The sequence below is a fragment of the Zoogloea sp. genome (assembly GCF_044344315.1).
Classification (GTDB): Bacteria; Pseudomonadota; Gammaproteobacteria; order Burkholderiales; family Rhodocyclaceae; genus Zoogloea.
Map to the genome: position 1 here is coordinate 57,672 of NZ_JBIJDC010000001.1, position 55,675 is coordinate 113,346.

Annotated in this window: 60 protein-coding genes (2 of these 60 only partly in view); 37 read left to right on the forward strand and 23 right to left on the reverse strand. The window is 65.2% G+C overall.

The window, feature by feature from the left end; translation table 11 throughout:
* The 3 genes from ACIQ09_RS00260 to ACIQ09_RS00270 all read right to left on the reverse strand — a co-directional run.
* Positions 1–574 carry the 5' portion of an OmpA family protein gene (locus tag ACIQ09_RS00260; RefSeq protein ID WP_374499763.1) on the reverse strand. Its footprint begins 77 nt before the window's first position, so 574 of the gene's 651 nt are visible here — the first part of the coding sequence; it begins with the start codon at positions 572–574; its stop codon lies beyond the left edge, outside the window.
* Positions 575–659: 85 nt separating this feature from the next.
* Positions 660–998, reverse strand: coding sequence for a hypothetical protein (locus ACIQ09_RS00265; protein WP_398304338.1), 339 nt, complete (start codon positions 996–998; stop codon positions 660–662).
* 90 nt (positions 999–1,088) lie between these two features.
* Positions 1,089–1,415, reverse strand: coding sequence for a BON domain-containing protein (locus ACIQ09_RS00270; protein ID WP_374499759.1), 327 nt, complete (start codon positions 1,413–1,415; stop codon positions 1,089–1,091).
* 339 nt (positions 1,416–1,754) lie between these two features.
* On the opposite strand from ACIQ09_RS00270, the gene ACIQ09_RS00275 reads away from it, so the two are divergent.
* On the forward strand, positions 1,755–3,668 hold the full coding sequence (locus ACIQ09_RS00275; RefSeq protein ID WP_398304341.1) for an AsmA family protein: 1,914 nt from the start codon (positions 1,755–1,757) through the stop codon (positions 3,666–3,668).
* A 119-nt stretch (positions 3,669–3,787) separates the two neighbouring features.
* On the opposite strand, the gene ACIQ09_RS00280 is transcribed toward ACIQ09_RS00275, so the two are convergent.
* The 4 genes from ACIQ09_RS00280 to ACIQ09_RS00295 form a co-directional block, all read right to left on the reverse strand.
* Positions 3,788–3,955 (reverse strand): DUF1328 domain-containing protein, encoded by a 168-nt coding sequence (locus tag ACIQ09_RS00280; RefSeq protein WP_374501002.1) that lies wholly within the window; start codon positions 3,953–3,955, stop codon positions 3,788–3,790.
* A 44-nt stretch (positions 3,956–3,999) separates the two neighbouring features.
* Positions 4,000–4,203: a CsbD family protein gene (locus ACIQ09_RS00285; protein WP_374501004.1), complete on the reverse strand. Its 204-nt coding sequence runs from the start codon at positions 4,201–4,203 to the stop codon at positions 4,000–4,002.
* A 205-nt stretch (positions 4,204–4,408) separates the two neighbouring features.
* Positions 4,409–5,590, reverse strand: a complete 1,182-nt coding sequence (locus tag ACIQ09_RS00290) for a putative zinc-binding metallopeptidase (RefSeq protein WP_398304346.1) — start codon at positions 5,588–5,590, stop codon at positions 4,409–4,411.
* A 21-nt stretch (positions 5,591–5,611) separates the two neighbouring features.
* Positions 5,612–6,343: a Crp/Fnr family transcriptional regulator gene (locus ACIQ09_RS00295; protein WP_374501008.1), complete on the reverse strand. Its 732-nt coding sequence runs from the start codon at positions 6,341–6,343 to the stop codon at positions 5,612–5,614.
* Positions 6,344–6,494: 151 nt separating this feature from the next.
* Here ACIQ09_RS00295 and ACIQ09_RS00300 point away from each other — a divergent pair, with 151 nt between their 5' ends.
* From ACIQ09_RS00300 to ACIQ09_RS00325, 6 genes are all read left to right on the forward strand, one after another.
* Positions 6,495–6,893 carry a BLUF domain-containing protein gene (locus tag ACIQ09_RS00300; protein ID WP_398304351.1) on the forward strand — a complete coding sequence of 133 codons (399 nt, stop codon included), beginning with the start codon at positions 6,495–6,497 and terminating at the stop codon, positions 6,891–6,893.
* A 272-nt stretch (positions 6,894–7,165) separates the two neighbouring features.
* On the forward strand, positions 7,166–8,086 hold the full coding sequence (locus ACIQ09_RS00305) for a YihY/virulence factor BrkB family protein (protein ID WP_398304354.1): 921 nt from the start codon (positions 7,166–7,168) through the stop codon (positions 8,084–8,086).
* Positions 8,083–9,501, forward strand: a complete 1,419-nt coding sequence (locus tag ACIQ09_RS00310; RefSeq protein ID WP_398304357.1) for a dihydrolipoyl dehydrogenase — start codon at positions 8,083–8,085, stop codon at positions 9,499–9,501. Before ACIQ09_RS00305 ends, ACIQ09_RS00310 begins: the two co-directional genes overlap by 4 nt.
* Before the next feature lie 184 nt (positions 9,502–9,685).
* A complete protein-coding gene (locus tag ACIQ09_RS00315; RefSeq protein WP_398304360.1) occupies positions 9,686–9,868 on the forward strand; it encodes a hypothetical protein in 183 nt (60 codons plus the stop codon).
* A 25-nt stretch (positions 9,869–9,893) separates the two neighbouring features.
* Entirely contained in the window at positions 9,894–10,061 is a 168-nt protein-coding gene (locus ACIQ09_RS00320) for a DUF1328 domain-containing protein (protein ID WP_374501017.1), read from the forward strand.
* 153 nt (positions 10,062–10,214) lie between these two features.
* Positions 10,215–11,633, forward strand: a complete 1,419-nt coding sequence (locus ACIQ09_RS00325; protein WP_374501019.1) for a CHASE3 domain-containing protein — start codon at positions 10,215–10,217, stop codon at positions 11,631–11,633.
* Here ACIQ09_RS00325 and ACIQ09_RS00330 read toward each other — a convergent pair.
* From ACIQ09_RS00330 to ACIQ09_RS00345, 4 genes are all read right to left on the reverse strand, one after another.
* Positions 11,607–12,242 carry a response regulator gene (locus ACIQ09_RS00330; RefSeq protein ID WP_374501020.1) on the reverse strand — a complete coding sequence of 212 codons (636 nt, stop codon included), beginning with the start codon at positions 12,240–12,242 and terminating at the stop codon, positions 11,607–11,609. The genes ACIQ09_RS00325 and ACIQ09_RS00330 overlap by 27 nt on opposite strands.
* Positions 12,243–12,564: 322 nt before the next feature.
* Entirely contained in the window at positions 12,565–13,365 is an 801-nt protein-coding gene (locus ACIQ09_RS00335) for a metallophosphoesterase family protein (RefSeq protein ID WP_398304366.1), read from the reverse strand.
* Positions 13,362–14,330 (reverse strand): diacylglycerol/lipid kinase family protein, encoded by a 969-nt coding sequence (locus ACIQ09_RS00340; RefSeq protein WP_398304369.1) that lies wholly within the window; start codon positions 14,328–14,330, stop codon positions 13,362–13,364. Before ACIQ09_RS00340 ends, ACIQ09_RS00335 begins: the two co-directional genes overlap by 4 nt.
* A 3-nt stretch (positions 14,331–14,333) precedes the next feature.
* The gene (locus ACIQ09_RS00345; protein WP_398304372.1) at positions 14,334–14,480 is read right to left on the reverse strand and encodes a hypothetical protein; all 147 of its coding nucleotides are present in this window, start codon (positions 14,478–14,480) and stop codon (positions 14,334–14,336) included.
* A gap of 161 nt (positions 14,481–14,641) precedes the next feature.
* Between ACIQ09_RS00345 and ACIQ09_RS00350 the strand changes: the two genes are divergently transcribed.
* Positions 14,642–15,115 carry a response regulator transcription factor gene (locus tag ACIQ09_RS00350; protein ID WP_398304375.1) on the forward strand — a complete coding sequence of 158 codons (474 nt, stop codon included), beginning with the start codon at positions 14,642–14,644 and terminating at the stop codon, positions 15,113–15,115.
* A gap of 423 nt (positions 15,116–15,538) precedes the next feature.
* Here the strand turns inward: ACIQ09_RS00350 and ACIQ09_RS00355 are convergent, their stop codons facing one another.
* The 5 genes from ACIQ09_RS00355 to ACIQ09_RS00375 form a co-directional block, all read right to left on the reverse strand.
* The gene (locus ACIQ09_RS00355; protein WP_398304378.1) at positions 15,539–16,093 is read right to left on the reverse strand and encodes a chorismate--pyruvate lyase family protein; all 555 of its coding nucleotides are present in this window, start codon (positions 16,091–16,093) and stop codon (positions 15,539–15,541) included.
* A 165-nt stretch (positions 16,094–16,258) separates the two neighbouring features.
* A complete protein-coding gene (locus tag ACIQ09_RS00360; RefSeq protein ID WP_398304381.1) occupies positions 16,259–17,299 on the reverse strand; it encodes a polysaccharide deacetylase family protein in 1,041 nt (346 codons plus the stop codon).
* Positions 17,300–17,442: 143 nt separating this feature from the next.
* Complete coding sequence (locus tag ACIQ09_RS00365) at positions 17,443–18,372, reverse strand: hypothetical protein (RefSeq protein ID WP_398304384.1); 930 nt, start codon at positions 18,370–18,372, stop codon at positions 17,443–17,445.
* Between the two features lie 181 nt (positions 18,373–18,553).
* Positions 18,554–20,641: an ATP-dependent DNA helicase RecG gene (recG, locus tag ACIQ09_RS00370; protein WP_398304387.1), complete on the reverse strand. Its 2,088-nt coding sequence runs from the start codon at positions 20,639–20,641 to the stop codon at positions 18,554–18,556.
* A gap of 12 nt (positions 20,642–20,653) precedes the next feature.
* The gene (locus tag ACIQ09_RS00375) at positions 20,654–21,034 is read right to left on the reverse strand and encodes a RidA family protein (protein WP_398304390.1); all 381 of its coding nucleotides are present in this window, start codon (positions 21,032–21,034) and stop codon (positions 20,654–20,656) included.
* Between the two features lie 129 nt (positions 21,035–21,163).
* On the opposite strand from ACIQ09_RS00375, the gene ACIQ09_RS00380 reads away from it, so the two are divergent.
* From ACIQ09_RS00380 to ACIQ09_RS00415, 8 genes are all read left to right on the forward strand, one after another.
* Positions 21,164–22,549, forward strand: coding sequence for an FAD-binding oxidoreductase (locus ACIQ09_RS00380; protein ID WP_398304393.1), 1,386 nt, complete (start codon positions 21,164–21,166; stop codon positions 22,547–22,549).
* Between the two features lie 94 nt (positions 22,550–22,643).
* On the forward strand, positions 22,644–23,870 hold the full coding sequence (locus tag ACIQ09_RS00385; RefSeq protein ID WP_398304396.1) for a methyl-accepting chemotaxis protein: 1,227 nt from the start codon (positions 22,644–22,646) through the stop codon (positions 23,868–23,870).
* A 140-nt stretch (positions 23,871–24,010) separates the two neighbouring features.
* A complete protein-coding gene (locus ACIQ09_RS00390) occupies positions 24,011–24,493 on the forward strand; it encodes a DUF3015 domain-containing protein (protein WP_398304399.1) in 483 nt (160 codons plus the stop codon).
* A 94-nt stretch (positions 24,494–24,587) separates the two neighbouring features.
* A complete protein-coding gene (locus ACIQ09_RS00395) occupies positions 24,588–26,465 on the forward strand; it encodes a DUF4105 domain-containing protein (protein WP_398304403.1) in 1,878 nt (625 codons plus the stop codon).
* Positions 26,466–26,621: 156 nt separating this feature from the next.
* A complete protein-coding gene (locus tag ACIQ09_RS00400; RefSeq protein WP_398304406.1) occupies positions 26,622–26,873 on the forward strand; it encodes an acyl carrier protein in 252 nt (83 codons plus the stop codon).
* A 3-nt stretch (positions 26,874–26,876) separates the two neighbouring features.
* Entirely contained in the window at positions 26,877–28,130 is a 1,254-nt protein-coding gene (locus tag ACIQ09_RS00405; RefSeq protein ID WP_398304409.1) for a beta-ketoacyl-[acyl-carrier-protein] synthase family protein, read from the forward strand.
* A 54-nt stretch (positions 28,131–28,184) separates the two neighbouring features.
* Positions 28,185–28,478: a phosphopantetheine-binding protein gene (locus ACIQ09_RS00410; protein ID WP_398304412.1), complete on the forward strand. Its 294-nt coding sequence runs from the start codon at positions 28,185–28,187 to the stop codon at positions 28,476–28,478.
* Complete coding sequence (locus tag ACIQ09_RS00415) at positions 28,475–29,161, forward strand: hypothetical protein (RefSeq protein WP_398304415.1); 687 nt, start codon at positions 28,475–28,477, stop codon at positions 29,159–29,161. Before ACIQ09_RS00410 ends, ACIQ09_RS00415 begins: the two co-directional genes overlap by 4 nt.
* 335 nt (positions 29,162–29,496) lie before the next feature.
* On the opposite strand, the gene ACIQ09_RS00420 is transcribed toward ACIQ09_RS00415, so the two are convergent.
* Complete coding sequence (locus ACIQ09_RS00420) at positions 29,497–29,742, reverse strand: hypothetical protein (protein ID WP_398304538.1); 246 nt, start codon at positions 29,740–29,742, stop codon at positions 29,497–29,499.
* Between ACIQ09_RS00420 and ACIQ09_RS00425 the strand changes: the two genes are divergently transcribed.
* The 11 genes from ACIQ09_RS00425 to ACIQ09_RS00475 all read left to right on the forward strand — a co-directional run bounded on the left by ACIQ09_RS00425 (position 29,633) and on the right by ACIQ09_RS00475 (position 40,754).
* On the forward strand, positions 29,633–30,820 hold the full coding sequence (locus ACIQ09_RS00425) for an AMP-binding protein (RefSeq protein ID WP_398304418.1): 1,188 nt from the start codon (positions 29,633–29,635) through the stop codon (positions 30,818–30,820). The two genes, ACIQ09_RS00420 and ACIQ09_RS00425, sit on opposite strands and share 110 nt — an antisense overlap.
* 71 nt (positions 30,821–30,891) lie before the next feature.
* Positions 30,892–31,764 (forward strand): acyl-CoA synthetase, encoded by an 873-nt coding sequence (locus ACIQ09_RS00430; RefSeq protein ID WP_398304422.1) that lies wholly within the window; start codon positions 30,892–30,894, stop codon positions 31,762–31,764.
* Positions 31,761–32,333, forward strand: a complete 573-nt coding sequence (locus tag ACIQ09_RS00435) for a LolA-related protein (protein WP_398304425.1) — start codon at positions 31,761–31,763, stop codon at positions 32,331–32,333. The genes ACIQ09_RS00430 and ACIQ09_RS00435 overlap by 4 nt, the downstream gene beginning before the upstream one ends.
* A complete protein-coding gene (locus tag ACIQ09_RS00440) occupies positions 32,330–34,660 on the forward strand; it encodes an MMPL family transporter (protein WP_398304428.1) in 2,331 nt (776 codons plus the stop codon). Before ACIQ09_RS00435 ends, ACIQ09_RS00440 begins: the two co-directional genes overlap by 4 nt.
* Before the next feature lies 1 nt (position 34,661).
* A complete protein-coding gene (locus ACIQ09_RS00445) occupies positions 34,662–35,444 on the forward strand; it encodes a polysaccharide deacetylase family protein (RefSeq protein ID WP_398304431.1) in 783 nt (260 codons plus the stop codon).
* A complete protein-coding gene (locus tag ACIQ09_RS00450) occupies positions 35,441–36,157 on the forward strand; it encodes a class I SAM-dependent methyltransferase (protein WP_398304434.1) in 717 nt (238 codons plus the stop codon). The genes ACIQ09_RS00445 and ACIQ09_RS00450 overlap by 4 nt, the downstream gene beginning before the upstream one ends.
* Before the next feature lie 79 nt (positions 36,158–36,236).
* On the forward strand, positions 36,237–37,430 hold the full coding sequence (locus tag ACIQ09_RS00455; RefSeq protein ID WP_398304437.1) for a beta-ketoacyl-[acyl-carrier-protein] synthase family protein: 1,194 nt from the start codon (positions 36,237–36,239) through the stop codon (positions 37,428–37,430).
* The gene (locus ACIQ09_RS00460; protein WP_398304441.1) at positions 37,427–38,233 is read left to right on the forward strand and encodes a beta-ketoacyl synthase chain length factor; all 807 of its coding nucleotides are present in this window, start codon (positions 37,427–37,429) and stop codon (positions 38,231–38,233) included. Before ACIQ09_RS00455 ends, ACIQ09_RS00460 begins: the two co-directional genes overlap by 4 nt.
* Positions 38,227–38,664, forward strand: a complete 438-nt coding sequence (locus ACIQ09_RS00465) for a 3-hydroxylacyl-ACP dehydratase (protein WP_398304444.1) — start codon at positions 38,227–38,229, stop codon at positions 38,662–38,664. The genes ACIQ09_RS00460 and ACIQ09_RS00465 overlap by 7 nt, the downstream gene beginning before the upstream one ends.
* The gene (gene fabG / locus ACIQ09_RS00470) at positions 38,661–39,380 is read left to right on the forward strand and encodes a 3-oxoacyl-ACP reductase FabG (protein ID WP_398304447.1); all 720 of its coding nucleotides are present in this window, start codon (positions 38,661–38,663) and stop codon (positions 39,378–39,380) included. Before ACIQ09_RS00465 ends, fabG begins: the two co-directional genes overlap by 4 nt.
* A 90-nt stretch (positions 39,381–39,470) precedes the next feature.
* Positions 39,471–40,754 (forward strand): cation:proton antiporter, encoded by a 1,284-nt coding sequence (locus ACIQ09_RS00475; protein ID WP_398304450.1) that lies wholly within the window; start codon positions 39,471–39,473, stop codon positions 40,752–40,754.
* Positions 40,755–40,772: 18 nt separating this feature from the next.
* Here ACIQ09_RS00475 and ACIQ09_RS00480 read toward each other — a convergent pair whose 3' ends face one another.
* From ACIQ09_RS00480 to ACIQ09_RS00505, 6 genes are all read right to left on the reverse strand, one after another.
* The gene (locus ACIQ09_RS00480; protein ID WP_398304453.1) at positions 40,773–41,531 is read right to left on the reverse strand and encodes a glycosyltransferase family 2 protein; all 759 of its coding nucleotides are present in this window, start codon (positions 41,529–41,531) and stop codon (positions 40,773–40,775) included.
* Between the two features lie 17 nt (positions 41,532–41,548).
* Complete coding sequence (locus ACIQ09_RS00485; RefSeq protein ID WP_398304456.1) at positions 41,549–42,337, reverse strand: lysophospholipid acyltransferase family protein; 789 nt, start codon at positions 42,335–42,337, stop codon at positions 41,549–41,551.
* Positions 42,330–43,169 carry a MipA/OmpV family protein gene (locus ACIQ09_RS00490; RefSeq protein ID WP_398304459.1) on the reverse strand — a complete coding sequence of 280 codons (840 nt, stop codon included), beginning with the start codon at positions 43,167–43,169 and terminating at the stop codon, positions 42,330–42,332. The genes ACIQ09_RS00485 and ACIQ09_RS00490 overlap by 8 nt, the downstream gene beginning before the upstream one ends.
* Positions 43,170–43,176: 7 nt before the next feature.
* Positions 43,177–44,175: a hypothetical protein gene (locus ACIQ09_RS00495; RefSeq protein ID WP_398304463.1), complete on the reverse strand. Its 999-nt coding sequence runs from the start codon at positions 44,173–44,175 to the stop codon at positions 43,177–43,179.
* Positions 44,176–44,192: 17 nt separating this feature from the next.
* Positions 44,193–45,506 carry an NAD(P)/FAD-dependent oxidoreductase gene (locus ACIQ09_RS00500; RefSeq protein WP_398304466.1) on the reverse strand — a complete coding sequence of 438 codons (1,314 nt, stop codon included), beginning with the start codon at positions 45,504–45,506 and terminating at the stop codon, positions 44,193–44,195.
* Positions 45,507–45,583: 77 nt separating this feature from the next.
* Positions 45,584–46,321: a phosphatase PAP2 family protein gene (locus tag ACIQ09_RS00505; RefSeq protein ID WP_398304469.1), complete on the reverse strand. Its 738-nt coding sequence runs from the start codon at positions 46,319–46,321 to the stop codon at positions 45,584–45,586.
* A 273-nt stretch (positions 46,322–46,594) separates the two neighbouring features.
* Here ACIQ09_RS00505 and ACIQ09_RS00510 point away from each other — a divergent pair, with 273 nt between their 5' ends.
* The 10 genes from ACIQ09_RS00510 to ACIQ09_RS00555 form a co-directional block, all read left to right on the forward strand.
* Entirely contained in the window at positions 46,595–50,182 is a 3,588-nt protein-coding gene (locus ACIQ09_RS00510; protein ID WP_398304472.1) for an indolepyruvate ferredoxin oxidoreductase family protein, read from the forward strand.
* A gap of 193 nt (positions 50,183–50,375) precedes the next feature.
* Positions 50,376–50,873 carry a DUF2059 domain-containing protein gene (locus ACIQ09_RS00515; RefSeq protein WP_398304475.1) on the forward strand — a complete coding sequence of 166 codons (498 nt, stop codon included), beginning with the start codon at positions 50,376–50,378 and terminating at the stop codon, positions 50,871–50,873.
* Between the two features lie 30 nt (positions 50,874–50,903).
* Positions 50,904–51,680: a class I SAM-dependent methyltransferase gene (locus ACIQ09_RS00520; protein ID WP_398304535.1), complete on the forward strand. Its 777-nt coding sequence runs from the start codon at positions 50,904–50,906 to the stop codon at positions 51,678–51,680.
* Positions 51,681–51,764: 84 nt separating this feature from the next.
* Positions 51,765–52,472, forward strand: coding sequence for a hypothetical protein (locus ACIQ09_RS00525; protein ID WP_398304478.1), 708 nt, complete (start codon positions 51,765–51,767; stop codon positions 52,470–52,472).
* A 95-nt stretch (positions 52,473–52,567) separates the two neighbouring features.
* Positions 52,568–53,230 (forward strand): cytochrome c biogenesis heme-transporting ATPase CcmA, encoded by a 663-nt coding sequence (ccmA, locus tag ACIQ09_RS00530; RefSeq protein WP_398304481.1) that lies wholly within the window; start codon positions 52,568–52,570, stop codon positions 53,228–53,230.
* Positions 53,231–53,282: 52 nt separating this feature from the next.
* Positions 53,283–53,948, forward strand: a complete 666-nt coding sequence (ccmB, locus tag ACIQ09_RS00535; protein WP_398304484.1) for a heme exporter protein CcmB — start codon at positions 53,283–53,285, stop codon at positions 53,946–53,948.
* A gap of 31 nt (positions 53,949–53,979) precedes the next feature.
* Positions 53,980–54,729: a heme ABC transporter permease CcmC gene (gene ccmC, locus ACIQ09_RS00540; RefSeq protein WP_398304487.1), complete on the forward strand. Its 750-nt coding sequence runs from the start codon at positions 53,980–53,982 to the stop codon at positions 54,727–54,729.
* Complete coding sequence (gene ccmD, locus ACIQ09_RS00545) at positions 54,726–54,908, forward strand: heme exporter protein CcmD (protein ID WP_398304490.1); 183 nt, start codon at positions 54,726–54,728, stop codon at positions 54,906–54,908. The genes ccmC and ccmD overlap by 4 nt, the downstream gene beginning before the upstream one ends.
* A gap of 3 nt (positions 54,909–54,911) precedes the next feature.
* Positions 54,912–55,352, forward strand: coding sequence for a cytochrome c maturation protein CcmE (ccmE, locus tag ACIQ09_RS00550; RefSeq protein ID WP_398304493.1), 441 nt, complete (start codon positions 54,912–54,914; stop codon positions 55,350–55,352).
* A 15-nt stretch (positions 55,353–55,367) separates the two neighbouring features.
* Positions 55,368–55,675: the start of a heme lyase CcmF/NrfE family subunit gene (locus ACIQ09_RS00555; protein ID WP_398304495.1), read on the forward strand. 1,648 nt of this gene lie beyond the right edge of the window; the window shows 308 of its 1,956 coding nt (coding positions 1–308); the start codon lies at positions 55,368–55,370; its stop codon lies beyond the right edge, outside the window.

A 55,675-nucleotide genomic window follows, 5' to 3' on the forward strand; every position in this document is an offset into this window, starting at 1 on the left:
CAACGGGCTCCAGCTCGGCTCTTCCCGCTACGCGGATACGCTCCGCCGACACGCCCCGATCCACCAGAAAATCGCGGGCACTCGTCGCGCGCCCGAGCGAGAGCGGGCGATTCACGCTGTCCTCACCTGTGCTGTCGGTGTGCCCAACAATACGGATCGTTGCGCCCGAATTGTCCTTCAGCGTCTGGGCGAAACGCGTGAGGATGGGGCGCATGTCAGGCTTGATCTCGCTGCGCCCCACATCAAACGAAATGTCGCTGGGGATTTCCAGCTTGAGCTGGTCGTCGGAAGTGCGGCTCACTTCGACACCGGTGCCTGAGGTGGCCTGGCTCATGGCCTGACGCTGCGCCTCCATGCGCTGCGACCATACGTAACCGCCCAGGGCGCCAAGCCCTGCTCCGATGGCCGTGTCACGGCCCACCTTGTCGCTGCCCGTGGCTTTGCCGATCAAGGCGCCACCGACGGCACCGCCCAGGGCACCCACGCCAGCATTTCGCTGCGTTTCCGACATACTCGCGCAGGCGCTCAGACCGATCAGCGCAGCCATGCCCAGAGGAAAGAGGTTGATTTTCATTAAACTGCTCCCGAATTCGAGGGGTATGTCCGGCCCGCTTGTCTGTACTGCCAGGGGCCGGCACCCCAGAGATCGCGCGGATGCCTTAGCGGCGGCGGCTGAGCAAGGCGCCAGCCAGGAGGCCGGCGGCACCGATGATCGCCGCCGAACGCCAGGGATTGCTACCGATGTAGCGCTCTGCCACATGCTTGGAATGGTGGGCGTCGCGACGCAGAACTTCGGCCGCGTCCCTGGCGGCGCAGCGCAGGTTATCGATGACGGTGGCAGCGGCATCACGGGTGACTTCCGCCGTGGCATCCAGTTGGCGACGCACGCCTGGGATGGCTGCCCGAGCGCCCTCCTGTAGATCAGAGGCAACCTGCCGGATGCTGCCCGGCGTGGTCGAGGCGTTCGGAGCGGTGGGGGTGGTCTCGATGGTATTCATCTTCATCTCCTGAATTGATCTCGAAGTTAATTTCGAAGGGAAGGCCTGTCCGGATCAGCGAAAATCGCGCCGGACAAAGCCATGTGGCGCTCACTTGGCGCGAACGATGATGTCGTTCTTGACCGATTTCACGCCGTCGACCGACTTGGCGATCTCTTCAGCACGCATCTTTTCGGTTGCCGATGGCGTGAAGCCGGACAACTGCACCACGCCATTCTTGGTTTCCACACCGATGGCGGTGACGCGCACGGCCTTGTCTTCCGCGTGCTTGGCCTTGATGTTCGCGGTGATCGAGGCGTCATCCACGTATTGCGACACGGACGACTTGTCGTGGGCCTTCTCGACCGCATAGGCCGAAGTCGCGGTAGCAAGGGCCAGCATGCTGGCAACAAGAATCGATTTGGCAGACTGCTTCATGATGTTCTCCTCTGGTTTTCGATTGAAGTTGAATCAGGAATCGCAGCTGCATTCAGACACTGCGTTTGCGTTTCCATGACTCCAATGTATTCGTCGCTCCGAACGCGATCTGTCCGACAAGAACGGAAAGGCCTGTAGGAATCGACCGTCGGCCATGTCGGATCGGATTCGCCACCGGCGCGGCGGCGAGCCCTCGCGCCGCCGCGCTTGTGCAGCAGCAGTGTCGCGCCGGGCGGCATGTGTGCCGGACATGTCTTACAAGCCGCTCGTCCGCCGCCGACACCCGCCCCCGCCGGTCACGCATAAGATGCAGGCAGGCTTTTCACACCGTAACCAAGCATGCCGACGCAAAGCCCCCCGACTCACCGCCGCAGACGTCTCCGCCAGGCCGCTGTAGCCCTGGCCGTGATCGGTCTTGGCACCGTCCTTCTCGACTGGAACGTATTGCGCCGCCCCCTTGAATACGTGATCAGCGGGCGTCTGGAACGGGAGATCCGTATCAACGGCCCCCTTTCCGTCCATCTCTGGAGCCTCCATCCCAGCCTCAGTGCGGAAGAGGTCGAACTGGCCAACGCGCCGGGCGGCAAGGCCCCCCACCTGGCCAGGGTGGGCAGGCTTCAGATCACGCTCAACCTGAGCGAAAGCCTGAAAGGCAAATGGGTGCTCGATGGCATGGAGCTGGATCGCGCCGACGTCCAACTGGAAGAAGACGCCACCGGCAAGGGCAATTGGCTGCTCGGCCGACAGGGTGATGAGGCTCCGGTCGCGGTACGCTACGGAAAGATCCGGATCCGCGATGGCACACTCGGCCTGGTTCTTCCTGCTCGCAAGGTCGATCTCAAACTCCGCCTCACCTCGGACGAAGACAAAGAGCGCCTGAATGTCACCGTCGCCGGTCGCTGGGCGGGCGAGGCCGTCGCCATTTCGGGAAGGGCGGACGTGATGCAGGGGCTCCTGTATGGCAGCCAACCTTACTCGGTGGACGCCAGGGGCAGCATCGGGCCAACCCGCTTCAATGTGAGCGGCAGCGCCGGGGACGTTGCGCAGTTGGACGGGCTCGACATCCGTTTCACGCTGTCAGGGCAAAGCCTCGCGGGCTTGTTCCCCTTGACCGGCGTTCCGCTCCCCGCCACGCCGCCTTATCGCATTGCCGGCCGCCTCGTGAGAACTGGCCCGAGCTGGCAATTCCAGGATATCGACGGAAAGGTGGGGTCAAGCGACGTGAGTGGGCACCTGAGCATCGATCGCAGCACCACGCCCCAGGCACTTGCGGGAAAGCTGCGCTCCCGACACCTCGATCTCTCCGATCTGTCCGGATTCATCGGTGCTCGTAAACACTCCGGGCAGGAAATCGCACCGCGTCCGGGCAAGGTCCTGCCCTCGCGCCCGCTCGGCTTTGAAAAAATTGCTGCGGCCAATGTGGATCTGGATTTCGTCGTCGACGATTTCCGCAATACCGGGCTGCCCCTCGACTCGGCCCAGGGTCGGCTCACGATTGTTGACCGCCAGGTGAAGCTTTCCCCCCTCAAGCTCGGCCTGGCCAAGGGCGTGGCCGACGGCAGCCTGCAACTCGACACCCGCAAGCAGCCCGCAAGCGCCACGCTGGACATGCGTGCCACACGCCTGCAACTGCGCGAGCTTTTACCCGATACAAACTCGCGCCGCTTCACCTCCGGCGTGCTCGGCGGGCACGCGACACTCGCCATGCGCGGACAATCCGTCGCCGAATTGCTGGCCAGTGCCAACGGCACCCTCGCCCTGGCGATGACGGGCGGCAGCACCGACCGTCTGCTTGTCCGCCTGGCCAACCTGGACGTGGCGAATTCACTGGTGAGCTGGCTTTCCGGCGGCCAGCGAGAGGACATCCGCTGCATCATCGCCGACATGGAAGCCACGAACGGCGTGCTCAAACCCCGGGCCCTCATCCTCGACACTGCGCGGACGCGGGTCCGCGGCAATGGTCAGATCAGCCTGCGCGACGAAACCCTCGACCTGCATTTGCGCACGGAAGCCAAGGACACCAGCCTCCTGGCCTTGCGCGGCCCGCTCTACCTCGGCGGCAGCTTTGCCGACCCGGTGGTGCGACCCGAGCCGCTCCCCCTGAGCTCCCGGATTGCGGGCGCCGTGGCACTGGGCATGATTGCGCCGCCCCTCGCGCTGCTGCCGCTCATTGAAACGGGCGGGGCTGAACACTCCCCCTGCTCCACCACGCTCGGCGTCAGCCCCCGCAAAGCAGCCCCGCGCGGGCGCTGACGGACTACCGGAATCGCCGGCAAACGAAACCGGGGGACAGGCCGTAACAGCCTGTCCCCCGATCAAGAAGAGCGACCTTCCGGTCAGTCGCTCACGGCTTTTCTTCTGCCATCGACACGTTATCCCTTACCGCGTGCCGAATTGAAGACAAAGCTGACAATGGCGAGGATGAGAAAGACGAAGAACAATATCTTGGCGATTCCCACCGCGCCGGCCGCGATCCCGCCAAAGCCGAATACGGCGGCAATCAGCGCAATTACGAAGAACACAAGAGCGTAATGCAGCATGGCGGCTTCTCCTGAGTGGTTTTCGGATTCAGTACATCGAGCGATCAGACGTCGATGTTCTTTTCCCATTCCTTAAGATGCTTCTCGGCCTCGTCCTTGGTGACCCCGTAGCGTTCCTGGATCTTGCCCGCGAGGACTTCACGCTTGCCTTCGATCACATCCAGATCGTCGTCGGTGAGCTTGCCCCACTGCTCCTTGAGCTTGCCCTTGAGTTGCTTCCAGTTACCTTCAATGATGTCGCTATTCATGACGTCTCTCCTTTTGGGTTGGCCGGCAAGGGCAGGGCCAAGGCCACCTGCTTCGCCGGTATGCAGTTGCTTCTGCATGGTTCTACTTTATGCGCAGCCCGGCGGCGGGGCAGTCGGCCACATCCGAATAGAATGTGAGAATGCACTTACGCGCATGTCGGCGAAACAGATGGAAATACGGCCTGCATGAAGCAGGCCGTCGGTGTTACACGCCGCGGCACCCGCTGAATGGTGCTGACGGCTTGAGGGTATCGCGGCTCGGCCCCGTCGGCGCCGGGTGGATGCTCCCATCTCGGCCAGGCGCGGCCGGAGGCCAGGCCTGCCAGTGAAGGCCGCTTGCGCTCCTTACAACTGCATCGACGAAGACGAGCTTATCCAGCACCGGATCAGGCAACACGAAGGGATAACTATCGCCGTGGCCGAGACTGCGGCTAATGCTGTTGAGAAAACGAGCAAGGGGCAACCACCCGGACGTCAGACGCTCACGGAAGGGCATCCCGAACGCCGCGGCTGGGTCCACACCCGCGGGACCATCCCCCCCCCGCCCATCAAGGTGCAGCCCCCAATGCTCCGCCGTATCGAGCGCATCAATCACATGCAGATAATGCGCCCAGGTTTCCGCCCAATCCTCCCAGGGATGTGATGTGGCGTAGGCGCTGATGAAATGGTCGGGCCAATCGGGCGCCGGACCGTTCTTGTAATGGACGGCGAGGGCTTCGGAATAATCGGCGCGTTCATCTCCGAAAAGCGCGCGGAAGGGCAGCAACCACGAGCCGTTGGCAACGAGCGCGTCCCAGTAATAGTGACCGATCTCGTGCCTGAAGTGTCCGAGCAGGCTGCGATACGGCTCGCCCATCGCGGTACGCCTCGCCTCACGCTCGGCATCGTTGGCCTCGGCTATATTGACGGTGATGCATCCGTCGTCATGCCCGGTGAGTGCCGGCTCCTTGCCATCGATTGAGTCCAGAAAGCGAAAGCGCAAACCACGCTCAGCGTTCTCGGTAAGTCCCGGCCGGGCCAACCCAAGGGTGTCTAGGGAATAATACAGACGGCGCTTCGCCGCCTCCAGCCGCACCCAATACAAATGGTTGTCGGCCTGTTCCAGGGACGGGATCACTTCCGTCTGCCTGCAACAGGAACACAGCTCAGCGGGATCGTCGGCAGGAACCATCCAGTTGCAAATGTTCTCACCGCGGTAATTCGCGCACGGCCGCCATTCGTGGCTGCCGTCGCCTCCCAACCGCGTCCAGGGCCCTTCGGGTGTCGGCACGAAAGCACCCATCGTGAGCAGAGAAGGAAGATATCCCAAGGCTGCGCCGCATGCGGCGCAATGAGTATTTTCGAAGTACACAGGATGATTACATTGGGTGCAGCGGAACGTCTTCATGATTGATTACCATCGTGGTGGTCAGATGAGAGGGCGTCCCCGCAAAGGCAGGGCATAGTATTCGGCGAGGCTTTGCAATGCCTCGACCCTAAGGATGCGAAGCCGATTTGCCGACATCTCGTGAAGCCCGTAGGCATGAAGGCGGCGAATCGACTTGTTCGTATGCACGAGGGACAGGCCCAGTGCGTCGGCAATATGCTGCTGATTGAGCGGGAAATTGACTCCGCCTTCATTACCCTCCCCGACACTGCGCGCGCGCTTGTAAAGATGCACAAGCAGCATTGCGATTCGCTCTATCGCGCTTCGCCGGCCGACGGAAAGGAGGTTCTCGTCTACGATCAACTCTTCGTGCGCGCTGAGCCAAGTAAGGTCATAGGCAAGCCCGGGAAAGCCCCGGTAGAGATCCCAAAGCTCGTTGCGCGGAAAGACGCACAGCCGGACTGGAGTCAAGGTTTCAACGCCATGAGGTAGCTGTCCGGACAATTCGGCCTGAAGACCGATGAAATCTCCCGGCAAGAGAAAGCTGAGAATCTGCCGGCGCCCATCGGGAAGAGTTCGGTAGCGGAATGCCCACCCGGCGCGCAGGGTGAATAACAACTCCGACGACTCTCCTTCACGCAGGATCGAGCCCCCCGCCTCCAATTTGATTTCGCGCCGGCGGAATCGCTCAATGAAAGCGAGCTCTTCGGCGCTGACCTGCGAAAACCCACCCTGGGCTCGCAGCGGACAATCGGAACAGGACGTATCTCCCATGGCATCCACCTCCCTGACGGCATGAACTGTTCATTTACTGGACATTTTCGACATATGCCCATACCTCCCCATTCGCGCAATGTCATTTGACGTAATGACATCGCCCTTCTCGGGGTAAATTCGTGGCGGACCCACTGCACGCGCCTTGAACATGGACACGCTTTTCCAGTACGCCTACACCAGCTGCATCCGCCCCGAAATCAGCTTGACCCGAGTCAACGAGATTATTCAGGTGTCGCGGCGTAATAACGACCTGTCTGGAATCACGGGCATTCTCGTGTTTGATGGCTGGCGCTTTTTCCAGTATCTGGAGGGCCCCGAGGAAGCAATTCGCCGCCTCGTGGACAAGCTCCGGCTCGATCCGCGCCACGACAACTATGTCGAGCTGCTTTCCAGCCCTTTCGATGGCCCCCGACGTTTCCACAAATGGTCCATGGGCTATTCGGTTAGCGCCGACGAGAATCTCCTGTTAACTTTTACCAATCTCAATGCGGCAGAGCTGATCGAAAACATGCCCGATCTCGTGGCCAACATCGATTTCGAACCGTGACGACGGCCAGGCCGGTACATTCGGTGATGATCGCAATCCAGCGCATTCAGCTTGAGTTTTCTTCATGGAGCGTATTTCAACCAAATCACCCCCAGTTGCCTGTCGGACAGTTGCAAACCAAAGCGTAGGATTTCACCCACAGGCCGTGCGGTGCAGGACAAGTCCTACATCACTTTCGGCAAATCCCGATGGCTTGGCGCCAGCAGTCGGATCACGCTTTCATATGACAGCCGGTGCATTCCGCACAGGCTGCTTCGCCCGGTCATCCCACCATGGATCTGGACAGCCAAAAGGTCCAACTCGCGTCTCGCAGGGTTCAATCGGCTGGAGGGCTTTCCGCCTTGCCCGGCTGCTTGTGGCCGGCCGCCTGTTTGTTTATTGAACGGGACGCTCCTCGCCATGGCGCAGCGCTCGCTTTTTACACCGTCTTTTCGCTCGCTCCCCTGCTCGTCGTGGTCACCGCCGGGATCGCAGTGCTGCTTGGGACAGCATCTGCACAGAATACGATCGCCGAATACCTGGAACGGGTGCTTGGCGTGGAAGAGGCACGAGTGATCGTCGCGATGATGCGACATGCCCTTGAACGCCTTCAGTCGAGTGGCATGGCGGCCTGGGTGGCGATGGGCAGCACGCTCCTGGGGGCCAGCGTCACCTTCCTCGAGCTCAAGGCCGCGCTGGCTTCGATCTGGGACACGCGCCCGGCATCCGGCTCAGGAGCCAAGGCGATGATCGCCGGTCGCCTGAGCGGACTGGCCCTCGCCCTCGGCATCGGCTTCCTGCTCGGCGTCACCCTGCTGGCCGAAGCCGCCCTGCGTGCCACGGTGGCCTGGGTGGGCGAGGATCTTCCCGGATTCGACCTGACGGCCGGGTTCATCAATCTCTTTGTCGTGAATGCTTTCAGCACCCTTCTGTTTGCAACCCTGCTGTCCAGGCTTGCCCCGGATGGTGTTGGCTGGCGCGATGCAATTCCCGCTGCGCTCGTCGTCACCGTGCTATTCGCCCTCGGCCGCTACCTGATCGCGGCCTACCTCACCCATGCGGGCGTCACCTCCGCCTATGGCGCCGCTGGTTCGTTCGCCGCAATCCTGGTGTGGTGTTATGCCTCGGCCCAGATCTTCCTTTATGGAGCCTGCGTCATGTACGTGCAAAGGCAACGTGCCTCGCCCGAACTCTCGAAGGAGCTCACAGCATGAAATGCATCGATGTGGATGTGGCCATTGTCGGAGCAGGCTCGGCCGGCATGAGTGCCTACAAGGCGGCGCGTGCCCATACCGACAAGCTGGTGGTGATCGAACAAGGCCCCTATGGCACCACCTGCGCGCGGGTGGGCTGCATGCCGAGCAAGCTCCTGATCGCCGCGGCGGGCACCGCACACGTGATCGATGGCAGTGCCGGATTTGGCATTGAAGTGGCCGGTCGCAGGATTGACGGCGCCGCGGTTATGGCGCGGGTCCGTCGCGAACGCGACCGTTTCGTGGGCTTTGTGCTCGATACGGTGGACGGCTGGCCCGAAGCGCACCGACTCCAGGGCCGGGCTCGATTCCTGGCACCCGGTGTGCTCTGCGTGAACGACGACTTGCGTGTCAACGCGGCGCGCATCGTCATCGCCACGGGCGCGACACCGAACATTCCAGCGGGCTGGCGAGATCGACTGGGTGACCGTCTGATCGTCAACGACGATGTCTTCGAATGGACGACACTGCCCGACTCCGTGGCGGTGGTGGGGACCGGTGTGGTCGGTCTCGAGCTGGCCCAAGCGCTGCATCGCCTTGGGGTAAGGGTCCGCCTGTTCGGCCGCGGTGGCCGGGCCGGCCCCTTGACCGATCCGGTGATGCAGTCCGCCGTCAAGGCATGGCTACAGACCACACTACCCTATAGCGGCAATGCCTCCGATCTCGACGCGCGCCGTGAGGGCGAGGGGATCGTCGTGGAATGGCGGGATGAACGTCAGGCCCCTCACCGGGAGCACTTCGATTACCTGCTGGCCGCAGCGGGTCGGCGGCCAGCCCTCTCCGGGCTCGACCTGGACAAGGCGGACATTCCGCTCGACGACAAGGGCATTCCCCGGTTCGATCGCGACACCTGCCGGATCAGCGATACGCCCGTATTCATCGCGGGAGATGCGGACAATGATCGCCCCCTTCTCCACGAGGCCGCGGACGATGGCCGCATCGCCGGCCGCAACGCCGGACGCTATCCCGACGTTCGCGCGGAGACCCGCCGGACCCCGTTGAACATCGTCTTCACCGACCCGCAGATGGCCATGGCAGGAGCGAGCCACGGGGAACTGACCAGCAGCGGCGTAGCGTTTGCCTGGGGCGAGGCGTCCTTCGCCGACCAGGGCCGTGCCCGGGTGATGGGTCGCAACCAGGGGGTCATTCGCGTTTATGGTGATCGGGCAGACGGCCGAATACTGGGAGCCGAGCTTTTCGGGCCGGACGTGGAACACCTGGCGCATCTGCTCGCATGGTCGATCCAGCGCGGCGATCGGGTCAGCGACGCGCTGGCCTGCCCGTTCTATCACCCGGTACTCGAAGAAGGCCTGCGCTCCGCCTTGCAGGGTCTTGCCCGGGCGCTGCGTGACCAAGCGGGCGGATCGCCGCCCTGACTCCGGGCTGCCGCCCCTGCACGACATGACAGGCACGGGGCGTCAGACAAATCCCACACTGCATTCGGCTCTCGCCGACTCGCAGGCAAACCCGGGTCGGATACAGTTGAATCATGCAGAAGCGGCAACGGACTTCAGCGACCCGAGCCCCGAATTGAAATCCAGTTTATTGGAGGAGCACACCATGAAGCGAGTCCAGATCGAGTTTCCAACCCGTACACCCCGCGTTGGGCGCCGCACCGAAACAGCCGCCAGCTGGAATGAATGGATCGACGACGAAACCGACATCCGCAAACTCCGCATCGGGCGCAAGCTCGACAAGGTACGCCGGGCTGTTGCCAACCAATCCAACGAGAGTCCGCGCTGACTACTGAATTTTCAAGGAGAACATCATGCTCCACTACGCCGTTGTGTTTTTCATCATCGCCCTGATTGCAGCCGTGTTCGGCTTTGGCGGCATTGCCGCGGGCGCAGTCGAGATCGCCAAGATCCTGTTCTTCGTCTTCCTCATCCTGGCGGTGGTCAGCTTCGTGGTCAACGCCCTGCGCGGGAAGACCTGACCCAGGCACCCGCCGGAGCGGGCATGCAGCCTTCACCTTGTGCCCGCCCGGCGCTTCACCCGAGGTACGATAATCGCCACTGACTCGGGCCCGCCGGCTTGCCGGCCTGGCCACCTTCCCCCTGGTGACGGAACCTCGCCTGAAACCACGCCCATGGATGCCGACAATTTCTCGATCCGCCAGCAACTCAGCCGGCTGATCCCCCACAGCTTCTGGTCCATCCTGCTGATCGTGACAGGCTGCGTGGTCGTGTCCACGCTCCTTGTCTTCGGCCGACTCCACTCCGAGTTCGCCAGCGAAGCCATGCGCAGCACCCAGACGTTCAAGACCCAGATCGACCGCCTCAACTCCCTGCTGGTGCTGGTGCTGGATGCGGAAACGAGCGTTCGCGGCTATCTGCTCACCGATCTCAATCAGGCCTATCTCCAGCCCTACGAGTCCAGCGAGCGCACGATCCAAGGGCTGCTTGCCGCCATCAACGGCGATTTTCCGGAAGGCAGCACTGACCGCAGCGAGTTCGAAATGCTCATCGGGCTCATCGACGCCAAGCGCCAGGTTCTGGCAAAAGCCGTGCAGGAAGGCAGGGTCACTTCCGTCATTCCCACCGGTCAAAGCGGCATGGGCAAGATCTACATGGACGAGATCCGGGGTTCGATCACCCGCCTGCGCGAGCGCCTGGAGGAGCGCAACCAGCATCTGGTCATGGAGACGGCAAAACGTCTCAACGATACCCAGCAGACAATCACGATTCTGGCCCTGGGCGCGCTGGGCCTGATCATCGCGCTGTTCGCCGTTCAGCAGCGCCAGGCCGTTTTACGCGCGCGCATCGCCGAATTGCTTGCCCATGAAAATGACGTGCTTGAATCGACGGTTGTCCAGCGCACGCAGGAACTGTCGGACCTCGCCAGCTACCTCACCGACGCCCGTGAGGCCGAGAAGGGGCGTCTGGCCCGAGAGATGCACGATGAGCTAGGGGCGCTTCTGACGGCGGCCAAGATGGATACAAGCTGGCTGCTGCGCAGCCTGGGCAAAGACATCAGCCCCGATATCCAGACCCGCTTTCGCCGTCTCATCGACACCATCGGCTCGGGCATTACCTTGAAGCGGCGCATCATCGACGATCTCCGCCCACCTCTGCTCCAGGGGCTTGGCCTCGTGGAAGCCCTGCGTGCGATGACCGACGATCTGGGCAGCGAATATTCCATCAAACTCAAACTGCCCGAGCAGGATATCCATTGTCCGGAACAACAGGGGCTCGCCCTGTTCCGGATTGCCCAGGAGGCCGTGACCAATATCCGGAAATATGCCAAGGCCCGGCAGCTCGAACTGGGCCTGGAGGCTGGGGGTGGGGAAATCCATTTATGGATCGTCGATGATGGCTGCGGCTTTGACACGACCAGCCCCAAACTGAATCGGCACGGCCTGGCGGGTATGAAGCATCGGGTTCAGATGTTCGGAGGGCGGTTTACCATGGCCTCCTCCCCGGGATCCGGAACACGCATCGACGCCCGCATGCCGCTCCTGAGTGCGCCACCGCCACCCGAATCAATCCACCATGAGCCCGTGGCGTAAGGCGTAGGCGGCCAGTTCCGCGTTGCTCGTCACATCGATCTTCTCGAGCAGGCGCGAACGATAGGTGCTGACCGTCTTGACGCTGAGATTGAGCACTTCGGCAATGCCGGAGACCGATTCACCCTTGGCAAGCCTGAGGAATACCTGCAACTCGCGTTCGGACAGACTCTCGTGGGGCAAAGATGAGCCCACGCCTGCCAGATCATCGGCCATGAGTTCAGCAGTCCGAGCCGAAACGTAGCGCCGCCCCTGGGCAACCGTGCGGATAGCCTTGATCAGTTCATCGCGCTCGCAATCCTTGCACAGGTAGCCGTTGGCCCCGTTACGGATCATCGGCAGCGCATAGCGCTCTTCCGGAAAACCGCTGAGCACCAGCACCTTGAGGGATTCGTAGCGCTGGCGCACGGCGCGCAGCACATCGACACCGCTTTGCCCTGGCAATGACAGATCGAGCAAGAGCACATCGCAGGGCGTGTCGCGCAGAAGCTGCAGGGCTTCCTCACCACTGGCGGCCTCGAATTCGACCCGTATACCCAGTTCATCCGCGAGCATTTCCCGGAACCCCGCCCGCACGATCTTGTGATCATCCACGATGGCCAGATGCAACATGTGTGTTCTCCAGGATTAGTCACGCCCATTCTATCGGACGGCCCGCATGCTGCCCGTATTCGCCGTCTGACATTGATGCAGGAATCGTCCTACATACCCGCCCCGGCATGCCCGCTTTTACCGTGTGATCTCCCCAAGCAGCACACCCGCACTCCGGAGGCAATCCATGGCGCGCGCGCCACCCCATCAAGGCCCAATGATGGAGGGGCCATCCCGGCTGTGGCAGGCCATCGTTGACGCGCTCGCCAGCCACGGGCGGGGCAAGCTGCAACACTGCCGTCGCGGCATATCGCCATCATCAAATCGTGATCGGCAAGGGGCATCAAGGCAGTTCAAAGGTGGCGCTGAGCCGGAATGCACGGTGCGTCGAATCAAAGTCCCTCTGTTCGAGCACCCGCCGCTCGGCGCCCTGAAAGCGGTCGATGCGCAGCACATTCACCGAGTTGGGCCACCCCCGTCGCGTGCGCCCCGAAACCGCCGTGCCCGCCACCGCAACCCAGCACCTCCGCGCACTGGGGCCATATCGAACGGCCAGGGCGCGACACAAGGGCAGGTGGACATGCCCCGACATCACCAGATCGGCACCGGCACTGGCCCATGCCGACACCGCGTCCGCCGCGCCAAGGACGATATCGCCCGGGTCCAGCCCATCGCTCACATCAACCGGATGATGGACCACCACAACCCGCATCGCTGTATGCCCCGCGCGACGGAGGCGCTGTGCTACTGCGTCAACCTGCACCGCCGCCAGGCTGCCCTGCTTGTGCCGCCAGGGGCGGACACTATTGACGCCAGTGATGAACAGATCGGGAAGACTGCAGGAGGGCTCCAGTAGCGGACCGCAACTGGCCGCATACGCGCTGAAAGGCCGGGTGAGGCGGGCGACGAGGTCGAACAGCGGAATGTCATGGTTGCCGGGCACCACCAGGCACGACGCCGGCAACAGGCGCGCCACAAACGCCCGAAATGCGGCGAACTCGGATTCACGTGCCCGCTGGGTCAGATCACCCGACAGCACGATCAGATCGGGTTTGAGCTGGGCGGCAAGATCCACCAGGGCCTCCACCACTTCGGATCGCTCCGTGCCGAAATGGGTGTCGGAAACCTGCAGGACAACGCTCACGGGTGCACCACCTCCATAGGGCGGCCCGGCGCAAGCAGCCACAGGGGCGTAGGCGAGACATCAAAGACCAGCGGGCTGCGCATGCGAAACTGCTCGCCATCCATCGCGACTCTCACCGTTCTGCGTCGCCACCAGCCCCCTGGCGCCACTGTCAGATGGCGGAACACCACACGCTCGACCTCATCTGCGCCGCCCAGCCTGCCCAATGCCCCCTGCACGGCGAGCCGGACCAGCCCCAGACGCCCCATCGGGCGCAGGATCAGGCCCAGCAGCTGCCCTTCATCGACAACAGAGGCTTCGGGCAAGCCAATGTGTTCGAGCTGAAGGCGGTTGTTTCCGACGAATACCGTGGACGCCAGCATCACCTGCTCCTGATCGCCCACCTTCAGGTGCAGGCGATGAAGCCGGTGTTGCCCGAGGAGTGTGAGCAGCGCTGCCCCCCACGCCGCCGGGCGGCTGCGCCCCCATTGCTGCTTGAATGCCTCCCTGTCCTCCAGCAACTGGGGATAGAGCCCGAAACTGGCATTCACCAGAAAGATGTGGCCGTTAACCTGTCCGACCTGAATCGGGCGCAGCTCGCCTTGCAGCACCGAATGCACAGCCGCCAGGGGCTCCTCGGGGAAGCCGTGGCTACGACCGAAGTAATTGAAGGTGCCGCCCGGCACCGCCGAAAACGCGGCGCCAGCCCTGACGGCCGCCGCCGCCACCGCACTGAGCGTTCCGTCCCCCCCCACGCCCACCAGAATACCGCGGCGCTCCCTGGCCTGACGCGCGGCCTGTTCGGCAATGCCCGGGATCTCCTCGGCGTGGGAAACCAGCCGTATGCTGCCCTGAATGCCCGCCTCGGTCAGCGCATCGCGAATGAGGCCGGCAATCGCTTCACCCTCCTGGCGACCCGACGCGGCATTGATCACGACCACCCATGGCGGGCGGGCATCAAGCGGAGGTCGCGCCGTGGTGGCCATGATTCAATGACGCACGGTCGGGGGAAAGTGCCCCAACAGGAAAGGATGGGCGGATTCGTAGCCCAGCATGCCCACCTGCACATCCCTCGCGAACTCGATGTGTGAGCGCCCGCGCCCAGACTTGAAGTAACGGAAAAAATAGTCGTACATGTCGCTGCTCCCATGGAGAAATGCCGCCCGGACGAGACGGCCATAAGGCCATGATAGGAGCCCACCGAACGTCGAGATGTGGGCAGAACCCCATACAAACTGTAGGAAACGGCCGACAGACACTGGACAGTTCAAGCTTTAAGCTGAAAGCAGATGTAACGGTGGCCACCTTTGTGGTCGCCTCCAATCGACTAAGGCTGCCTCGCCGATCCGACCACGTTCAATTGCTCCGTACCATGTCGTCATCCAAACCACCGATCTCAACGGTCATCGTCGAAGACAATCCCGCCCTTCTGGAATTGCTCACCGGGATGTTGGACGGCATCGACGGCATCCGCATCGTGGGATCGGCGGCAAGCGAAGCCGATGCCATCGCCCTAATCCATGCAACCCGCCCCCAGCTCGCCATTGTGGACCTCGAACTCCGCGAGGGAACCGGACTGAGGGTATTGAGCGCCATCCAGAGCACGCCGAGCGAATCAGGATCGACTCGCGCGGTGGTTTTTTCGAATCACGCCCATCCGGTTGTTCGCTCCCGTTGCCTCGCCCTCGGGGCCGAAGCGTTTTTCGACAAATCATTCCAGATGGATGAACTGCTGGAGTTCGTTAACGGGGTGTCCGGCACGTCGACCTAACGCCCCAAAAGGCCCAGGCCTAGGGCTGATCGCCCCGGCCGGGCATCTCGGCCCGGCATGTCATCCGGCCCGCACGGGCTCGCAAATGGCCGACCTGTTTCGTTTTCGGAAGACATAAAAAAGGCGCGGCGCCCCCCTCTTCCGCGTCAGGGCAACCCGCTTTACGGACGGATCAGAATGTCATTGCGGACCAAACGCTCACCGGGGGTTCCACGGGCCAGCTCAACTGCCCGCCAGAACGACCGCCGACACACTGAGGGCGATGGTCAGGCCATTGAGGGGCAGCGCCCGCAGGACGGGCTGCAGCGCCAGCCCGCCCCGCCAGCGGCTGGTTGCGGGTGCGCTCCACGTGGCCGTCGAAGTCCTTGTCAGCTTAATCGTTGATCACGCGGCCGGCCAAGCGCCGGAAGATGTTCAAGGACGTCATGGCGCGAGGGACCCGATCTCGGGCAGGAAAATTTCAGTAATCAGCAACGGAGACCCCTTGCGACGGAAGGCCGAACGGCGCGCCCACAGGAGGGACAGATCGACACGACCGGTGGCACGCGCCGCGTGGTGCCAGCGGGAGTCGCGGGCGTCCAGGCGCGCGGCCTCCAAGGGAGAACGCCGCACTCGGGGGTCGTTGAACAGCACGTTGGCCAACGGCCGCCCACCCAACCCATGCAATAGATGCCAAGCGGCCGGAATGGACGTCGTAGGCACCAACGAGCGGGCGAACACTACCGGCACGCCATCGGCGACCAACAGGACTTCGCGGATCCAAAGGTCACCATGATGTGCCACACCGAGCGCCGCCCGTTCGTCGGGCATCACCCGCCCCTTGCCCTGACTCACCACCTGCAGGGAGAAGCGCCCGCAGCGGGAACGGATCCGGGCGGTCAACGAACTGTCGTCGGTGAGCCACCCGCGCATGGAGCGGGGGGCTTGCCAGGCGGCAATGCGGAAGGGGTCACGGCCCGGAAAGTGGGCGAGGGTCATGGAATGCGGAGCTTGAAGCAGGCGGGCCGTATTGTAGGTTCTAGCCGCCGCGGGAGGAAGGCTGGTGAAGCCGGACGCCCCCTGACTACAGGAACGACCCAGACCGCGCGCTTCTCGTTTGACCTACCGGAATGAGAACAGCCGGGGGCTACTCGTTGAAGAGGTTCACGAACGGCCAGCGAGCCTGCGAAGAAAATCGGAGAAACCACTCATTTCCGATTCGAACTCCAGAGGATGGATATCCTCCCCATCCAGGAAGCGGCTGAGATAATACCGGCGCCCCTCATCAGCCCGATCCAGGAGGCCTGGCAGGCACGTGGTGGCAGAAATGACGCCTAGATCCGCCAGCAGACGATGGGCCCCGGTATCAAAGTTGCCACTGGGGTAGCAGTAATGGAGAGCCTCTGGCAACCCGGAATTACGGATCTCGACCCGGCAGGCCTCAAGATCCGCCTTGAGCACTTCCGGCTGACCTGCGGGGTAGTGATGGGCGTGGCCATGCAATTCAATGGACCACCCCTCCGCCGCCAATTTCAATAGCTCATCCTGGCTGACAAAAGAAAAGCGCCGGGAGGCAAGATCCAACTCGGCGGCAGAAACACCGAATTGAGTTCCAAGCATTTCAAGCTTCTCGCCCACCGAACCCTGGCCGCTCCCCTCTTGCAGCCATTCCAGCGCAGCACTGGACAGGCGGCCCCTGTCAATTTTGTCAGTCAGATCATGTGCGCCATCAAGCCGGTCATCAATACCCTGGATGACAACCCGACGGCCACCCGCTTTCCAAAAAAGGTAACTCAGAGCGACATCAGGATTAGGCTGACCAGAAGAAAAGTAACTGGTGCACAGATAAAGGGTCGCCGGCACCCCATGCCGTGCGATGACGGGATGAAGTTCTTTGTAAGTCGAGTACCAACCATCATCAAAAGTCAGTACCGTGGGTAGCCGTGGGCGAGGGGCGTCACTACCGAGGAAGCTAACCCCGCTCTCCAGGGAAAGAATGGAAAAGCCTTTGTCGCAGAGCCACTGGAGGCGGTCATTGAGGAAGTCAGCACGACAGAAAAGCAGCGAATTGAAACAATGCTCATCGCCGAGACTCCCTCCGTGGTAGCACAGGATCCGGACTTTAGAGCGCGTCAGGTAACGAAACAAATGGAACAAACCTGCCAAACGGGCAGCGCGCAAAATAGAAAGCTTGATGGTTTTCATGCGTTAGCAGGCACCGAGACGTGCGAAGAAAAACGGAGAAACTGCTCTGGCATCAATTGACGTCCCGAGAATGAAGAAGCGAGCAAAAGCATATCGGCATCCCGCCATACACATGCGCTCAAACGCTCCGGGTCTGCTAGCGCCTATTCAGCCCATCCCGCGGGATTGCGCTCAGCCCAGCTCATTTGCTGCTGGCGCCCCCAGGCCAGCATGTAGCTTGTGGGCATGTACTTACCCTCCTCGTAGAGCTTCCTGCGACTGGGCGAAGTGGAAATGGCATTTCCGATGGCACCGCCGCCGGCCTCGACAAAGAATAGCTCAGCGCCTCCCAGCACCGGTATCCTGCGCAGATAGTCCAGACGGGGACTGAGCTCCTCCACCACCGGATCATAAAACCAGCTACTCCCGAACATCCCAAGCAAATCTGGCCGGATCCGATAAAGATCAGCACAACAGCGATAACATTCGTTCCAGCCCTCTTCGTTGAAGTCTTCCAGGTTGGACAGGTGGGTATGGATCTGAATGTAGGGTTTGAACCCGCCCAACCGAGTGAATTTCAGAGCGATCGCCGGAATTTTCGCAAGCCCTTGCCGGAACAGGAGCGAGCGAGGAATGCCGCAGCGTGTATCAAGCAATTGGGCCGCAGCGGCATATAGCCGCAAAGTGACGAGGCCAACGTCCTTCAGAAACAGATCGCTGTCAATATCGAACCAATCGGCATCCTCCGCGATGGCTGCCGCAATACGCCGCAACTGCTTCGAATGATGATGAACGATGCGTGGCGGCAAGGCCTCAAGTCGGCCAGAGGTGATCAGCTCGGCAATCCCCTGACCGAGAACTGCACGCAGAAACAGCCGAAGTGCATCACGCCCCCCCAACGCCTCGACCTGTGCGAGCGCGCTGCGCACCGGGTCAGGAACGTGGCGATAGTGATCAAAATCCCCGACTGTTGCGAAGTCAGCGATGACACCGGCCACGGATATCCCATCAGGAAGGCGGCCCAAAGCCCCGGCAGCCCTGGATGCGTTGTATCCAGCTTCCTCGGCGAGGATCATCAATGCAGGATGCGGCATAGCGTTTTCTTCTCACTCAGGACGATCAATGGGTTATTGAAGTATGGCATATCGACCGGCACGCCTCGTGATCGCAGTGATTGATCTCAAACCCGCAGAGAGCGGCGATGCGGGATTGTTCACGATGCCCACCCTTTCAACACTGAAACAGGCGTAAATCCATGTTTCTTGCGGGCGCGTATCAGGCCTTGAGCAGCGACGCCCGCCCGCCGAACCAGCGCGTCGTAACCACGTCCGCCACCCGCGGTGCATCGCGCAGAATTTCCTCGGCCAGGTCACGGGCGATGTCCACCAGCACCGCGTCTTCTTCCAGGTCGGCATAGCGCAGCAGGGGCACCCCACTCTGGCGGGCGCCGATGAACTCGCCGGGGCCACGGATGCGCAGGTCTTCCCGGGCGATGATGAAGCCGTCTGTGTGCTCGTAGATGGCCTTCAGGCGCTCCCGCCCGGTCTGGGACAGGGGCTGGGCAAAAAGCAGGATGCACACGGACTCATGCACGCCGCGGCCAACCCGCCCGCGCAGTTGATGGAGCTGGGCCAGGCCGAAGCGCTCGGCATGCTCTATCACCATCAGGCTGGCATTGGGCACATCCACGCCCACCTCGATGACCGTGGTCGCCACCAGCACCTGCACCTCGTTGGCGATGAAGGCCGCCATGGTGGCGGACTTCTCATCGTTCTTCAGGCGCCCATGCACCAGGCCGATCTTCAACTCCGGCAGCGCCGCCGACAGCATCTCGAAGCTCTCCTCGGCGGTCTTCAGCTGGAGCGCCTCGGACTCCTCGATCAGCGGGCACACCCAGTAGGCCTGACGGCCCTTCAGGCAGGCGTCGCGAACGCGCTGGATCACCTCGTCGCGGCGCTCGTCCTTGACCAGCTTGGTGACGATGGGGGTGCGCCCCGGCGGCAGTTCGTCGAGCACTGACACATCCAGGTCGGCGTAGTAGCTCATGGCCAGGGTGCGCGGGATGGGCGTGGCCGACATCATCAGCATGTGGGGCGACTCACCGGCCCGCCCCTTCTCGCGCAGGGCCAGGCGCTGGCGCACGCCGAAGCGGTGCTGCTCATCCACCACCGCCAGGGCCAGCAGGGGCAGGGCCACCGGGTCTTCGATCAGGGCGTGGGTGCCCACCGCCAGCAGCACTTCACCGGCGGCAAGGCGGGCCAGGGTGGCCTCCCGCTCCTTCTTGCGCCGACTGCCGGACAGCCACGCCACCGCGATGCCCAGGGGCGCCAGCCAGTCGGACAGCTTGCGGTAGTGCTGTTCGGCGAGGATTTCGGTGGGCGCCATCAGCACTGCCTGGCGGCCACTCTCGGCAGCCTGCAGCATGGCCAGCGCGGCAACGCAGGTCTTGCCGCTGCCCACATCCCCCTGCAGCAGGCGCTGCATGGGGTGGGGCGAGGCCAGGTCGCGGGCGATCTCGGCAAAGGCCCGGCTCTGGGCACCGGTCAGCGCAAAGGGCAGTTGCTCCAGCAGGCTGCGGGTCAGGGTGTCGTGGAGGGGCAGGGCCGGGGCATTCTTGGCCCGACGGGCGGCGTAGGCGCGGCGGAGGGAAATCTGCTGGGCGAGGAGTTCATCCAGCTTGATGCGCTGCCAGGCCGGGTGGCCCCGGTCTTCCATGTCCAGGGCCGACACCGACGGCGGCGGCGCATGCAGCAGGCGCAAGGCGTCCGGCAATGACGGCAGATGCAGGCGCTGGCGCAGGGCTTCGGGCAGGTCGTCGTGCACCGGGTTGTGGCGCAGGGCGCCGCCGATCAGCTTGCGCAGGGCCGACTGGGCCATGCCGGCGGTGGTCGGGTAGATGGGGGTGAGGCTTTCCGGCAGCGGCTCGCCGGCGGCCACCGGACGCACCCGCGGGTGAATCATCTCAGCCCCGAAGAAGCCATCACGCAGCTCGCCAAAGATGCGCAGGCGCGCGCCCTCGGCCATCTGCTTCTGCTGATTGGGGTAGAAATGCACGAAGCGCAGCATCACCTCGCCGCTGGCGTCGGTGGCCCGCACCACCAGCTGGCGGCGCCCGCCATGGGTGATCTCGCAGGACTGCACCTCCACCTCGCACTGCACCGGCACGCCCGGGCGGGCGTCGGCCAGCAGGGTCAGGCGGGTTTCATCCTCGTAGCGCAAGGGCAGATGCAGGATCAGATCTGCCGGCGCGAAGATGTCCAGCTTGGCCAGGCGCTCGGCGAGCTGCGGCCCGACACCCGGCCAGCCGCGCTGCGCGGGCTTGCGCGGCGAAGCCGGGAGCGCGACAGCAGACTCGACCGGCACGGGCACAGGTACTCAGCCGATGACCAGGATGGCGTCGGCTTCGACGACGGCACCGCGGGGCAGCTCCTTCACGCCCACGGCAGCCCGGGCCGGATAGGGCTCCGAGAAGTAACGGGCCATGACTTCATTCACCTTGGCAAAGTTGGCCAGATCGGTGAGGTAGATGGTGAGCTTGACCGCATCGGCCAGGGAGCCGCCAGCGGCCTCGGCCACCGCCTTGAGGTTCTCGAAAACACGCACGGTCTGGGCTTCGAAACCCTCGACCATCTGCATGCTGACCGGGTCGAGGCCGATCTGGCCAGACAGGTAGACGGTGTTGCCGGCCTTGACGGCCTGGGAATAGGTGCCGATGGCGGCGGGGGCGCTGGGCGTGGCGATGATCTGTTTGCTCATGAAGGGGCTCCGGGTGAAAAGAGGCCGGCAAACCGGCGAAATCTGCTCGGACCGGAGTTTACCCTGCTCCTGCCCGGCGCACGCCGGTGGCAAGATTCGGGTTTGGCCCGTTCGAACCGGAAAGACACCATGCCTGCCCTGCCCGCCCCCCTTGTCCAGCAGCTCACCGAACGCTTTGGCAAGCGTTTTTCCACCGCCGAAGCCGTGCGCGCCCACCACGGTCACGACGAATCCCACTTCCCCGACGCCCTGCCCGACGGCGTGGTGTGGCCCCACAGCACCACCGAGGTGGTTGAGATAGTGAACCTGTGCCGGGAACACCGGGTACCGCTGATCCCCTTCGGCGTCGGCAGCTCCCTGGAGGGCCACATCCTGGCCACCCACGGTGGCCTCAGCCTGGACCTGTCGGAGATGAACCAGGTGCTGACCATCCACAACGAAGACATGGACGCCGTGGTGCAGCCCGGCGTGACCCGCAAGGCGCTCAACGCCGCCCTGCATGGCAGCGGCCTGTTCTTTCCCATCGACCCGGGCGCCGACGCGTCCCTCGGCGGCATGACGGCCACCCGCGCCTCGGGCACCAACGCCGTGCGTTACGGCACCATGCGCGAGAACGTGCTGGCCCTGGAAGTGGTGCTCGCCGACGGTCGGGTCATCCGCACCGGCGGGCGCGCCCGCAAGTCTGCGGCCGGCTACGACCTGACCCGCCTGTTCGTCGGCTCGGAAGGCACCCTGGGCGTCATCACCGAAGTCACGGTACGCCTGCACCCGCTGCCCGAGGCCATCTCCAGCGCCACCTGCTCCTTCCCCGACGTGGCCAGCGCCGTGCAGACGGTGATCCAGACCATCCAGCTGGGCGTACCGGTGGCGCGCATCGAACTGCTCGACGCCCTCACCGTGCACGCGGTGAACCGCTACAGCAAGACCCACCTGCGCGAGTCTCCCATGCTGTTCTTCGAGTTCCACGGTTCGCCCAACGGCGTCGAGGAACAGGCCCGCACGGTGCAGGAGATCGCGGCCGACAACGGCGGCGAAGGCTTCGAGTGGGCCACCCGCCCGGAGGACCGCAGCCGCCTGTGGCAGGCCCGTCACGACGTGCTCTACGCCAGTCTGGCCCTCAAGCCGGGCAGCCGGGGCATCTCCACCGACGTCTGTGTCCCCATCTCACGCCTCGCCGACGCCATTGCCGGCGCCCAGGCGGCCATCGCCGAGAGCGGCCTGATCGCACCGGTGGTGGGCCACGTGGGCGACGGCAACTTTCATGTGGTGATCCTCACCACCCCGGACGACCCGGCCCAGGTGCACGCTGCCGAAGCACTCGGCCGGCGCATCGTGGAATGCGCGCTGGCCCTGGACGGAACCTGCTCCGGTGAGCACGGCATCGGTATCGGCAAACGGGATTTCCTGCTGGCCGAGCACGGTGAAGGCGTCGCGGTGATGAGCGCCCTGAAGGCCGCCCTGGATCCCCTGAATCTCATGAACCCCGGGAAAGTACTCCTCGGCAAGGTGACCTAGTTCCTGTCAAATTGTGATTAATGTCATAGTCAATCATCAAGTCACTCAGAACACCGCCGTTAAGGAATTGTCCCGTCCGTAACCGTTCCCGCCCATGCACGCCACGACCATCCGCGCCGACGACGTCGCAACCCTCTCTGGCATTGCCCTGTCCATCGCCAGCATCATCGCCACAGCGTTTGATGGCCCAGGATGGCTGGCCTATGCCCTGGGTGCAGGAACCATCCTGTCCCTGCTGGCCGCAACCGTGATCAGCCATCGGGCCAGGGCCCGGGCACGGCGCAACCAGCAATTGCAGCGCGAGCGGATCAACGGCAGCGTGCAGGAATATGACGCCCTATGCGAACGCATCGCCGGCAGCAGCGAGCACCAGTACCAGCGCCTGCAGGAATCCCTGGGCCAGATCCAGGAAGTGTTCTCCAATGCCTTGGCCGACCTCAACCGCAGCCTCACCGGCAGCAACACCAGTCAGTCCGACTCCCTCCGCCATCTGGCCGACGAACTCCTGGCCCTGGCTGGCGCCCAGGACAGCTCGGCCCGCAACAGCGGGGTAATCCGCTTCGCCGAGGAAACCCGCGACACCATCGATGCCTTCGTCAGCACCGTGCAGCAGCTCAAGACCAGCGGCGCAGACATCGCTGAGCGCTTTGCGACCATGCGTGGCAAGGTCGACGCGGTCAGCCGCCTGATGACCGAAGTGAACCAGATCAACAGCCAGACCGAGCTGCTGGCCCTCAACGCCGCCATCGAGGCAGCCCGGGCCGGCGAGGCCGGACGCGGCTTTGCCGTGGTGGCCGACGAAGTCCGCAAGCTGGCCCAGCGCACCGAGAAATTCAGCGAACAGATCGATGCGCTGCTGGCCGAGATCCACACCGCCATCAATGATGTGGGCAGCGCCGTGGATGTCACCGCCTCCACCGACGTCAGCAAAGCCGAAGCCTCCCAGGCCAGCGTTACCGCCATGGGCCGCGAGATGCAGGACCTGACCGCCAGCGCCGCCGAGCAGTCCCAGCGCATCAACGAAGTATCGGCGGCCATCCACCGCCTGGTCATGCAGGGGGTCCTGTCGATGCAGTTTGAAGACATCGTCAGCCAGCTCCTGGGCAAGCTGCGCCAACACACCGACTTCATGAGCCAGTACGCCCACGGCTTCTTCGACGTGCACCGGGACGTCGAGGAGCGCGACGGCCTCGCCCGCATCCAGCGCCGCAACGCGATCCTGACCCAGTTGCTGCAGGCATCCACGCGCTCGGCAGAGGAAATCCGCTTCGACTCGGTACGTCAGACCGACGTCAACGCGGGCGCCGTCGATCTCTTCTGAGCCGCCAGAGGCGGTGATTTGCGGCGAAACAACACTCGCCACGCCCCTCCCTCTTGCCCCTGACACCGAATGCGCTACCATCCTCTCGGCATCGTCTTGATGATGCACAAACCAATGAATATAAAATGAGGGTAAGCACCATGAAAAAACTGCTGTTTCCGCTGGTTGTGTTCCTGCCCGTGACTGCTTTCGCCGCCGCCAACAACATCGGCTCCTGCGGCCTCGGATCCAAGGTCTTCGAAGGTCAGCGGGGCCTTGCACCCCAGGTTCTCGCCGCCACCACCAACGGCACCTTTGGCAACCAGACCTTCGGCATCACCTCCGGCACCCTCGGCTGTTCCCAGGATGGCGTCGTCACCTCCGCCTGGAAGACCGCCATGTTCATCGACGGCAACAAGTCGCAGCTGGCCCGCGACGCCGCCTCCGGTCAGGGCGAAACCCTGGACGCACTGGCCGCCCTGCTGAAGATCGACGCCCAGGACAAGGCTGCCTTCGTCAGCCTGACCAAGGCCCGTCACGCAGAAATCTTCGCCTCCGTCGACTCCGCCGAAACCATCGCCACCCAGCTGAAGGCTGCCCTGCAGTCCGACGCCCGCCTCGCCAAGTACGCCGACGCGGTGTAAGCCACGGGGCTGCGGGTCGCCGGACCTTCCCCGACCCATGCCACGCCAAGCCCTGTGCCTGCACAGGGCTTTTTCTTTTTGCGCCCGCCCACCCATGAAGATCCTGATTGCCCTCGGCACCGCCCTGAGCCTGACCATGGCCGCGGCCCAAGCCGACACCCTGGCAGACACCCTCACGGCGGCCCGCGACGCACGCCTCGCCGATGACCCGGCCTGGGCCGACCTGCTCCAGTACGAGCCCTACCCCATCACCGGCCACCTACGCAGCCTGGCCGACGATAAGGGCTTCTTCAACGCCCCGGATGGCGCCCGCAACCCAACGGCAGAACTCGACGCCACCCTCGCCCGCCTGTTCGAGCCGGCCCGCCCCGAGGCCCCCGACGAGCACCCCCAATGCCGCTTTCCGGCGCGCCATCACTGGTTGCGCCAGCGCCTCGCCCTCAGCCCAATGCAGTTGCCCGAGCAGCCCTGCCCGCGCCTGGAAAAATGGGCCGCCGAAATCAACCCCGCCGGCGTGACCCTGGTCTTCCCCTCTGCCTACGTGAACAGCCCGGCCTCCATGTTCGGCCACACCCTGCTGCGCATCGACACTCCGGAGCAGACCGAAGCCACCCGCCTGCTCGCCTACACCATCAACTACGCGGCCAAGGCCGACGCCACCGACGGCTTCACCTTCGCCTTAAAGGGCCTGACCGGCCTCTATCCCGGCGCCCTGTCCAGCTCGCCCTACTACGCCAAGGTGCGCGAATACAGCGACATGGAGAGCCGCGATGTATGGGAGTACCGGCTCAACCTGACGCCCGCCGAAACCCGCCAGTTGCTGCGCCACGCCTGGGAGATCGGCGCCACCCGCTTCGACTACTGGTTCTTCGACGAGAACTGCTCCTACATGATCCTGCGCCTCCTCGACGTGGCCCGGCCAGGCCTGCGGGTGGCAAAGCAGTTCTACTGGACCGCCATCCCCGTGGACACCGTGAAGGGGGTTGTGGCCATGCCGGATCTGGTCACCGACATCCGCTTCCGCCCCTCCACCGGCACCGAACTGGCCCATCGCGCCAGCCGCCTGGCCCCGACCAGCCTGGACGCCGCCATCGCGGTGGCCGATGGCCGGCGCACCCCGCAAAGCCTGGGCACCGACACACAAGCCATCGAACAGCTCGAGTTTGCCGACCGCCTGGTGTCTCTCCGTGGGCATGCGGGCAAGCTCGACCAGGACGAGGCCCTGGCCCGCCTGAAAGCCATCCAGATCATCCGCAGCCAGTTGCCGACCATCGACACCGGCGCGATCCCGGTGCCGCCTCGCCCCGAGAACGGACACGCCTCCGGGCGCGCCGGCCTCGCCACCGGCCGGCTGGACGGCACCAACGCCCTCTTCCTTGACCTGCGCCCCGCCTACCATGACCTCCTCGACGCCGAAACCGGCTACGCCCGGGGCGCTCAGATCCGCTTCCTCGACCTGGGCGCCAGCCAGCGCGAAGGGCAAGGCTGGCGGCTCGACCGCTTCCTGCCGGTGGACATCGTCTCCGTCGCGCCCCGACTGAGCTGGACCCAGCCTCTGTCCTGGAAAGTCCGCTTCGGCTGGGAACGCACCCTGGGCGCCCGCCGCGCCACCGGCCCCATGGTGGCCGGCGGCCCCGGTGCCGCCTGGGAGTGGAAGGGCCTGCTCGGCTATGTCTTTCTGGAGAACCAGCTCCTCGGCCACGGCGACCTGCAGAAACACTGGGCTATCGGCAGTGGCCCCCTGGCCGGCCTGCTGTGGGACGTGGGCGCCGGCAGCCGCCTGCAACTCGAAGCGGGCCGCCAGTGGTTCAACGACCGGCGCCTCGACCGCAGCACGGCCCGCGCCCACTTGCGCACCCGCCTCACTCCCCGCGACAACCTCGTCGCCGGCTACGAATGGACCCACATCGAACTGCCCGACACTGACAGGGCGGAACGCCGCCTGACTTTGGGCTGGCAGCATTACTTCTAGCCCCTGCCATGCAGAATGAATCACCAAAAGCGAATCCCGCCCGCGGCGCAAGTGCGGCTTGAGTCCGGAACATCCATGTTAAAATCAAGGGTAAAACCAGATCCCCGGCACGCTTGACCCGGGATACCCATCCTCATCCCGAAACCGCTATCTGCCATGGACACTCTGACCGTCATCCGTGAATTCCTCGTTGATCGTCTTGAAATCGACCCCTCGAGAATCCAACCGGAAGCGACCCTGGAAGAACTCCAGATCGACTCCCTGATGCTGGTCGAACTGATCTTCGAATGCGAGGAAAAGTACAACGTGGTTTTTGAGCGGGATGTACGCTCACCGAAGAACATCGGCGAACTCGTCAGCATCGTTGACGAATTCGTCGTCGAAGCACAGAAAGCCAAGCAGGCCTAACCCATGGCGGACATCCACCGCGTCGCCGTGACGGGCCTTGGCGTGGTTGCCCCTTCGGGCATCGACGCGCGGCAAATGTTCGGCCGTCTGGCAAGCGGCGAGTCCTTCATCCAGCTGCACACCATCGACCAGCCTCCACGGCCGGTCACCCAGCCGGCCATCCACTGCGCAGGGTTCAATGCCGAAGCCAGCATCGGCAAAGCCCTCGCCGGCACCACTGATCGTTCCGTCCAGATGGCCCTGACGGCCTGCTTTGAAGCCTGGAGGGACGCTGGCCTGGCCCGCAACCAGGAAGGCCGGCAAGACTACGGCGTTTCCTGGGGGTCCGCCCTCGGCAGCACGAGCACCTGGGAGCGGGGTTATCGGGAGATGTGGCAGAACGGGCGTGACCGCCTGCCGCCCTTGTCCGTGGTGTTGGGCATGAGCAATGCTGCGGCCTCCCATATCTCGATCCAGCTCGGGCTGGGCAATTCGAGCCTCACCTATGTGGCAGCCTGCGCATCCGCCGCGGCAGCCATCGGAGAAGGCTTCAAACGCATTCGCAACGGGGAGGCGCGCCTGATGGTTACCGGAGGCTCCGACGTGCCCCTGGCTTATGCGGTCATGAAAGCCTGGGACGCCCTGCGCGTAGTCGCCCAGGGCGACGCAGACACAGCCCCCTCCAGCTGCCGTCCCTTTCACCCTGGCCGCAGCGGTCTGGTTCTCGGCGAAGGTGCAGCCACCTTGATCCTCGAGGAGTGGGAGCATGCCCGGGCGCGCGGCGCCACCATCCTCGCCGAAGTCGTGGGCTACGGTACCTGTAGCGATCACTCCCATCTTGTCCGCCCCGACCGGGAGGGCCAGGTCCGCGCCATGCGCCTCGCGCTGGACGATGGCGGCCTCGCCCCCGACGACGTGGACTATGTCAATGCCCACGGCACCGCCACCGTCGAAGGAGATGCCATCGAAGTAGACAGCCTGCGCACCCTGTTTGGCGACCGGGCGGCTCGGGTTCCCGTCAGTGCCACCAAGTCCATGCACGGTCACCTGATGGGCGCAGGCGGCGCCATTGAGGCAGTCACCACTGTATTGGCCCTTGTCGAAGATGCCCTGCCGCCAACCGCCCACCTGGACGCCATAGACCCCGCCTGCGAAGGGGTTCGCCACATCACCGGCAGCGCACTCCGCGGGACAGACGCACGCGTAGCCCTATCCAACTCGTTCGCCTTCGGCGGATGCAATGCCGTGCTGGCCTTTCGCAAGGCCGACCCGGCCTGAGCATTGGCCCAGCTTCCTCTTCCCGACTTTCCGTTCGCAAGCGCACTCCACATCATGAGCACCACGCCTCAACAGAACACGCAGGGCGCTACGCCCGCCTTTGTTGCCGAGATCGCCGAGATCATCGTCTCCGCCCTGAATCTTGAGACGTCCCCGTCCGAGATTGATCCCGATGCTTCCCTGTTCGGCGAAGGGCTCGGGCTGGACTCCATCGACATTCTGGAAGTTGCTCTGGTCATCTCCAAGCAATACGGCATCCAGCTGCGTGCCGACGACGAGGACAACACGCACATTTTCCGCTCCCTGCGCAGCCTCGCGGACTACGTCGCCACATCCAGGGCCGCATGAAGAGACGGCCTGGCCCCCTCGTTACGGGTCTGCTCGCAGGAAGCGCGATCGTCGCCTACGACGCGCTGGCTCACTACGTCAGCACCTATCCGGATGCAGCCCCCTGGGCGGCCCTGCTCAGCCTTCTACCGGCCACAGCCTTGCTTGCCGAGTTGCTTCACCGGCGTTTTGGCCTGCCTGCAGCGCTACTGGGAGGCCTTGCAAGCATCGGCTTCGCACTGCTCGTCTGGCCCTTGGTGCGGGACAATCTGACCCATCTCTACCTACTCCAGTATCTGGGCACCAATTTGGCTCTCGCCAGTTATTTCGGTCAAAGCCTGCTGGGTGACCGCACCCCGGCGTGCACCACCTTCGCCATGCTGCTGCACCCGTCCCCGAGTGCGACGGTAGTGCGCTACACACGGCAAGTCACCCTTGCCTGGACCGTGTTCTTCTTTGCCAGCGCCTGCATTTCGATACTCCTGTACCTGTTCGCTCCGATCGCGCTGTGGTCCGCCTTCACAAACCTGTTCTACCTGCCCTCCCTGGCGCTCATGTTTATCGGTGAAGGGCTGGTGCGGCGCAAGCGTCTGCCTCCGGAGGAGCGCCACGGGATCATCGCCTCAGTCAAGGCCTACATGACCGCGACCCGAACACCTCCACCTCCGATCACTGAACCCGACCTGCCCCCCCGGATCTCCTGATGAGGCAAGCCTCCTGTCCGCTGACCGATCTTCCTGCCCCCGATAGCATCATCGCCTGGCTGCCCGGCGGCCCTGTCACGCGCAATCAGTTTCTCGCGGACGTACACCATCTCGCCGTGCAGCTCCCTGACAGCAGGCATGTGCTCAACATCTGCCAGAGTCGCTATCACTTCCTGGTCGGCCTGTCCGCGGCCATCGTCCGCGGACAGGTCAGCCTGCTACCGTCCAGCCTGACGCCGAACACACTCTCCCGCCTGAAGCACGACACCCCGGACGTGTTCTGCCTGCATGACGGAAGCATGGAGGGTGTCGACCTACCGGGTTTTCTCATCCCGTCAGATCACGCCCCCGCCCAGGGCATCCTGGATGTACCGGAGATCCCCGCCGAGCAGGTTGTCGCCCATGTCTTCACCTCCGGCTCCACCGGCACCGCCCTGACCCATCTCAAGACCTGGGGTAATCTCGTCATCAATGCCCGGGCAGAATCCGAACGCCTCGGCGCCCGCGGCCGAGCCCTGGTGGGCACGGTTCCGCCGCAGCACATGTACGGCTTCGAATCCACCGTACTCATCTGCCTGCACGGTGGTAGTGCCTGCTGGTCCGGACGCCCCTTCTACCCGGCGGACATTGGTGCAGCTCTCGAAGCCGTCCCCCCCCCCCCGCGCGCTCGTTACCACCCCATTCCATTTGCGCGCCCTCCTGGATGCCGGACTGCCGCTGCCTCCAGTGGACTTCCTTCTGTCGGCTACGGCCCCCCTCTCCGAGGATCTCGCGACCCGCGCGGAAGCCGTCTGTGGAGCCCCTCTGCTGGAGATCTATGGCTGCACGGAAACCGGCCAACTGGCCAGCCGCCGCTCCACCCAGACCCGCGTCTGGCAACTTCTCGGCGACGTCACGCTCTGCGCGACGGAAACCGGCCACGCCGCCCGGGGCGGTCACGTGGAAGGCACGGTACCGATCAACGACGTGATCGAGCTCGTGGACGAACGTCATTTCCTGCTGCATGGCCGCAACGCAGACCAGGTCAACATTGCTGGCAAACGCACCTCCCTCGCCTACCTCAACCAGCAACTCCTGGAAGTATCCGGCGTGATCGACGGCGTGTTCTTCATGCCCGACGCGGAGCCCGACGACCACGCCACCCGCCTGTGTGCCTGTGTCGTGGCGCCTGAGCATACCCGCCAGAGCCTGCTCGCGGCCCTGCGCAGCCGCATCGATACAGCCTTTCTTCCACGCCCGCTGGTGTTCGTCGAGCGCCTCCCCCGCAATTCAGCCAGCAAGCTGCCCCGCGCCGATCTGCTGGCTCTTCTGCCCGGCGCCACGGGAAGCACCGACACGGCCGGCACGCCCCCCCACAACAGGGAACGCAGCTGGACCGTACCCGCCGAACACCCTGCGTTTCCAGGGCATTTTCCCGGACGGCCGATCCTGCCGGGCGTGGTGCTGATTGATCAAGCCACCTATCTGGCCGATGGACTGCTGCCCACGGGCTGCACGATCCGCGGTCTGGGCAACACCAAATTTTTCGAGCCCGTGGGCCCGGGCACCCACCTCATATTCCGCTATGCCCCGGCCAGCACCAAGGCCCTGGCATTCGAGGTCCATGCATCCGATCGACTTGTCGCCTCCGGCAGCTTTGCCATCGGGCCGCAAACGTGAGTCGTCCGTCCCCGTCGCCCGCCGAGGGTGCAAGCTGGGCACGCCAGGCGGAACGCAGCAGCGTTCCGATCATGCGCTTCATGGTCTGGTTGTCCCTCACCCTGGGACGCCAGCTCAGCCGCACAGTACTGCACGGCATCGCCATCTATTTCCTGCTCTTCTCCCCAAAGGCCGGACGAGCTTCCCGGGCCTATCTCCAGCGCGTTCTCGGACACGCGCCCGGTCTGGCCGATCGTTACCGCCACATCCTCACCTTCGCCACAACCATCCACGACCGCATCTACTTCCTGAACGGCCGCTTCGACCTCTTCGACATTGAGATTCACGGCCTTGAACATGTGGAAGCGCATATGGCCAAGGGCCGCGGCATTCTCCTGTTTGGCGCTCACCTGGGCAGCTTCGAGGTTCTCCGCGCCGTCGGCCACAGGCATGCAACGCAGCCGATCTGCATGCTCATGCACGCCGAAAACGCTCGCAAGATCAACCAGGTACTGGCAGCGATCAACCCCACCGCAAGCCAGGACATCCTCCCCCTCGGCCAGCTCGACTCCATGCTGCAATTGCGTGACAGGCTCGATGGCGGGCAGCTGGTAGGCGTCCTCGCCGACCGCAACCCCGGAGAGAACGGCGTCCGGCACCTGCCTTTCCTCGGCAGCCCAGCCCCCTTTCCCAACGGCCCCTTCCGACTCGCAGCGCTCCTGCAACGGCAGGTACTCTTCATGAGTGGCACCTGGCTGGGCGGCAGACGCTATCGGGTCGAACTGTCCCCCCTCGCCGACTTCAGCGACGTGGAGCCCCGCGAGCGATCCACCGCCATCGCCGAGGCCCAGCAAACCTATGCAGCCCTGCTAGAAAACCATTGCCGCAAGGCTCCTTACAATTGGTTCAACTTCTTCGATTTCTGGAGCGATCCCCGCTCACCGTCCACTCACCCCGCCCAATGAAGTTCGCTTTCCGCCTTGTCACCTGTCTCCTGACGCTGGCCTCCCTGCCAGCCGTCGCTGCATGGGATCTGCCCCAGCTCATGACCGAGCTCGCCCGCAATCAGGGCGGACGCGCCCACTTCACCGAACGGAAATACATCGCCCTCCTCGACAAGCCGGTCGTGTCCTCGGGCGAAATGCGCTACGTGGCACCGGATTACCTCGAGAAGCGCACCCTTACGCCACGCCTTGAGGTCATGGTGCTCGACAAGGACGAGATCAGTCTCGAACGGGGCAAGCAGAAACTCACCCTGCGCCTGCGGGAACAGCCGGAAATCCTGGCCTTTGTGGCCAGCATCCGCGGCACCCTGTCGGGCAATCGCGCCGCGCTGGAGCAGAACTATGCGCTGCACCTGTCAGGTCAGCGGGACAACTGGACCCTCAACCTCTCCCCCAGCAATCCGCGCATCGCCGAACTGGTGACCCGAATCACCATCAGTGGCAGCCGGCAGCAGGTCCGCAGCATCGAGTACCTGCAGGCGGATGGTGACCGCTCGCTCATGTCCATTGAGCCCCTCGACGCCCGATGAAACGCCTGAGCGCCCGCCCCGTCCTGCTCTGGCTGCTCGGTCTGGCCCTGTGCGCCGGCGTGGCCCTGCGCGCCCATTACACCGCCGACATGTCGGCCTTCCTGCCGCGAAGCCCGACACCAGCACAGCAGCTGCTGGTGGACCAACTCACAGAGGGAGTCCTGTCCCGGCTGCTGCTGGTGGGCATCGAGGGCAGCACCCCGACTGGCCGCGCCGAACTCTCCCGCGGCCTGGCCAAGCACCTTGAGGACGGGGGGCTGTTCCTCTCCGTACGCAATGGTGACGCAGCCATTCTGGCCCGCGACCGGGAACTCCTTTTCGCCAACCGTTACTTGCTCAGTCCTACGGTTCGCCCCGAGCGCTTCACCCCCGAAGGGCTTCATGCAGCCATCAGCGAGAGCATTGACCTTCTGGCCTCTCCCATCGGGCTGATGCTCAAAGGGCTCCTGGGCCGCGACCCCACCGGCGAGCTGGTCGAACTGATCGGCAGCCTCGACACCAGCGGCAGCCCAGCCAGCGAGAACGGCGTCTGGGTGTCCCGTGACGGAGAGCGGGCCATCCTGATGCTTCAGACCCGTGCAGCGGGCTCCGACACCGACGCCCAGGCCCTCGCCATTACCCAGATCCGTTCGGCATTCGCGAACCTCGCAAGCAAAGCCGGACAACCCGAAGCACGCATGGTGGTATCAGGAGCGGCCGTGTTTGCTGTCAACTCCCGTACCGCCATCGAATCCGAGGCCGTGCGGCTGACCACCCTGGGCACCACCGCGGTGATTGCCCTGCTGCTACTCATCTACCGTTCCTTCACCGCTGTGCTCCTGGGCCTGCTGCCGGTCGCCAGCGGGGCACTCGCGGGCATTGCGGCCGTGGCCCTGGGCTTCGGCACCGTGCACGGGCTGACCATCGGCTTTGGTACCACCCTGATCGGCGAGGCTGTCGATTACTCCATCTACTATTTTGTGCAGTCGGACGAAGAGGAGGAAGGCGGCTGGATGAAGCGGTTCTGGCCCACCATCCGGCTCGGCGTGCTCACCTCCATATTCGGTTTCGCATCCCTGCTGTTCTCCGGTTTTCCCGGCCTCGCCCAGCTCGGCCTTTATTCGATCGCCGGGCTCGTCACCGCTGCGATGGTGACACGCTTCGTACTACCGCACCTGCGCCCGGCCAAGCTGCGCATCCATGACATTGCGCCCATCGGCCGGGCCCTGGCGGGCTTCTGGGCCTGGTTGTCGCGGCTGCGGCTGATCGTGCCTATACTGGGGCTGGCCGCAGTCCTCGTCCTTGTCGCCAACAGGGACCACGTGTGGAGCAGCAGCCTTTCGGGTCTGAGCCCCGTCTCCGCCGCAGACCAGGCCCTTGACCAAAGCCTGCGTGCCGACCTTGGTGCACCCAATCTGCGCTATCTGGTGGTGCTCAAGGCAGGCAGCCGTGAAGATGCGCTGGAACGTGCCGAGTTCGTCGGAGAGCGCCTCCGGGGGCTGGTGGCGGACGGGGTGCTCGCCGGCTTCGAGAGCCCTGCACGCTTTCTGCCCAGCACTGCGACCCAGCAGGCCCGTCGCAATGCGCTACCGGAAAGGGATGCCCTGGCCCGCAACCTGGAAACCGCCCTCGTCGGCCTTCCCCTTCGCCCAGACCGCCTGAACGCCTTCCTGGATGATGTGGACCAGGCCCGCACGCAAGCCCTTCTCACCCCGGAATCCCTGCGCGGCTCCACACTGGCACTGGCGGTCGACTCCTTGCTGCTCGAACGTCCACAGGGATGGACCGTCCTGATCCCCCTGCGCACGCCAGACGGTGACGCACCGTTCCAGGCAGCACGGGTAGAGGCCGCCCTGAACGGCACGGAGGCCCTGTTCGTCGACATCTTCGGCGAATCCAACAATCTCTACCGGACCTATCTCGACGAAGCCATCCTGCTGTCCCTGGCCGGCATTCTCGCCATCGTCGTGCTGATGGGCGTCGTGCTGCGGGAGCCCATGCGCCTGGTGCGGGTGATGGTCCCGGTGGTCACCGCAGAGCTGATCGTCATGGCCGGCCTTGTCGCCACCGGTCACGCGCTGACCCTCCTGCACCTGGTCGGGATGCTGCTGATCGTCGCAGTAGGCACCAACTACGCGCTGTTTTTCAACCAGGCCGAGCAGAACCCGGGCGACGATCCCCGCACGCTGGCCTCGCTGCTCCTCGCCAACCTGGCCACAGTGATCGGCTTCGGCATCCTGGCCCTCTCGCCTGTGCCCGTGCTTCAGGCCATCGGAATCACCGTCGGCCCCGGCGCAGTGCTCACGCTGGTCCTCTCCGCCATGCTGGCGCACCGGGCGCCCCGCTGAGATGGGCCACTGGCGGCCAAGCCCCACCCTGCAGGTGAGCGCCCTCGTGCATGCCGGGGCGCTGGCCGGCATGCTGCTGGACCCCGGCACGTGGCCCGTAGCGACCGGCATGCTTGTCGCCAATCATGCGCTCCTCACCACCGCCGGATTGCTGCCCCGCTCCAAGCTGCTCGGCCCCACCCTAACCCACCTGCCAGCCGACGCAGCCGCCCGCGGCGAGGTCGTGATCAGCATCGACGACGGCCCCGATCCCAAGGTCACACCCCAAGTGCTCGACCAGCTCGACGCCGCCGGCGCTCGAGCCAGCTTCTTCTGCATCGGCCAGCGCGCCACTGCCCATCCGGGCCTGGTGCGCGACATCATCGCCCGCGGGCACACCATCGAGAACCACAGCGAACACCACTGGAAGCGCTTCTCGACCCTTGGCCCGGGCGCCATGGCCCGGGAGATTTCCGCTGCGCAGGCCAGCCTTGCAGCGCTCACCGGCCGGCGCCCCCGTTACTTCCGCGCACCGGCCGGTCTGCGCAACCCCTTTCTCGACCCGGTGCTGGCGCGTCTCGACCTGCAGCTGGCCAGTTGGACCCGTCGCGCCTACGACACCCGCAACGGCGACCCGGCCAGCGTGCTCGCACGGCTCACCAGGGGGCTCGCGGGCGGGGACATCCTGCTCCTCCATGACGGCAACGCGGCCCGGACGCCCACCGGACAGGCGGTAATCCTCGAGGTGCTGCCCGCCCTCCTCGCCCGCATCCGTGCGGCCGGCCTGACCCCGGTGTGCCTGTGAGCGACGGTCTCCAGCGCAGGCTGGTCCACCAGGCCAGCGCACCCTACCGCCCCGCCGGCCGCTGGGCCTGGCATTTCGCCCGGGGCAAGCTCTCCAACGATCCAGTCTTTGCAGCCCTGCTGCGCCCGGGCCTGCTCCCGGCCAGCGGCCGCTACCTGGACCTGGGCTGTGGGCAGGGCCTGCTGGCCAGCTGGTTGCAGGCTGCCGCCACGCTCCACGCCCGCCAGGACTGGCCGGTTGAGCAAGCGGCCCCACCACGGATCAGCGCCTATCATGGGCTCGACATGCAGGCCGCAGCGATCAGGTATGCCCATCTGGCCCTGGCCGACTGCGACTTCTCCGTCCGCCTGGACCTCGGTGACCTGCGTGACTTCGCACTGCCTGGCGCCGACGTGATCACCCTCTTCGATGTCCTCCACTACCTCCCCGACAGCGCCCAGGAGGGCCTGCTGCAACGCATCCGCAGCAGCCTGTCACCCAACGGCAGACTGCTACTGCGGGTCGGCGACGGGGCCGCCGGGCTGCCTCATCGCCTGTCCCGCGTTGTCGACAGCCTCGTGGTCAGGGTGCAAGGTGGCGCCTGGCCGCAACTTCACTGTCGCCCGGCCACCGCCTGGCAGGCCCTCCTGGGCGATCTGGGCTTCCGCGTCGAGCCCTGCCCGATGGCAGGGGCAGGGTTTGCGAACGTTCTGCTCAGCGCCTTCCCGAACTGAAGCCATTGTCATGACACGCCATAGCTCAGTCCATGAGCCCCTCTGGTAAACTCCGGACACCGCCTGAAAAGACTGCACCGTGATACCACTCCACCTTGCCCACCACACCGTAAGCTGCTGTGCAGGCGATGGCCTGGCACCTCTGCGCGCGGCGCTCCGCAACGGCACCAGTGGTCTGCGCCCCCACCGCATTGAAGGGCTGGGCACCGACACCTGGATCGGCGAGGTCCCAGGGCTCGACGACACAGCGCTGCCCGATCCCATGCGCGGCTTCGACTGCCGCAACAACCGGCTCGCCCGGCGCGGCCTCGCTGCCGACGGTTTCGAGGACGCCGTCCGCAGCCGCATTGCCCACCATGGCGTGCGGCGCGTGGGCGTTGTCCTGGGCACCAGCACCTCAGGCATCCTCAGCACCGAGCTTGCCTATCGCCAGCGGGCTCCCGAAGGCGGCCCGCTGCCAGCCGGCCTGAACTACCCGGGGAGCCACAGCACCTATTCCCTGGCCGATTTTGTGCGCACCTGGCTGGGCATTGAAGGTCCCGCCTACGTGGTGTCCACGGCCTGCTCCTCCTCGGCCAAGGCCTATGCCGCCGCCGCCAGACTGATCCATGCGGGCCTGATCGATGCCGCGCTGGTGGGGGGGGTCGACAGCCTGTGCTTCACCACCCTGCATGGCTTTGCCTCCCTCGAACTCACCTCGCCCGAACCTTGTCGCCCCTACGACGCTGCACGGTCCGGTATCTCCATCGGGGAGGCCGCGGCCTTCGGCCTGCTGGAGCGCGCTACCGGCAGCCTGGATGCGGACGCGGTGCTGCTTCTGGGCTGTGGCGAATCCAGTGACGCCTACCATATGTCCTCGCCCCATCCGGAAGGCCTCGGTGCGCAGCTGGCCATGGAAGGCGCGTTGGCCCAGGCCGGCCTGAGCCCCGCCGACATCGATTACATCAACCTCCACGGCACCGCCACGCTTAACAATGACTCCGCCGAAGGGTATGCCGTTGCGAGCCTGTTCGGCACGCGAGTCGCGGCCAGTTCCACAAAGGGAATCACCGGGCACACCCTTGGTGCCGCAGGGGCGCTGGAGATCAGCATCAGCGCCATGGCCCTGGCCGATGGCTTGCTGCCGGGCAGCGTACACACCCTGAACCTGGACCCGACCGTCCCCATCGACTATGTGCTTGCCTCGCGCAGCGCCCCCCTGCGCCGCGTCATGAGCAATTCTTTTGGCTTCGGAGGCAGCAACTGCAGCGTGATCATCGGGAGGGCCGGATGAACCCCGAAATGTCCCTGAGTGCCTGGATTGAAGGCATAGGCCTGATTGCCCCCGGTTTGCCCGACTGGACCCATGGCGCAGCGGTGCTGGCCGGCCTGGAAGCACATGTACCGGCGCCGAGCGTGCTGCCGGCACCCATGGTGCTGCCGCCCAACGAACGCCGCCGTGCCAGCCGGGTGGTACGTGTGGCCCTGGCCAGCGGCCTGGCGGCGCTGGAGCAGGCCGGCATGGAGCCATCCGGGGTGGCGGCGGTCTTTGCGGCATCAACCGCGGACGGCCACAACTGCCACGCGCTTTGCGAAACCCTGGCGTCCAGTGATCAACGGGTCTCTCCGACGCGCTTTCACAACTCCCTGCACAACACCCCGGCGGGCTACTGGAGCATCGCCACGGGGGCCATGGCCGCCAGCCAGTCCCTGTGCGCCTACGATGCCAGCTTTGCGGCCGGCCTGATCGAAGCCCTGGTGCAGATCCACGCCACCGCAGCGCCCTGCGTGCTGATTGCCTACGACGCGGAATATCCGGAACCCCTCGCCAGCCTGCGCCCTATTCCCGATGCTGCCGGCATCAGCCTGGCGCTCAGGCCCGAGGCTACCCCCCGCAGCATGGCGCGTCTGGATATCCGCCTTGGCGACGGGCCCGCAACAAGGCTGGGCTCCCCCTCCCTGGAGGCTCTGCGCACGGCCATCCCGGCCCTCCGTGGCCTGCCCCTGCTTGAGGCCCTGGCCTCCGCCCGCGGCGGCGAGCTCGACCTGGAATACCTTGCCCCCCTGAGCCTCCACGTCACACTGAGCCCATGCTAGACCGCCACGCCATTGCCGCCCGCATCCCGCATCAGGGCACCATGAGCCTCCTCGACACGGTCATCGAATGGAATCCTGCCAGCATCCATTGCACCGCCGTCAGCCACCGGCATGCCGACAACCCGCTGCGTCATGCAGGGCGCCTGGGTGTCGCCGCAGGGATTGAGTACGCCGCTCAGGCCATGGCCGTACACGGCGGCCTGCTGGCTGCCGGCAATGCCCCTCCACGCCAGGGCTACCTGGCCAGTGTGCGACAGGTGCAATTTCACGTCCCTTTTCTGGACGATCTGCCCGCCGACCTGCAGATCGCCGCAGAACGCCTGTCTGGCGATGCCACCCAGGTGCTTTACCGCTTCACCCTCTCCAGTGGCGACACGCCCGTGCTGGACGGCCGCGCGGCGGTGATCCTCGACGCCGGAGCCCTGCCATGAGACGCGCCCTTGTCACGGGCGCCAGCGGTGGTATCGGGGCGGCCATCGCCCGGCGTCTGGGTGCAGACGGGCACCATGTGCTGATCCACGCCAATCGCAACCCGGAGCGCGCCGCCGCCGTGCTGGCGGACATCCAGGCGGCGGGAGGCTCGGCCGAGGTGCTGTGCTTTGACCTCACCGATGCCGCCGCCACCACTGCCGCCGTGAACGCCATGCTGGAAGCGGGCCCCGTCGCCATCCTGGTGAACAATGCCGGCCTCCATGCGGATGCCGTCTTTCCCGGCATGAGCCCGGAAAAATGGCAGCAGGTGATGGATGTCAACCTCAACGGTTTCTACAACATCACCCAGCCCCTCACGATGCCGATGATCCGTGGTCGCTGGGGCCGCATTGTCACCATCACCTCGGTGGCGGGCCTGGTCGGCAACCGGGGGCAGGTCAACTACGCTGCAGCCAAGGGCGCGCTCCACGCCGCCACCAAATCCCTCGCCCTCGAGCTGGCCAGCCGGGGCATCACCGTCAATGCGGTGGCACCCGGGATCATCGCCACCGGGATGATAGAAGGCAGCTTCGATCAGGCCGCCATCGAGCGCCTTGTGCCAATGAAACGAGCCGGAAAACCCGAAGAAGTCGCAGACCTCGTCGCCTTTCTGGTCTCCGAACAGGCCACCTACATCACCGGGCAGATCATCTCGGTCAATGGCGGAATGGTCTGAGATGGAGCGCATCTCCAGCGACCCGCAGCGAAACGCGGCACGCCCTGGGCTTGCCAAGCCAGGCAGGTCGGGCGAGCACGGGCGGCCTGAATGAGCGCCGCCCCCCAACTGGCAGGTCAGGTGTCGCTCCACAAGGCGGAGGCCGTCCTTTTCTTCACCCTCCTGCAGCTCACCGTGATCGTGCTGGCGGGGCGCATCGGGAGCATTCTCGCCCGCCGCGTCGGGCAGTCATCGGCCGTTGGCGAGATCATCATCGGGATTCTGCTGGGGCCCTCATTGTTCGGGCTGCTGTTTCCCGGCGTGTTCGACCATGTGTTCCGCTCCGCACCACCGGAGCCCATGCAGGTTCTCTCCCAGGTGGGCCTGATCCTGCTGATGTTCCAGATCGGCATCGAATTCGACTTTTCCCACCTGTCGGAACGCCAGCATCGCAAGACGGTACGCCGTGTCGCCCTGGCCGGGCTGGTGGCCCCCTTCATCCTCGGCCTGGGTTTCGGCTGGCTGGCGGCGCCGGAGCTGTCGCCCCAGGCCAACCGGGTAGCATCCGGGCTGTTCATCGCCACCGCCTTTTCCATCACCGCCCTCCCCATTCTCGGGCGGATCATGATCGAGTTCGGGCTCACCCGCCGCCCCATCGGCGTGATCGCCATCAGCGCCGCCGCCGTCAATGACGTGGTGGGATGGCTGCTGCTGGCCCTGGTGACCACGCTGACCCTGTCCCATTTCGACCCAGCCGACTTCACGCTGAAGGTCGTGCTGGTCGCCGTGTTCATGCTGGCGGCCTGGTTCATCGTCCGTCCCCTCGTCAAGTGGGCGATACGGCGCACCCGCCATCACGGTCACCTCTCACCCCACCTCATGGGGCTGCTGCTGGCCGCCATATTCCTGTGCGCGATGGTCACCTACAAGCTGGGTATCTTTGCCATCTTCGGGGGCTTTGTGATGGGCGTGCTGGTGCACGATGAGCCTGAGCTCGTGGAGGCCTGGAAGGAGCGCATCGGCCACTTCGTCACCGTGTTCTTCCTGCCAATTTTTTTCACCTACACGGGTTTGCGCACCAATATCGGCGGGCTGGACAGCCTTGCTCTGTGGGGCTGGTGCCTGTTGACCATCGCCCTCGCCACCCTGGGCAAGTTTGGCGGCACCTATGTGGCGGCGCGCAGCTGTGGCCTCGATCACGCAGCCTCCAGCGTCCTGGGCATCATGATGAACACCCGTGCCTTGATGGAGCTGATCGTGATCAATGTCGGCTACGACCTGGGCGTGATCTCCCAGGACATGTTCACGATGCTGGTACTGATGGCCATCATCAGCACGGTGGTCACCACGCCGGGGCTGCGCCACTGGCTGCCACGCATGGGGGCTGCCCGCTGACAAAGCCTGGCGGACCGCTCACCGCCCGCTCAGACGACGTACAACGAGGCCCGGCAAGCGCAGCAGGAAGCCGATGAACAGCCGGGTATGCATCCAGGTGAGCAGGCGGTTGTCACGAAAATAGCGGAAGTGGGACACGCCGCCCTCGTCAGTACGGAAATAGCGCACCGGGGCGGGTAGATTGATCGGTCGCACCCCCGCCCAGGCAAGGCGCACCACCGCCTCGGGATCGAAGTCGAAGCGGCGCATCCAGCGTTGGCTGCGCATGATCTGCTCCAGCGGTGCAATGGGATAGACCCGGAAGCCGAACAGGGAATCACCAATACCCATCCACAGGGTTTCCAGATTGGCCCACCAATTGGAGATCTCCCGCCCCTTCACCCGCAACTGAGGCGCCTCAGAATCAAACACCGGCTTGCCCAGCACCATGCACGCCGGATCGCGGGCCGAGGCCTGCATGAAATCGGGAATGCAGTGCGCCGGATGCTGGCCATCGGAATCCATCGTCAGCACGTGGGTGAAACCGGCCGCCGCTGCAGCCGTCAGCCCTTCCAGAACCGCCGCCCCCTTGCCCCGGTTCTGCGGCAACTCGATGATGCGCAGACCGGGGTCGGTCGTGGCCATGGCCCGCAGGCGCTCGGTGCTTCCGTCGGTGCTGCCGTCGATTACCACCCACACCGGATTCCATTGGGCACGCGCCTCCCGAACGGTCGCGTCGACCTTGGAGCCGGGGTTGTAGCTGGGAATCATGACCAGGTGGGATGATGAGGGGAGCATCACGATGCAGTGCTTTCCTAGGTAGCGCGGGGTGGCACCGCGCCGGCAGCCGGTGGCTGGGCCAGGGCCGTGCGGTAGTAGTCGCCCAGCTCGGCGGTAAAGGCCAGCACCCGCGTTGGGGCGTCGAAACGCCGCCCCAGCCGGACGCTGAAACGCAAGGGCAGCTCCGGTTTGCGGAACAGCGGCCAGGCCTTGCCCAGATAGGGCGAGCTGAAATCGATGAACAGGGTCTGAACGGGGGTCTGCGCATGCCGTGCAATGAGGCTTGCCGCGTTGGTGCAACCGTCAAAGGGAAAGTTCGACGTGCGTGACCCCTCGGGAAATATCACCAGGTGGGCCCCCGCCCGGAGCTCGCGGGTCGCCCGCCGGACCATTCGCACCGGCTTGTCATTGTGGATGTAACGGGCCAGACGGGCTGCCGCTCCGAGGAGGACATTTTCCATGAGCGCAGCCTTCATGATGCACACCGCGTTCGGCAGACGAGACGCAATCAGCACAACGTCAAGGAGCGACGGATGATTGGCCACGACGACCAGGGACGGCTGGCGGCGCAGGGTGTCCAGGGCCTTCAGGTCGAAGCTGCAGGCACAGAACACGCTCAGGAAATGCAGATACAGGCGGAAGCCGATCATGATGGCCAACCGGCCGACAACGCTCCCAATGCGACGCGGCAACACGCTGAAAACCAGTGCAAACGGCAGCCACACCAGGCAGATCAGCGCCAGCGCCCCCAGGCCCAGCACCATGGCGACATACTCATAGGCCGTCCATAGCAGCTTGCCACACCGGGCCAGCGGGCTAGTCATCAACACTCACCCGTTCGCTCGACTCGCCGAAAATCCACGCCACGGCCACACCTGCAGCCAGGTAATGATCGCGGGCCACCAGCGGGCTATCGTCGAAGGCCGCGTGCTGCAGCATGTCATACCGGACGAAAGCCCCCACCCAGTGTTGTGGATAGCGCCGCGATAACGAGGCCAGCACCTGGGTGCCGCTGTAGCCGCCGCTGGCCGAGTAGGCCGGGCGATCCGGCCTGGCCTCGGAGGGGCTCACCTGATAGTAATAGGCGTGCTGACGACTCGACGCAAAAATGGGGCCGCTACGCAAACCCAGGCGCCAGCCGGGCAGGCCGGGCGGATCGACCATATCCAGATTGAAGGCCGGCGAAAACACCCAGCCTGCGTGGCGGGGCGTGCTGCTCAGGCTAAACGCACTGCGCACCGGGATAATGAGCTTGAGCTGATGCGCCCGGTCCGGGCTGCGCCAGAGGGTGAGATCCAGCTGCGGACCGATTTCGACAGTGGCATCCAGATCGGCCATCCCGTTCCGCACACCGCTGCTGTCCCTGCCCACCGGCGGCGACGCGCCAAGACTGACGCCCAGATCCACACGGTCACTATCAAAGAGCACACCGCGCACGCCCTGCCGGTCAGCGCGCAGGTAACGCCCGTGATAGATGAAGTAGGGCACCGGCAGGACAAGCTCGTGGGACTCCGCCGCACCGCGCCAGGCCGGCAGGTGCAGCACGCCCAGGCCGGCACCGGCCTCCCAGAGCGGCCTGTCGGCCGCGACCGAGGTAGCACTGGTCAGCAGTGCCGCACACCCCAGCACAATGCAGGCATATGAAAGCAATCTCATGGAGAACTCAACTCAGTAGGTGGCAGGCCTGGGCCTCCACTTCGACCAGCAACTCGGCACGACACACATCGGCCAGGAGATAGACCTGCTGTGCCGATGTACCAAGGACCTCGGCGAGTTCGGCCTGCACAGGGGCAAGATGGGCCGGGTGACGCACGTACACCCGTGCGCTGAGCTCGGAGAGGCGGTAGGCCGGGCCGGCACTGCAGCGGCTGGCCTCCGCCAGCACGGCGTCCAGGTTGGCCACGAGCTCCCGCGTCTGGGCCACCGGATCGCCGGGGTGCATGCTTTGGTGGCCGACGATGCTGGCTGTCCCCGACACAAAGAGCCACTCTGCATCGGCGTGCTGCCCGAGCGCAGCCCGGGAGAATGTGGGGCTGCACGGACCATAATCCGCCGGATAGCGAAAGGCACTGAGCTGGCGCGGATTCTCGATGGACCGGGTGGGTGTTCGCCCGGCCAGGAAGGCCACGCTGAGCGGCCCACCCTGCACCCCCAGGGCACTGGCCGCCGGAATGCTGTCCATCACCAGGCGCCCTGCCGCTTCGAAGGCCCGATGGCGCCCGATGTTGAACTGCCGGTAGCGCTCGAGGCCGTCGGTTTCCTGATTGATATGGGGGAGATAGTTCCAGATGCGCCACAGGTGGGGATATCCCTCCTCGGCGAGGAGCTTGAACACGGATTCATAGGCCTGCTGGCCGGCACGTTGCAGCACCGGGCCGCTACTGCCTCCCAGCGCAGCGCCGTCCTCGACGACCTCAATGACGCCGAACAGCAATTCGCCATCGTGCCGGTAACGCACACCGTGGCGGGTGCCAGCCTGTGCCGGTCTGGCGCCAAACCAGGCCTCGACGGGCTCACCGAGCAGGCAGGGAGCATGCAGCTGTTGGCACGGCAGGCCCTGCGGGACATGCGTCGGCTCCGCCAGCCCTATCCAGGACAGGCCTAGAAGGGCCGGATCAAGCAGCCCCTCTGCAAGCCTGGCGCCGGAAAGGAAGCGGTGCAAGCCATGATGCATGCCCGTCACTGACCGGCCCCCAGGCCGGCTTCATCCACCGGCCGGATGTTGATCCGGCGGTTACGCCAGCCGCGGAGGGACTGGCGCAGATTGCCCAGGAAGGACAGGTAGTAGATGACCTTGAAGATGCGCAACGGTCGCCAGATCGGGGTACTGCCGTAGATATCGCCGGCAAGTACCGAGAGCAGCGCCTCCTGAACCCGGAAGATGTTGCGCGGCGCCATGAACATGTCACGCATGGTGGGATTGGTGATGCGGTAGATGAACCACGAGAACACCTCCGGCCCATGCCGCACTACCCGATCGAACTCTGCCAGCGCCGCGGCAGCCTCAGCCGGACGGGACAGACAGGTGTCGATCGCCTTGGCCCCGGCGAAGCCACTGTTCATGGCCAGCATCACCCCGGACGAGAACACCGGATCGATGAAGGCAAAGGCATCGCCGAGCATCAGGTAGTTGGGACCGTGATTGCGCTCCGACACGTAGGAGAAGTTACCTGTCGCCTCCGCGTCAGTCACCATCCGCGCATCCTTGAGGCGTTCCGCGAGGGGCGGGCAGCTGGCGATGGTGTCGAGCAGGAACTGCGTCAGGCTCCGTCCGGCACGGGTCTTCATGTAATACGGCCACACCGTCGCACCCACGCTGGTCAGCCCGTCAGAAAGGGGGATGAACCAGAACCAGCCATGATCAAACCAGAAAATGGTGATGTTGCCTTCCGCCTGCCCCTCATGGCGGCGGGCGCCGGCAAAGTGGGCGTACATGGCAGAACTATTGTGGCGCGGATTGCGATGTTTGATCTGGAAACGGTTGGCCAGGAAGGTGTCGCGACCCGAGGCGTCAACCACGAAGCGAGCGTGCCAGCGACGCTCCCGTCCGTCGTCGTCGGTAGCGTGAACCACGGCACCCTGGTTGTCCGACTGAAAATCCACCGCCCCCACCTTGCAGCCTTCGATGACCTCGACACCTTCCCGGGCCGCATTGCGGATCAGGATATGGTCGAAATCGGCTCGCTTGACCTGGTAAGCCATGGGCAATGACTTGTCGATAGCGTCTGCAAAGCGAAATTCCTGGCCGTGCTCATGCCATGGAGAGACAAACTCCGCCCCCCACTTTTCCATGCCAATCGCCGTGACCTCGTCGGCCACACCCAGGGCCTCAAGCAGCGGCATATTGGCGGGCAGAAGGGATTCGCCGATGTGGAAACGCGGGTGGTGGGCCTTCTCGAGCAAGACCACCCTGTAGCCTTTTCGAGCCAGCAGCGGGGCAACCGTGCTGCCCGCCGGACCACCACCAATCACCAGCACGTCGCACGTACTCATTGCAATCAGGGGGTCTCCCTCAAGTGCAGGCTCCAACATTTCGTTTCCTCGCATCCAGCGCCAGGACGGCGGCGCGGTTATACCGTAATCCAGCCCCTCCCGCCACCGCTGCGCAAGCGCCGCAGACCGGGGGAGAAGGCCGCCGCCACCGCGGCAAGCACACTACCGGCAACTACATCCAACAAGACATGCTGCTTTGTTGCGAGCGTCGAAAAGACGATCAAGCCACTCCACAGCCAGTTGGCCCAATGCCAGACCCGGCTGCACTGCAGCTCACGTAACTCGCGCCTCAGCCAGAGGGCCGAATAGAGGGCCGCAGCCACATGCAGGGACGGGCAGGCGTTACCCCCGGGGTCAATACCCTTGAGCAAGGCATAACCTGGATAAAGCCCCCAATCCACCGCGGCAGGCGGCACGACAGTGGGCCAGAAGACATAGCAGAGCAGCCCCGCCCCGCACAGGCAGCCCATGTGCCAGCCAAGGCTGAACAGGCGCTTCAGGCCAGGGGCAAGCGCCGCCGGGAGCGACACATAGATCCAGAGTGACGCATAAACCACCAGCGCCCAGGGCTGAAAACCCACCTGCCGATCAACCCAGGTCAAAGGCATCTCGAACACCGGCCTCAGTGGGTGGTGGAGAAGCGCCAGATAGGCCAGGAAAAAAACATACATGAAAAGACTGGTACCCATCGCCTTGAACCACCACCAGTGCCGCAGCCGCCCGCCGATCCGGGAGAGGGTGGACGACGACCTGCCAGGCGATCCATACACTTCAAGGGACTGCGGTTCAATGAGCGGCAGCGGGCGTGGTTCCAAGGGGCAAGCTCCAGGCGATGTCGGCAAACCGGTGACCGCGGCGGAAATCCGGGACTCCCAACGCTGCATATTACGCGATCACGCCCACAGAAAAGAATATATGCCGATTGAGATGCAGCAAGCTTGCCGGAACCCAACTGACAATAAGGGTATCCAAGCATTGAATTGCTGCATCCCTGCAGCCAGACTCGCCTTGCAACACCTCCGCGACCGGGCCCACAAGGCCCGCCCCGCGAACGGATCAAAAACACGATTTTTGCGAGGAAACCCACCATGGCCGAGCAGGACCCCGTCCGCGCGCTTTCCGTGCCCACCCCGGGCAGCACGCTTCTCGACGACAAGTACACCACCACCGCCGGGCGCGTTTATCTGACCGGTTACCAGGCGCTGGTGCGCCTGCTGATGATCCAGCGTGATCGCGACCGGGCCGCCGGGCTCAACACCGCCGGCTTCGTCTCGGGCTACCGGGGCTCGCCCCTGGGCGGGCTCGACCAGACCCTGTGGAAGGCCAAGGCCCACTTAGCCAGCCACGACATCGTCTTCCAGCCGGGCATCAACGAAGACATGGCGGCCACCGCCGTGTGGGGCAGCCAGCAGGTTTCCCTGTCCGCCAAGGCCCGCGTCCAGGGCGTGTTCGGCATGTGGTACGGCAAGGGGCCGGGCGTGGACCGCTGTGGCGACGTGTTCCGCCACGCCAACGCCGCCGGCAGCTCGCAATACGGCGGAGTGCTGGTGATCGCCGGCGACGACCACGCCGCCAAGTCCTCCACCCTGCCCCACCAGACCGACCACTTCTTCAAGTCGATGATGATGCCGGTGCTGGCCCCCGCCGGTGTGCAGGACTATCTCGACTTCGGCGTGCATGGCTGGGCCCTGTCGCGCTATTCCGGCTGCTGGGTGGCCTTCAAGGCCCTGGCCGACACGGTGGAAACCTCGGCCTCGGTGGACGTGGATCCGCTGCGCGTCACCACGAAGATCCCCGACGACTTCGCCCTGCCCCCTGACGGGCTCAACATCCGCTGGCCCGACCCGCCGCTGGTGCAGGAGAAGCGCCTGCTCCACGCCAAGCTCTACGCCGCCCTGGCCTACTGTCGGGCCAACGGCCTCAACCGCATCGTCATCGACTCGCCCCAGCCCCGGCTGGGCATCATCACCAGCGGCAAGAGCTACCTGGACGTGCGCCAGGCCTTCGACGACCTGGGCATTGACGAAGCACTCGCCGCCGAGATCGGCATCCGCCTCTACAAGGTGGGCATGGTGTGGCCCCTGGAGGCGGAAGGGGTGCGCCACTTCGCCGAAGGGCTGGACGAGATCCTGGTGATCGAGGAGAAGCGCCAGCTCCTCGAATACCAGCTCAAGGAAGAGCTCTACAACTGGCGCGAGGACGTGCGCCCCCGCGTTGTCGGCAAGTTCGACGAGAAGGGGGAATGGTCGCTGCTCACTACCCTGGGCGCGGACGGCCGTACCACCGTAGACCACGGCGAATGGCTGCTCCCCGCCGCCGGGGAGCTGACCCCGGCCATGATCGCCCGGGTCATCGCTGCCCGCATCGGGCGCTTCTTCACCTCCGATCGCATCGAGGCCCGCCTGGCCTTCCTGCAGGCCAAGGAGGCCACCCTCGGCCGCCGCGTCTTCGCCATCGACCGGGTGCCCACCTTCTGCCCCGGCTGCCCCCACAACACCTCCACGGTGGTGCCCGAAGGCAGCCGCGCCATGGCCGGCATCGGTTGCCACTACATGGCCACCTTTATGCCCGACCGCAAGACCGGCACCTTCACCCACATGGGCGGTGAAGGCGTGCCCTGGGTTGGCCAGGCGCCCTTCATCGACGAGCCCCACATCTTTGCCAACCTGGGCGACGGCACCTATTTCCACTCGGGCCTGCTGGCCATCCGCCAGGCGGTAGCAGCCTTCAATCGCCCCGGTGGCAGCGGGCCGGCGACCAGCGGCATCACCTACAAGATCCTCTTCAACGACGCCGTGGCCATGACCGGCGGCCAGCCGGTGGACGGCGACCTGACGGTGCCAAAGCTGCTGCGCCAGTTGCAAGGCGAAGGGGTGCACACCATCGTGCTGGTCACCGACGGCACCGACCGGGCCTGGCATGTGGCCGACATTCCCCACGGCATCCCGATCCGCCAGCGCGACGAGCTGGACGTGATCCAGCGCGAACTGCGCACCGTGCCCGGCGTGTCGGCCCTGGTCTTCGACCAGACCTGTGCCGCCGAGAAGCGCCGACGCAGGAAGCGCGGCACCTTCCCCGACCCGCAGACCCGCGTCTTCATCAACGAGGCGGTGTGCGAGGGCTGCGGTGACTGCGGCCGGGAATCCAACTGCATGGCCATCCTGCCGGTGGAAACCGAGTTCGGGCGCAAACGCCAGATCGACCAGTCGGCCTGCAACAAGGACTACTCGTGCATGAACGGCTTCTGCCCGAGTTTCGTCACCATCGAAGGCGGCCGGGTGCGTAAGGGGCGCGCCCTGCAGTCGGGCGAGCAGCGCTTCGCCCCCCTGCCCGAGCCCACCCTGCCGGCCACCCGCGAGCCCTGGGGCATTCTCGTCACCGGCGTGGGTGGCACCGGGGTGGTCACCATCGGCGCCCTGATCGGCATGGCCGCCCACCTGGACGGCAAGGGCGTCACCGTGCTCGACATGACCGGCCTGGCCCAGAAGGGCGGCTCCGTGTTCAGCCACATCCGCATCGCCGACCGGCCGGAAGATCTCCACGCCGTGCGCATCGCCGCCGGCGAAGCCAACGCGGTGATCGGCGGTGACGTGGTGGTCACCGCCAGCGTCGACGCCCTGGCCAAGATGGCCGTCGGGCGCACCCGCGGCGTGGTCAATTGCGCCGAAACACCCACGTCCGAGTTCACCCGCAACCCGGACTGGCAGTTCCCCCTGGAGAAGATGCAGGCCGCCATCGTGGAGGCAGTGGGCACCGATGGCTGTGTATTCCTGGATGCCCAGTTCCTGGCCACCCGCCTGCTCGGCGACGCCATCGCCACCAACCTGTTCCTGCTCGGCTACGCCTGGCAGAAGGGCTGGGTGCCGGTCAGCGCCGCCAGCCTGGACAAGGCCATCGAACTCAACGGCGCGGCGGTGGACATGAACCGCCAGGCCTTCCTGTGGGGCCGCCGGGCCGCCGTGGACCTGAGCACCGTCGAACGGGAGGTGAAACCGGCGCCGGTGATCCCCATACGCCCCGAAACCCTGGACGACCGCATCGCCCGCCGGGCGGCCGTGCTCACCACCTACCAGGACGCCGCCTACGCCCGTCGCTACACCGACCTGGTGGCCCGCGTCCGTGCGGCCGAAGCCCCGCTGGGCAGCGAGCGCCTCACCGAAGCGGTACTGCGCCATTACTTCAAGCTGTTGACCTACAAGGACGAGTACGAAGTGGCCCGCCTGTTCAGCGATCCGAGCTTCCGCGAGGCGGTGGACAGCCAGTTCGAGGGCGACTTCCGCCTGCGCTTCCACCTCGCCCCGACCTTCCTGGCCCGGCCCGACCCGGCCTCCGGGCGCATCCGCAAGCTCGCCTTCGGCCCCTGGATGCTCACCGCCTTCAGCTGGCTGGCCAGGCTGCGGCGCCTGCGCGGCACGCCCTTCGATGTTTTCGGCTATCACCCGGAACGCAAAGCCGAGCGCGCCCTGATCGTCGAGTACGAGCAGGACATCGCCCTCCTCCTTGGCACGCTCGACGCCGCCCGCCTTCCCCTGGCGGTAGAAATCGCCAGCCTGCCGGAAGGCATCCGGGGCTATGGGCACGTCAAGGCCGCGGCGATGCGCAGCGTGGCGCAACACCGCAAGGCCCTGCTCGCCCGCTGGTCAGGCAAGGCTGGGGCAACCAGCCAGGCTGCCTGAACGACCGTCAACACCCGCCGTCCCCGCCTGCAAAATCCCGGGCAGGGCGGCGGCATTCGTCCATTCCGTCACGCCCGAGACGCAATCTAACCTGAGCCCCGCGCCGGGAGCCTGATTCCGGGCTTTGCAGCGCCCCGAAATGGCTTCATCATCGGGGCACATCATTGCCACTCCCGGTCACGAAAGCCCCTCCATGAAATACCTGTCCCTGCTGCTCACCACCCTGCTCCTCGGCACCTCTGCCTTCGCCGCTCCGCCCAGCAACGAGTCCATCTCCCAGCTTCTGGTGGCCACCCGGATGGAACGCTCGGTCGGCGCCGCCCAGCAAGGCCTGGAGCAAGCCGTGCGCAACTCCATCAACCAGAGCCTGCAGGGCCGGACCCTTACCCCCCAGGGCCAGAAGGTCATCGAGAAATTCTCTGCCGACGCGGGCGTGATCATCCGCAAGGAGATCAACTGGGCTGACCTCAAGGGCGCCTACCTGAAGCTCTACGCCGAAACATTCACCCAGGAGGAAGTGGACGGCCTGCTGGCCTTCTACCGCAGCCCGGCCGGCGTCGCCCTGCTGGAGAAGATGCCCCAGGTCACCCAGAAGTCGGCCGCCATCACCCAGCAGCGCATCGGCCCCCTGGTGGAGAAGCTCAAGGCGTCCATGGCGCAAACCGTCCAGGACGCCAAGGCGGCCAAGTAAGCCCATGGCTCCGGGCCTGACGGAATGAAGCTGCCTCCTGCCCTGAAGGCCCTGCTGGCCCAGGCCATCGGCACCGCGACCGCGCTCGCCGCGGCCCGCAGCGGCATGCTGCCGGGTGGTCTGTGGCCGGTGGTCGTGGTCCAGGCACTGGCCGCCACGGCAACGGCCACCGCGCTCGGCAGCGCGCCCTGGTGGCGCTGGATCCACCTGGGCTTCGCGCCCCTGGTGGTGGTAGCCCTGCAGTTGAACATCGCCCCCGGCTGGTATCTCGCCGCCTTCATCGGTTTCGCCCTGGTCTTCTGGAGCAGCTTCCGCACCCAGGTTCCCCTGTTCCTGTCCAACCGGGCCACCGCCGCCGCCGTCGCCGAACAGCTCCCCCGCAACCGCCCGTCCCGCCTGCTCGACCTGGGTAGCGGCACCGGCTCCCTGCTGCGCCCCCTGGCGCAAATGCGCCCGGACTGCCGCCTGGAGGGCATCGAATCCGCACCCGCACCCTACGCCCTGTCGGTGCTGCTGACCCGCCGGGAGCCCACCATTGCCGTGGCCCGGGGCGACTTTTTCGACATTCCGTGGAGTGACTACGACCTGGTCTACGCCTTCCTGTCGCCGGTGCCCATGGCCGAGGTGTGGCGCAAGGCCAGCGCCGAGTTGCGCCCCGGCGCCCTGCTGGTCAGCAACAGCTTTCCCGTCGAAGGTATCGATCCGGACCACATCATCGACGTGGACGACCGGCGTCACACCCGCCTGTACTGCTACCGGCCCGCCGGGCCGGCTTATCAGCAGAAATCTGGAATTACAGGTCTATAGCCCCTCAATTCCACCTCTCCTGCGGCCGTTAATGCCCGAATAATGGCGCCATCGCGCCTGGCGTTCAGCGAGAGGATTCCCACCATGTCCCGGATCATCTGCATCATCGGCAACAAGGGCGGCACCGGCAAGACCACCCTGTCCCACATGCTCTGCCAGGGCCTTGGCCTGCTTGGTCAGCGCTCGGCCTGCATCCTGACCGATACCTCCCGCGAACCCCTGAGCCCCGACGGACGGCGCTACGTCACGGCCGACGCCCGCACCCCCGAGGCCCTGCATAAGGTCGTCAGCAAGCTGCGCACCATGAACGGCTGGATCGGCGTCATCGACGGCGGTGGCAACCGCGCCGAAGTGGACCGCACCCTCAACGGCCTCGCCGACATCGTGCTGCTGCCCTTCCGCGACTCCCACGAAGACCTGCGCACCGTCCTCCACGACCTGGAAGCCTTCCCCCACGCCTACGCCCTGCCCTCCCAGTGGCCCACCAACGCCTGGGCCCGGGACGCCGCCGACCGCAGCGTGGCACAGATGCTCGGCGCCCACCGCGACCGCCTGCTTCACCCTGTAGCCAGCCTGTCAGCCTCCAAACTGCTGCTCCAGAAGACCATCCCCGACGGCCTGCCCTCCAACGTGGGCAACGCCTGCCGGGCCCTGGCGCGGCAGGTGATGGAGGTCCTGGAGATCGGTGACAGTGCCGGCGAGGCCCCCCGCAGCGAGGCCCAGGCCGAAGCACCCGCCCCGCCGCCGCCCTCCGTTCTCCCCGAAGGCTACGCCAGCACCGCCCACCACTGAGGCAGCCCCGGCACCTTTCCTTGACCTAGGCGGTTTACCCACCGGGGTGGGTCGGGCAGAATGCGCCGACCTTCGACTTCCCGGTTTGCCTCCCGATGCTCCGTGCCCACGGCCTGGCCTGTGACCGCGGCGACCGCCGCCTGTTTTCCGCCGTGGACTTTTCCCTTGCCCCTGGCGAATGGCTGCAGGTGGAAGGCGCCAACGGAGCCGGCAAGACCAGCCTGCTGCGCATGCTGGCCGGTCTGGCGCCGAGCGCCGACGGGCACATCGAATGGGACGGCCAGCCGGTACGTGATGTGCGCGACGAATACCATGCGCGCCTGCTCTATCTGGGCCACGCCCCGGCCATCAAGGAAGACCTCTCGGCCCTCGAAAACATCCAGACCGCCGCCGCCGTGGCCGGCCGACCGCTGGACGAGGCCACCGCCCTTGCCGCCCTGCGCCGCATCGGCCTGAAGGGTCGCGAGGATCTGCCGACCCGGGTGCTCTCCCAGGGGCAGAAACGCCGCGTGGCCCTGGCCCGCCTGCTGTGCAGCCAGGCGCGGCTGTGGATTCTCGACGAACCCTTCGTGGCCCTGGACGTGGCCGCCGTATCCCAGCTGTGCGGCATCCTCGACGAGCACCTGTCGCGGGGTGGGCTGCTGATCTTCACCAGCCACCAGGCCGTGCAGCTCGCTGGCACCGGCAACACCCTCAAGCTCGGCCCGACCCCAAATACACCGCGGGCCCGCCCCGATAGGGAAGAGGTGCCGGCATGAGCGCGAGCCGCCCCATGCACCACCCCGAAGTGCGCAGCACGGAGAGTGTCCAGTGAGCGCCTTCATTGCCATCGTCCGTCGTGACCTGCTCCTCGCCGCCCGGCGCAAGAGCGAGGTGTTCACGGCCCTGTTCTTCTTCATGATCGTGGTCAGCCTGTTTCCCCTGGGCATCGGGCCGGAAACCGCCATGCTGCGGCGCATTGCCCCGGGCGTGCTGTGGGTCGCCGCCCTGCTGGCCGCCATGCTGTCCCTCAACCGCCTGTTCGCCGCCGACCACCAGGACGGAACTCTCGAGCAGATGAGCCTGTCTCCCACTCCGCTGGCCCTGCTGGTGAGTGGCAAGGTGCTGGCCCACTGGCTGACCTCCGGCCTGCCCCTGGTGCTGCTGGCACCGGTGCTGGGCCTGCAGTTCGACCTTTCGCCCCGGGCCCTGGGCGTGCTGATGATCAGCCTGTTGCTGGGTACCCCGGTGCTGTCCCTGGTCGGCGCCATTGGCGCGGCCCTGACCCTGGGTGTGCGCGGCGGTGGCGTGCTGCTGTCCCTGCTGGTGCTGCCCCTGTATATTCCAGCGCTCATTTTCGGTGCCGGCGCAGTGGAGGCAGATGTGGCCGGGCTGGGCGCCGGCGGTCACCTGTCACTGCTCGGCGCGCTGCTGGCGCTGGGCGTGTTCTTTGCTCCCTGGGCCGCCACCGCAGCCCTGCGAATCGCCCTCGAGTAGGGCGCCCCGATCCAATCAACCGGATTCATCCATGAGTCAGCGTCTCGTCAATTGGTTCAAGTTTGCCTCGCCGGCCAGCTTCTACCCCCTCGCCGGGAAGATGTGGCCCTGGTTTGCAGCCATCGGCAGCGTGCTGGCAGCCGTCGGCCTGTGGATCAGCTTCTTCGTCGCCCCCACCGACTTCCAGCAGGGCGAGGGCTACCGCATCATCTTCATCCACGTGCCGGCCTCGTGGATGTCCATGTTCATCTACTGCGTGATGGCCTTCTGGGCGGCCATCGGCATCACCTTCAACACCCGCCTGTCGGGCATGATGAGCTCTGCACTGGCGCCCACCGGCGCCCTGTTCGCCTTCCTGTCCCTATGGACCGGAGCCCTGTGGGGCAAGCCCATGTGGGGGGCCTGGTGGGTGTGGGACGCCCGCCTCACCTCCGAGCTGATCCTGTTCTTCCTGTACATCGGCTACATCGCCCTCACCGCCGCCATCGATGACCCGCGCCGGGCCGACAAGGCCGGGGCCATCATCGCCCTGGTCGGCGTGGTGAACGTGCCCATCATCTATTTCTCGGTGAAGTGGTGGAACACCCTGCACCAGGGCGCCTCCGTGTCCCTCACCAAGGCGCCGTCCATGGCCACCACCATGCTGTGGGGCATGCTCATCATGGCCCTGGCCTTCTGGATGTACAGCATCGCCATCGCCCTGTACCGGGTGCGGGCCATCATTCTCGAACGGGAACGCCACGCCACCTGGGTGGCCGAACTACCGGAGATGCAACGATGAACTGGGGCAGCGCAGGCGAGTTCTTCGCCATGGGGGGCTACGGCCTCTACGTCTGGGGCAGCTTCGGCGTCACCGCCGCAGCCCTCCTGATCGAAGGCGTGCTGGTACGCCAGCGCCTTGCCGCCGCCCGACGCAGCCTGCGCCGGGAACTTGCTGCCGACCGCGACACTCAGGACTGAATCATGAAACCACGTCAGAAACGCCTCGCCATCATCGTCGGCGGGCTTGCCACCCTCGGCATCGCCGCCACCCTCATCCTCAACGCCTTCCAGAGCAACCTGGTGTTCTTCTTCACTCCCACCCAGGTGGCCAACGGAGAAGCCCCCAAAGAGCGCGCCTTCCGCATCGGCGGGCTGGTCAAGGAGGGCAGCCTGCAACGCAGCGACATCGTTGCCCGCTTCATCGTCACCGACACCGCCAAGGAGATCCCGGTGGCCTACGAAGGCATCCTGCCCGACCTCTTCAGCGAGGGTAAGGGTGTGGTGGCCCAGGGCGTACTGAGTGCAGACGGCAAATTCACCGCGACCGAGGTGCTCGCCAAGCACGACGAAAACTACATGCCGCCGGAAGCCCAGGCCGCCGTAGACCAGGCCCACCAAGCCACCCGTACCCTCAAGCAGTAAGCCCGGAGGCTCCCCATGATCCCGGAAATCGGCAGTTTTGCCCTCGTCCTCGCCCTGCTGGTCGCCCTCGTCCAGGGCAGCCTGCCGTTGATCGGCGCCCAGCGTGGCGTCCCCGCCTGGATCGCCCTGGCCCGCCCGGCCTCGTCGGTGCTTTTTCTGCTCATCGCCGTGGCCTTCGGCTGCCTCACCGCGAGCTTCATCAACAACGACTTCTCCGTCGTCTACGTCGCCCAGCACTCCAATTCGCGCCTCCCCCTGGAATACCGCATCTCCGGCGTATGGGGCGGCCATGAGGGCTCGCTGCTGCTGTGGGTGCTGATGTT

Coding starts and splice junctions, on each gene's coding strand:
- ACIQ09_RS00340 (WP_398304369.1), bottom strand. CDS start 14,330: ATGGCCACCACGGCGCGACCTCCGCTTGATGCCCGCCCGCCATGGGTG.
- ACIQ09_RS00285 (WP_374501004.1), bottom strand. CDS start 4,203: ATGAATAGCGACATCATTGAAGGTAACTGGAAGCAACTCAAGGGCAAG.
- ACIQ09_RS00480 (WP_398304453.1), bottom strand. CDS start 41,531: ATGCTCCCCTCATCATCCCACCTGGTCATGATTCCCAGCTACAACCCC.
- ACIQ09_RS00330 (WP_374501020.1), bottom strand. CDS start 12,242: ATGTTGCATCTGGCCATCGTGGATGATCACAAGATCGTGCGGGCGGGG.
- ACIQ09_RS00345 (WP_398304372.1), bottom strand. CDS start 14,480: ATGTACGACTATTTTTTCCGTTACTTCAAGTCTGGGCGCGGGCGCTCA.
- ACIQ09_RS00440 (WP_398304428.1), top strand. CDS start 32,330: ATGAAACGCCTGAGCGCCCGCCCCGTCCTGCTCTGGCTGCTCGGTCTG.
- ACIQ09_RS00305 (WP_398304354.1), top strand. CDS start 7,166: ATGGATCTGGACAGCCAAAAGGTCCAACTCGCGTCTCGCAGGGTTCAA.
- ACIQ09_RS00355 (WP_398304378.1), bottom strand. CDS start 16,093: ATGACCCTCGCCCACTTTCCGGGCCGTGACCCCTTCCGCATTGCCGCC.
- ccmE (WP_398304493.1), top strand. CDS start 54,912: ATGAAACCACGTCAGAAACGCCTCGCCATCATCGTCGGCGGGCTTGCC.
- ACIQ09_RS00360 (WP_398304381.1), bottom strand. CDS start 17,299: ATGAAAACCATCAAGCTTTCTATTTTGCGCGCTGCCCGTTTGGCAGGT.
- ACIQ09_RS00435 (WP_398304425.1), top strand. CDS start 31,761: ATGAAGTTCGCTTTCCGCCTTGTCACCTGTCTCCTGACGCTGGCCTCC.
- ACIQ09_RS00410 (WP_398304412.1), top strand. CDS start 28,185: ATGAGCACCACGCCTCAACAGAACACGCAGGGCGCTACGCCCGCCTTT.
- ACIQ09_RS00485 (WP_398304456.1), bottom strand. CDS start 42,337: ATGACTAGCCCGCTGGCCCGGTGTGGCAAGCTGCTATGGACGGCCTAT.
- ACIQ09_RS00300 (WP_398304351.1), top strand. CDS start 6,495: ATGGACACGCTTTTCCAGTACGCCTACACCAGCTGCATCCGCCCCGAA.
- ACIQ09_RS00265 (WP_398304338.1), bottom strand. CDS start 998: ATGAATACCATCGAGACCACCCCCACCGCTCCGAACGCCTCGACCACG.
- ACIQ09_RS00310 (WP_398304357.1), top strand. CDS start 8,083: ATGAAATGCATCGATGTGGATGTGGCCATTGTCGGAGCAGGCTCGGCC.
- ACIQ09_RS00515 (WP_398304475.1), top strand. CDS start 50,376: ATGAAATACCTGTCCCTGCTGCTCACCACCCTGCTCCTCGGCACCTCT.
- ACIQ09_RS00525 (WP_398304478.1), top strand. CDS start 51,765: ATGTCCCGGATCATCTGCATCATCGGCAACAAGGGCGGCACCGGCAAG.
- ACIQ09_RS00400 (WP_398304406.1), top strand. CDS start 26,622: ATGGACACTCTGACCGTCATCCGTGAATTCCTCGTTGATCGTCTTGAA.
- ACIQ09_RS00280 (WP_374501002.1), bottom strand. CDS start 3,955: ATGCTGCATTACGCTCTTGTGTTCTTCGTAATTGCGCTGATTGCCGCC.
- ACIQ09_RS00465 (WP_398304444.1), top strand. CDS start 38,227: ATGCTAGACCGCCACGCCATTGCCGCCCGCATCCCGCATCAGGGCACC.
- ACIQ09_RS00510 (WP_398304472.1), top strand. CDS start 46,595: ATGGCCGAGCAGGACCCCGTCCGCGCGCTTTCCGTGCCCACCCCGGGC.
- ACIQ09_RS00290 (WP_398304346.1), bottom strand. CDS start 5,590: ATGAAGACGTTCCGCTGCACCCAATGTAATCATCCTGTGTACTTCGAA.
- ccmA (WP_398304481.1), top strand. CDS start 52,568: ATGCTCCGTGCCCACGGCCTGGCCTGTGACCGCGGCGACCGCCGCCTG.
- ACIQ09_RS00425 (WP_398304418.1), top strand. CDS start 29,633: ATGCCCGGGCAGAATCCGAACGCCTCGGCGCCCGCGGCCGAGCCCTGG.
- ACIQ09_RS00445 (WP_398304431.1), top strand. CDS start 34,662: ATGGGCCACTGGCGGCCAAGCCCCACCCTGCAGGTGAGCGCCCTCGTG.
- ACIQ09_RS00270 (WP_374499759.1), bottom strand. CDS start 1,415: ATGAAGCAGTCTGCCAAATCGATTCTTGTTGCCAGCATGCTGGCCCTT.
- ACIQ09_RS00460 (WP_398304441.1), top strand. CDS start 37,427: ATGAACCCCGAAATGTCCCTGAGTGCCTGGATTGAAGGCATAGGCCTG.
- ACIQ09_RS00380 (WP_398304393.1), top strand. CDS start 21,164: ATGCCTGCCCTGCCCGCCCCCCTTGTCCAGCAGCTCACCGAACGCTTT.
- ACIQ09_RS00325 (WP_374501019.1), top strand. CDS start 10,215: ATGGATGCCGACAATTTCTCGATCCGCCAGCAACTCAGCCGGCTGATC.
- fabG (WP_398304447.1), top strand. CDS start 38,661: ATGAGACGCGCCCTTGTCACGGGCGCCAGCGGTGGTATCGGGGCGGCC.
- ACIQ09_RS00490 (WP_398304459.1), bottom strand. CDS start 43,169: ATGAGATTGCTTTCATATGCCTGCATTGTGCTGGGGTGTGCGGCACTG.
- ccmC (WP_398304487.1), top strand. CDS start 53,980: ATGAGTCAGCGTCTCGTCAATTGGTTCAAGTTTGCCTCGCCGGCCAGC.
- ACIQ09_RS00395 (WP_398304403.1), top strand. CDS start 24,588: ATGAAGATCCTGATTGCCCTCGGCACCGCCCTGAGCCTGACCATGGCC.
- ACIQ09_RS00315 (WP_398304360.1), top strand. CDS start 9,686: ATGAAGCGAGTCCAGATCGAGTTTCCAACCCGTACACCCCGCGTTGGG.
- ACIQ09_RS00320 (WP_374501017.1), top strand. CDS start 9,894: ATGCTCCACTACGCCGTTGTGTTTTTCATCATCGCCCTGATTGCAGCC.
- ACIQ09_RS00390 (WP_398304399.1), top strand. CDS start 24,011: ATGAAAAAACTGCTGTTTCCGCTGGTTGTGTTCCTGCCCGTGACTGCT.
- ACIQ09_RS00415 (WP_398304415.1), top strand. CDS start 28,475: ATGAAGAGACGGCCTGGCCCCCTCGTTACGGGTCTGCTCGCAGGAAGC.
- ACIQ09_RS00365 (WP_398304384.1), bottom strand. CDS start 18,372: ATGCCGCATCCTGCATTGATGATCCTCGCCGAGGAAGCTGGATACAAC.
- ACIQ09_RS00385 (WP_398304396.1), top strand. CDS start 22,644: ATGCACGCCACGACCATCCGCGCCGACGACGTCGCAACCCTCTCTGGC.
- ACIQ09_RS00500 (WP_398304466.1), bottom strand. CDS start 45,506: ATGAGTACGTGCGACGTGCTGGTGATTGGTGGTGGTCCGGCGGGCAGC.
- ACIQ09_RS00295 (WP_374501008.1), bottom strand. CDS start 6,343: ATGGGAGATACGTCCTGTTCCGATTGTCCGCTGCGAGCCCAGGGTGGG.
- ccmD (WP_398304490.1), top strand. CDS start 54,726: ATGAACTGGGGCAGCGCAGGCGAGTTCTTCGCCATGGGGGGCTACGGC.
- ACIQ09_RS00375 (WP_398304390.1), bottom strand. CDS start 21,034: ATGAGCAAACAGATCATCGCCACGCCCAGCGCCCCCGCCGCCATCGGC.
- ACIQ09_RS00475 (WP_398304450.1), top strand. CDS start 39,471: ATGAGCGCCGCCCCCCAACTGGCAGGTCAGGTGTCGCTCCACAAGGCG.
- ACIQ09_RS00275 (WP_398304341.1), top strand. CDS start 1,755: ATGCCGACGCAAAGCCCCCCGACTCACCGCCGCAGACGTCTCCGCCAG.
- ACIQ09_RS00430 (WP_398304422.1), top strand. CDS start 30,892: ATGCGCTTCATGGTCTGGTTGTCCCTCACCCTGGGACGCCAGCTCAGC.
- ACIQ09_RS00405 (WP_398304409.1), top strand. CDS start 26,877: ATGGCGGACATCCACCGCGTCGCCGTGACGGGCCTTGGCGTGGTTGCC.